Raw genomic sequence first — 54714 nt, 5'->3', positions numbered from 1 at the left:
TCTACGCATTCCAAAACCCCTGTCAACATTTTTTTTCGCGCTAACCTACTGAATTGCAAACCCTTTATTCCCTGTGACGGGTAATCCCGGGGGGGTTGGGATTTTCAACGGATGACTAGCGGGTGTTTATTATTATTGATAGCATCGGTACATTCGTTAAAAATATAAAACACGAGGTTTCGCAGCATGGCTAACACCCCCTACCCCCAGTCCTACTACGCCGCCTCGGCCAACCCGGTGCCGCCACGTCCGGCGCTGCAGGGTGAGGTGGAAACCGATGTATGCATCATCGGTGCCGGCTACACCGGCCTGTCCAGCGCCCTGTTTCTGCTGGAAAACGGCTTCAAGGTGAGCATCGTCGAAGCCGCCAAGGTGGGTTTCGGCGCATCGGGCCGCAACGGCGGCCAGATCGTCAACAGCTACAGCCGCGACATCGACGTTATCGAACGCACCGTGGGCGCCCGCGAAGCCCAGCTGCTGGGCCAGATGGCCTTTGAAGGCGGCCGCATCATTCGCGAGCGCGTGGCCAAGTACAACATCCAGTGCGACCTGAAGGACGGCGGCGTCTTCGCGGCCCTCACCAGCAAGCAGATGGGCCACCTGGAATCGCAAAAGCGCCTGTGGGAACGCTACGGCCACACCCAACTGGAACTGATGGACCAGAAGCGCATTCGCGAAGTGGTTGCCTGCGACAGTTATGTAGGCGGCATGCTGGACATGAGCGGCGGCCACATTCACCCGCTGAACCTGGCGTTGGGCGAAGCGGCAGCCGTTGAATCCCTCGGCGGGGTGATCTACGAGCAAACCCCGGCCGTGCGCATCGAGCGGGGTGCCAACCCGGTGGTGCACACGCCTCAGGGCAAGGTGCGCGCCAAGTTCATCATTGTGGCCGGCAACGCCTACCTGGGCAACCTGGTGCCGGAGCTGGCCAGCAAGTCCATGCCCTGCGGCACCCAGGTGATCACCACCGAGCCCCTGGGCGACGAGCTGGCACGCACGCTGTTGCCGCAGGATTACTGCGTCGAAGACTGCAACTACCTGCTGGACTACTACCGCCTCACCAGCGACAAGCGCCTGATTTTCGGCGGTGGCGTGGTGTACGGTGCCCGTGACCCGGCCAACATCGAAGCGATCATTCGCCCGAAAATGCTCAAGGCGTTCCCGCAACTGAAGAACGTGAAAATCGACTACGCCTGGACCGGCAACTTCCTGCTGACCCTGTCGCGCTTGCCACAGGTCGGCCGCATCGGTGACAACATCTACTATTCGCAAGGTTGCTCGGGGCACGGCGTGACCTACACGCACCTGGCAGGCAAGGTGCTGGCCGAGGCCATGCGCGGCCAGGCTGAGCGTTTTGACGCCTTTGCCGGCCTGCCGCACTACCCGTTCCCGGGTGGCCAGCTACTGCGGGTGCCGTTCAGCGCCATGGGCGCCTGGTACTACAGCCTGCGCGACCGCCTGGGCTTCTAACGGCCTTTTGCGTTCAAGGGCTGCCTGGCAGCCCTTCGACCCTCAAGCGCAACCTACTTCAAGGTATCCATGGCCTGCCTGGCCGCCAGTTCCTGGCCTGCTTTGGCCAGCTCATCCGCTGCCTGCAACCAGCGCTGGCGGTCTACCTGCGCAGGCAGTTGCCTGGGCGGCTGCACCAGCAGGGCCCAGCTCCCCTCCTTCGCCCACGCAGCAGCAAAGTCATCGAACGCCATCAGCTGGCGCCGCTGCATGCCTGAGCGCAGCAGCACCCGCTGCTTGTAGCGGTCGTAGCCGATCAGCACTGCGTAGCGCGGCTCGCTCCACCAAGCCGAACCGTCCTGGTAACGCACCAGCACCGGGTAGCCCGCGGCCACCTGGGCCAGCAGGGCATCCAGCCGTTTGTCCAAGGGGTAGACCACCATGCCGTAATCCCGCGCCACACGCGGTATGCCCGTGCCCAGCGCGTCGGCGCCCTCGGGCAGGTTGAGCGGCGCATCCAGCAGCCCCGGGGTGATCGGGGCACCCTGTTGCGACAGCATGGCGGCCAGGGCCATGGCCCCGCTGTGGTTGGCGTTACCGCGGTAGAACGGCACGCTGCTGATTTCCACGCGTTGTGGCAGGGCTTTGAGGCTTTCAGAGGGGGCGCTGGCACAGCCTGCCAGGGTGGCGGCCACCACGCAGGCCAACAACAGCCCGCGTGAAGCGGCAATGAGCGGCTTGGAAGATAGGTGCGGCATGGACACTCGCTTGTACCAACGTCGGGCAGACAGCGCCCGGCTCTGCTGGCGATCATAGGTCGGACAGCGGCAGCGGTACAGCCCGACAGGCACATGAAAATAATCTCACGCAGCCATCGGGCGTTATTCGATGGAACGTCACACAGGCCGGGCTAGACTAAACAAGTGTCTGGAAGGCAAACGCTGGCGTTCAAAGCGCTCGCCGTAGAGATGGAGGCACAGATATGAGCATGACCATGGCAATCATCATGTTGGTGTGCATGTGGCTGAGCGTGGCAGCTGCCATGCTGTGGGGCGTACTGCGCGTCGCCCGTCGCCACGCCCACCCTCACGTGCAACCCAAGGCCGCCGCCAAGCCCCGGCCTGTGGTAACCGGCCGGCGCCCTGCCGGCGTTCACTGACTGGCTAACACAAAGGCCCCTAACGCTGAAACACCGGCGTTAGGGGCGCCCTGCCTGCGCGGGTTAGCCTTCGGACGCTTCGCGTTTCATCCGCGCCCGCCTTGCGAAGATGTTCAGCATCTCGATCACCGTCGAGAACGCCATGGCGGCATACACATAGCCCTTCGGCACATGGGCGCCAAAGCCTTCGGCGATCAGCGTCATGCCAATCATGATCAGGAAGCCCAGGGCCAACATCACCACCGTGGGGTTGTCATTGATGAAGTTGGCCAGCGGGTCGGCCGCCACCATCATCACGATCACCGCAGTGATCACGGCAATGATCATGATCGGCAGGTGTTCGGTCATGCCCACCGCAGTGATGATGCTGTCCACCGAGAACACGATGTCCAGCAGCAGGATCTGGAAGATCGCCGCCGCAAAGCCCAGGGTCACCGTTGAACCCACCTTGGATTCCTGCTTGGCACCGCGCGGGTCGACGTTTTCGTGAATCTCCCGGGTGGCTTTCCACAGCAGGAACAGACCACCGGCAATCAGAATCACGTCCTTCCACGAGAACGCGTTGCCGAACACCTCGAACACCGGGTCGGTGAGCTGCACGATCCAGGCGACGGTGCTGAGCAGCGCCAGGCGCATTATCAGCGCCATGCTGATACCAATGCGTCGCGCCTTGGAGCGGTAGGCCACGGGCAGCTTGTTGGTAAGGATGGAGATGAAGATCAGGTTGTCGATACCCAGTACCACTTCCATGGCCACCAGCGTGGCGAGGGCCACCCAGGCTGTGGGGCTAGCGGCAAGTTCCAGCAAATATTCCATTGTTCACATCCTGCTGCGGGGTTAGGGGTCAAATGTCCTGGGTTTCGGGTTTTGGCTCCGGGGCCTCGGGCTTGCGGCCTTCGGTGCCCAGTGCCTCGCTCAGCGCCTGCTGTGCGGCCTGGTTGGTGTCTTCAATGGCCTGCTTGGCCAATTGGGCAGCCTGGTCAAGCATCTGCTGGGCAGACTTTTCGGCCTGGTCACAACCGGCCAGGCTCAGCAGGGCCAGGGCCATGACCAGCGGTGTACCGATGGATTTCAGATAGAGCATAGGGGCCTCGCGTGTGTATAACCGCCAAGGCGCACAGGGCGCCTGATAGCTCGGAATTCTAGACAAGCCAATACATCAGTAAAATTCGTATTTTTGCGGGGTATACTTCGGTTTTAACGAATCGGGAGGTTGCTGATGCTCAACTATCGCCAGCTGCACTATTTTTGGGTGGTTGCCAAGACCGGCAGCATCGCGCGCGCCAGCGAGCAGTTGAACCTCACCCCGCAAACCATCAGCGGCCAGATCAGCCTTTTCGAGCAGGCTTACGGCCTGGAGTTGTTTCAGCGCGTGGGCCGGCAGTTGGAGCTGACCGAAACCGGGCGCCAGGCCCTGGCCTACGCAGAGCAGATGTTCCAGCTGGGCAGCGAGCTGGAAGCGATGCTGCGCGCAGGGCCGCAGGAGCAGATTCTGTTCCGGGTAGGTGTGGCCGACGTGGTGCCCAAGCCCATTGTCTACCGCCTGCTGGCACCGACCATGGAGCTGGACGGCGTGCTGCGCATCAACTGCCGTGAAGACAAACTGGAACGGCTGCTGGCGGACCTGGCTATCCAGCGCCTGGACCTGGTCATCAGCGACAGCCCCATGCCCAACCACCTGGACATCAAAGGCTATAGCCAAAAGCTGGGCGAATGCGGCCTGAGCTTCTTCGCCACACCGGCGCTGGCCCAGCGGCATGCCGGCCCCTTCCCTGCCTGCCTGCAGGATGCGCCGCTGCTGATACCTGGGCAGGAAACCGTGGTGCGCAGCCGCCTGCTGCGCTGGTTGGGCGAACAGCAAATCCAGCCACGCATCGTCGGCGAGTTCGACGATAGCGCCTTGATGCAGGCGTTTGGCCAATCGGGCAGCGGTATCTTCGTGGCACCCAGTGTGATCACCGACGAGGTGTGCCGCCAATACGGCGTGCAACTGATCGGCCAGACCGAGGCGGTGAACGAATCCTTCTACGCCATTTCGGTGGAGCGCAAGGTCAAGCACCCAGGCATCGTGGCGATTACCGAAGGGGCGCGGCGGGAACTGTTCAACTGGTAGCCAGCACGGCGCTGCCAGTGGGTGTGGTAAAGTCCCGCCCTTTTGACGTTTCAGGACTTTGCTGCACATGACGCCGTTTGTTCGCCTTATCAACCGCACCAGCCTGGTGACGCAGATCGTCATTGGCCTGCTGGCCGGCATCGCGCTGGCCCTGCTGGCGCCCAACGTCGCGCGCGACCTGGCATTTCTGGGCAAGGTGTTCGTCACCGCGCTCAAGGCGGTGGCACCGGTGCTGGTGTTCGTGCTGGTGATGGCCTCTATCGCCAACCACCGGCACGGCCAGCAAACCCATATTCGCCCGATTTTGTGGCTGTACTTGCTCAGTACCTTCGGCGCAGCCGTGGTGGCCGTGCTGGCCAGCATGGTGTTCCCGTCGCATCTGGTGCTGAACACCAGCGAGGCCACGCTGAGCGCCCCTGGCGGCATCACCGAGGTGCTGCAAAACTTGCTGCTCAGTGCCGTCGACAACCCCGTCAGTGCCTTGGTGAACGCCAACTTCATCGGCGTGCTTACCTGGGCCATCGGCCTGGGCATAGCCTTGCGCCATGCCAGCGACACCACCCGCACCGTGGTGGATGACCTGTCCAACGGCGTAACCTTGATCGTACGCATGGTCATCCGCTTCGCGCCACTGGGCATTTTCGGGCTGGTCACTTCCACCCTGGCCCAGTCGGGCCTCGACGCCCTGCTCGGTTACCTGCACCTGCTGGCGGTGCTGATCGGCTGCATGCTGTTTGTAGCCCTGGTGATGAACCCGCTGATCGTGTTCTGGAAAACCCGCAGCAACCCGTACCCGCTCACCCTGCTGTGCCTGCGTGAAAGCGGTATCACGGCGTTCTTCACCCGCAGTTCGGCCGCCAACATCCCGGTCAACCTGGCCTTGGCCGAGCGGCTAGGCCTGCATGAAGACACTTACTCGGTTTCCATCCCGCTGGGGGCGACGATCAACATGGCCGGCGCCGCGATCACCATCACCGTGCTCACGCTGGCGGCCGTGCATACGCTGGGCATTGCCCTGGACGTGCCCACGGCCATACTGCTGAGCGTGGTGGCCGCCGTCTGCGCCTGTGGCGCTTCAGGCGTGGCCGGTGGCTCGCTGCTGCTGATCCCGCTGGCCTGCAGCCTGTTCGGCATCCCCAGCGAAATCGCCATGCAGGTGGTGGCCGTTGGCTTCATCATCGGCGTACTGCAGGATTCGGCCGAAACCGCGCTCAACTCCTCCACCGACGTGCTGTTCACCGCCGCCGCGTGCCAGGGCGAAGCACGGCGCAGCGCCTGAAACACCGGGCCGCCTTGCGGCCCATGCGTGCTTTACCTACGCTAGTGGCCTTTTCCTACAGATGAGGCAGGGCCATGTCCGACCACGAAAGCGCAGGCGAAGGCCGCTTCAACAGCATCGAGATCCGGGTGCTGGGCGCGCTGATCGAAAAACAGGCCACCAGCCCGGAAAGCTACCCGCTCACGCTCAACGCGCTGCTGCTGGCCTGCAACCAGAAGACCAGCCGTGAACCGGTGATGAACCTGACCCAGGGCCAGGTCGGCCAGGCCCTGCGCAGCCTGGAGGGGCAGGACATGGCGCGCCTGCAGATGGGCAGCCGTGCGGACCGTTGGGAGCAGCGGGTGGACAAGGCGCTGGAGCTGGTGCCCGCGCAACGGGTGCTGTTGGGCCTGATGTTCCTGCGTGGGCCGCAAACCCTGAGCGAACTGCTGAGCCGCAGCAACCGCCTGCATGAATTCGACGACACCGAACAGGTGCAGCACCAGCTCGAGCGCCTGGTGTCCCGTGGCCTGGCCCTGCACCTGCCGCGGCAGGCGGGCCAACGTGAGGACCGCTACACCCACGCGCTGGGTGACCCGGCAGAAACCGAGGCAATTCTGGCAGCACGTCAGCAGGAAGGCGGCACGCGCAGCAGCGGCGCCACTGCCTCGGAGGAGCGAATCGACGCCTTGGAAGCGCGCATTGCGGCACTGGAGGCACGGCTGGCCGAGCTGGAAGGCTAGGCCACTCACTGTTCAGGTTCGGGGAAGTTACGGCAGCTTTTGCGCTCGGCCAATTCACGATCACTGGGGCGCTGGTCGACGAACACGGTGCGGCCGTCGGCGTAGATTTCCAGGTAGCCCCAGTGCAGATCCTGCTCTTGCTGCCCAGGCTTAGGGGGCACGAGCCACCAGGGTTCGCGGCTGATCAGGGTCATGGTGCGGTGTCCTGAGGGTGTTTGCAGCTAAGCATAGACACCCTCAGGCTTTAGGGCCCCAAACCGGCAAACCCGCCCCGCTTACGGGGGCGGGCCTGGGTCAAGCCGGCGCGGAGGTTCGGATCAGGTGGTCAAAGGCAGCCAGTGAGGCCTTGGCGCCCTCGCCCACGGCGATCACGATCTGCTTGTACGGCACGGTGGTCACGTCACCGGCGGCAAACACGCCAGGGATGCTGGTCTGCCCTTTGGCATCGACGATGATCTCGCCGCGGGGCGACAGCTCGACGGTACCCTTGAGCCAGTCGGTGTTGGGCAGCAAGCCGATCTGCACGAAGATGCCTTCCAGTGCCAGTTCGTGCTGCGCATCGGTGACGCGGTCCTTGTAACGCAGGCCGGTCACCTTCTCACCATCGCCCAGCACCTCGGTGGTCAGCGCGCTGGTGATCACCTTCACGTTGGGCAGGCTGTGCAGTTTGCGCTGCAGCACGGCATCGGCACGCAGTTGGCTGTCGAATTCGATCAGCGTTACCTGGGCCACGATACCGGCCAGGTCGATGGCCGCCTCCACCCCCGAGTTGCCGCCGCCAATCACCGCCACCCGCTTGCCCTTGAACAGCGGGCCGTCGCAATGCGGGCAGTAGGCCACGCCACGGGCGCGGTATTGCTGCTCGCCCGGCACGTTCATTTCGCGCCAGCGGGCACCGGTGGCCAGGATCACGGTCTTGGCCTTCAGCGATGCCCCCCCTGCCAGCCGCACTTCGTGCAGGCCGCCATCGGTAGCGGGGATCAGCGCTTCGCCCCGTTGCAGGTTCATGATGTCGACGTCGTACTGCTTGACGTGCTCTTCCAGCGCAGTGGCCAGTTTCGGGCCTTCGGTTTCCTGCACCGAAACAAAGTTCTCGATCGCCAGGGTGTCGAGCACCTGGCCACCGAAACGCTCGGCAGCAACACCGGTGCGGATACCTTTGCGTGCGGCGTAGATAGCGGCCGAGGCGCCGGCCGGGCCACCGCCCACCACCAGTACATCGAACGCTTGCTTGGCGTTGATCTTCTCGGCCTGGCGGGCACCTGAGCCGGTGTCGATCTTGCCGAGGATTTCCTCCAGGCCCATGCGGCCCTGGCCGAACACTTCACCGTTGAGGTAAACGCTGGGCACCGCCATGATCTGGCGTGCGTCCACTTCGGCCTGGAACAGCGCGCCGTCGATAGCCACATGCCGCACGTTGGGGTTGAGCACGGCCATCAGGTTCAGCGCCTGGACCACGTCCGGGCAGTTCTGGCAGGACAGCGAGAAGTAGGTTTCGAAGGTGAACTCGCCTTCCAGCGCCTGGATCTGTTCGATCACCTCAGCACTGGCCTTGGACGGGTGGCCACCCACTTGCAGCAACGCCAGCACCAGCGAGGTGAATTCATGGCCCATGGGGATGCCGGCAAAGCGCAGGCTGATCTCACCGTTGGGGCGGTTCAGCGAGAACGAAGGCCGGCGCACGTCGTCGCCGTCTGCGCGCAAGGTAATCAGGTTGGACAGGCTGGCGATTTCCACCAGCAGGTCATGCAATTCGCGGGACTTCGCGCCGTCGTCGAGGGAGGCAACAATCTCGATCGGCTGGGTGACCCGCTCCAGGTAGGTTTTCAGTTGCGATTTAAGCGTGGCGTCCAACATACGGGCGATTCCTTTTACAAAACTCGGATACAAAAACGCCCAGGCGAGGTCGCCCGGGCGTTTGACGGGGCGGTGCTGCATTCAGCTCTGGCGGCTGCACACCGCCCGCGGTTGCCACATGGCCTTAGATCTTGCCGACCAGGTCCAGCGACGGTGCCAGGGTGGCTTCGCCTTCTTTCCACTTGGCCGGGCACACTTCGCCTGGGTGGGCAGCTACGTATTGTGCAGCCTTGACCTTGCGCAGCAGCTCAGCGGCATCACGGCCAACACCACCGTCGTTCAGTTCGACGATCTTGATCTGGCCTTCTGGGTTGATCACGAAGGTACCGCGGTCGGCCAGGCCAGCTTCTTCGATCAGCACGTCGAAGTTGCGGGAGATGACGTGGGTCGGGTCACCGATCAGCGGGTACTGGATCTTGCCGATGGTGTCCGAGGTGTCGTGCCAGGCTTTGTGGGTGAAGTGGGTGTCGGTGGACACACCGTAGATCTCCACGCCCAGCTTCTGGAACTCGGCGTAGTTGTCAGCAAGGTCACCCAGTTCGGTCGGGCAGACAAAGGTGAAGTCGGCCGGGTAGAAGAACACCACGGACCACTTGCCTTTCAGGTCGGCTTCGCTGACCTGGACGAATTCGCCCTTGTGGTAGGCAGTAGCGTTGAACGGTTTGACCTGGCTGTTGATGATAGGCATGAGTAGCTCCTTCATGGGTTGGAATCAGTTGACGGAGAGAATCCTAACCGCTGGTCCCGATAAAGGCTCATTGGCAAACATGATGTTGATGATTGGTTTTGGCTATGAAGGGGGTGGGGGTTAGATCGATTGGTAAAGTTAAGGGGGGTGGGGGCCGCTGAGCGGCCCCAATCGCGAGCTTTGCTCGCGCCTACGGGTTTTGTGGGGGGCTTTGGTTAGCGGGTGATGGTGCGCAGGGTGACGAACTCTTCGGCGGCGGTTGGGTGCACGCCGATGGTTTCGTCGAACTGCTGCTTGGTGGCGCCGGCTTTCAACGCTACGCCCAGGCCCTGGATGATCTCGCCCGCGTCCGGGCCTACCATGTGGCAGCCCAGCACCTTGTCGGTCTGGGCGTCCACCACCAGCTTCATCAGGGTCTTTTCCTGAATATCGGTGAGGGTCAGCTTCATGGCGCGGAAGCGGCTTTCATAGACGTTGACCTTGTGCCCGGCTTCCAGCGCCTGCTCCTCGGTCAACCCGACCGTCCCGATCGGGGGCTGGCTGAAGACCGCAGTGGGGATGTTCTGGTAATCCACCGGCCGGTACTGCTCAGGTTTGAACAGGCGCCGCGCCACGGCCATGCCCTCTGCCAGGGCCACAGGGGTGAGCTGTACGCGCCCGATCACATCACCAATGGCCAGGATCGACGGTGCGGTGGTCTGGTACTGGTCGTCCACGCGCACATAGCCGCGCTCATCCAGCTCGACGCCGGTGTTTTCCAGGCCCAGGTTGTCCAGCATGGGGCGCCGGCCGGTGGCATAGAACACGCAGTCGGCCACCAGCTCGCGGCCATCCTTGAGCGTGGCTTTCAGGCTGCCGTCTTCAAGTTTGTCGATGCGCTGGATGTCGGCGTTGAACTGCAGGTCCAGGCCGCGCTTTTCCAGTTCTTCCTTGAGGTGGGTGCGTACCGAACCATCGAAGCCACGCAGGAACAGGTCGCCGCGATACAGCAGCGTGGTGGCGGCGCCAAGGCCCTGGAAAATACCGGCGAACTCAACGGCGATGTAGCCACCGCCCACCACCAGCACGCGATGGGGCAGGTCCTTGAGGTAAAAGGCTTCGTTGGAGGTGATCGCCAGGTCTTTGCCTGGGATATCCGGCACTTGCGGCCAGCCACCGGTGGCGATGAGGATATGCTCGGCGGTATAACGCTGGCCCTCTACTTCCAGTTCATGGGCGCCGGTGATGCGCGCATGGCCCTGCAGCAAGGTAACGCCGCTGTTGACCAGCAGGTTGCGGTAGATGCCGTTGAGGCGTTCGATTTCGCGGTTCTTGTTGGCAATCAGCGTGCCCCAGTCGAAGTGCCCTTCTTCCAGCGACCAGCCGTAACCGGCTGCCTGTTCCAGCTCATCAGCCACGTGCGCGCCGTACACCAGCAGCTTCTTGGGCACACACCCCACGTTGACGCAGGTGCCGCCCAGGTAACGGCTCTCGGCCACGGCCACCTTGGCGCCGAAGCCTGCGGCAAAGCGCGCGGCACGCACCCCACCCGACCCCGCACCAATCACGAACAGATCAAAATCGTAAGCCACGTCACACCCCCCAAGAAAAAAGCTGCAAGCTTCAAGCCTCAAGCTGCAAGAAAAAGCAGCTCGGCTTGTAGCTTGCAGCTTGCAGCTTGCCGCTTAGTAGGCCTTGCCGGTTTTGTAGTAGTTTTCGAAGCAGAAGTTGGTGGCGTCGATGTAGCCTTCGGCGCCGCCGCAGTCGAAACGCTGGCCCTTGAACTTGTAGGCGATTACACAACCGTTGCGTGCCTGGTGCAGCAGCGCGTCAGTGATCTGGATTTCGCCACCCTTGCCAGGTTCGGTGTTGGCAATGATGTCGAAGATGTCCGGGGTCAGGATGTAACGGCCAATGATGGCCAGGTTGGACGGGGCGTCCTCCGGGCTGGGCTTCTCGACCATGTTGGTGACGCGGAAGATATCGTCACGGATCATGTCGCCGGCGATCACACCATACTTGTTGGTTTCCTGCGGGTCGACTTCCTGAATGGCAACGATCGAGCAGCGGAACTGGTTGTACAGCTTGACCATCTGGGTCAGTACGCCGTCACCTTCCGGGTTCACGCACAGGTCATCGGCCAGTACCACGGCGAACGGCTCGTCACCGATCAGCGGGCGGCCGGTGAGGATGGCGTGGCCCAGGCCTTTCATCTCGGTCTGACGGGTGTAGGAGAACGAGCACTCGTTCAGCAGGCGACGGATGCCTACCAGGTACTTCTCCTTGTCAGTGCCCTTGATCTGGTTTTCCAGCTCGTAGCTGATGTCGAAGTGGTCTTCCAGGGCGCGCTTGCCACGGCCGGTGACGATGGAGATTTCGCTAAGCCCTGCATCCAACGCTTCTTCGACGCCATACTGGATCAGTGGCTTGTTGACCACCGGCAGCATTTCCTTGGGCATGGCTTTGGTAGCAGGCAGGAAGCGGGTGCCGTAGCCAGCTGCCGGGAACAAGCATTTCTTGATCATAAACGTCCTTAAAAAGGCTAGGGCCTGTGGATTGGCGCAGTCTAATCAGGCGGCGGTCACCTTACAATGCCCCACCCGCGGCCACACATTGGGAAAATAGAGGGAACGCGGGCGGGATAGTTCAAAAGGGGCCCCAACTTTCATGTGCCCGGCAGCGCCCATTGGCGATGAAACAACCGGCCCCGCCCCTTAACGGCGGCAAGGCCGGTTGTTCAATCAGTCACCCCCCAGTGCCCTGCCCGACCAGTACACCGTCCACCTTCTGCCCGTACAGGTTGACGCCGTCGTTGGCGTGGAACTTCACACGGGTCTTCTCGATGGAGCCTTGCACAAGGCGCGGGTCCTGGGGCCGTTCATGGCGGTTGATCCATGCCGCCACGTCCCAGGCCTGCTGGTCGGTGAGGCTGCCGGGCTTGCCCAGCGGCATGTTGTACTTGATGAACGACGCCGCGGTGTTGATGCGGTGCATGCCAGCGCCCCAGTTGTAGGAGTCCTTGCCCCAAAGCGGTGGCATCACATACTCGCCAGCCACTTTTTGCCCCTCGCCCTGGTCACCGTGGCAAATCGCGCATTGCGCCTGGTACACCTGTTGGCCACGGGCGAAGTCGTAGCCACCCGTGGGTTGTGGCACCTCCGGGTAACCGCGCCCGGCCAGTTCCACCCCCGTGGGCGCCTGGGTCGACAGCCAGTACGAGTACACCGCCAAAGCGGTCATCTGCGGGCTGTCGGCCGCGGGCGGCCTGCCGTTCATGCTGAACTGGAAGCAGCCCTGTATGCGTTCGGCATAGGTGTTTACCTTGTTGTTCTTCTTGCGATAGGCCGGGTACATCGGGTACGCACCCCACAGCGGCGCCGAGTGGGGCATGCGCCCCTGGTCCAGGTGGCAGTTGCTGCAGTTCATGCCGTTACCCACCGCATCAGGCATCAGGCGTCGGGTGTCGACGAACAGGGCATGCCCGTCGCGCACCATCTTGCCGAACGCATTGTCGGGCAGCTCGCCCTCGGCGGGCGGTACGAACTGCGGCGCGCGCTGGGCATCGGGCACGTTGAGCTGGGTCTGGTCTTCCATGGTGACGGGGCTGGCCTGGCTGGTGGCGGCGGCAAGCAGGAGCGTGGCGGGTATCAGCAGCTTCATGGGTTGACCTCCTGGCTGGCAGAACGGGCGAAGAACTCGGCCACGGCCTTGATCTCGTCAGCGGTGATGGCCTTGGCCACGCCTACCATCAGTTGGTTGGGGTCATTGCTGCGGCTGCCGTCGCGCCATGCGTCCAGTTGCGCCACCAGGTAACTGGCAGGCTGGCCGGTCAGTGGCGGGAAGTGCTCGCCGAGCCCCGCGCCACCAGGCCCGTGGCATTGCACACACCCCGGGATCTGGCGGCTCCAGTCGCCGTACAGGGCCAGCCGTTCGGTTGGGTCATTGGCAATTTGCTGGCGCCGCAGGTTGCCGGCTGGCGCTTGAGGAAGGCTGGCCAGGTAGGTGCTGACTGCCTTGATTTCATCCTCGGTCAAGGCCTTGGCCACCGGCTCCATCACCGCCTGACGGCGGCTACCGGTGCGCCAGTCGCGCAATTGCTTACCCAGGTAAGCGGCCGGCAACCCCGCCAGGCGCGGGAAGCCGGCTGCCGCCATGCCAGCGCCGTCTGCACCATGGCAGGCGATGCACGCCAGTGCGGCGGGGTCGGCACCGCCCTGGGTAAATACCTTCTGGCCATCGGCCGCCTGGGCGGCCGGCCAACTCAGCACCAGCAGGCTGCCGAGCACCACGCGTTTGAAGGGTGTCATCGCGAATCTCCTTTTCTATTGTTATATGCTTAGACCTAAAACATATAAGCAAAAGGAGCGCGACCCGTTGCGCTAGATCAACTTCCTGAAATGCACTGGGTGGTTGCCTTGCGCACATCACCTGGACGCAACGGGAAGTTGCTCAGGCGCTCGTGCAGCTTCACGCTGCTGCCATTGCCACTGCCCCGCTCACCAATATCCAGCACCGCGGCCGGGCCAGCGCCTGGCGAGAATTTTTGCGGCACGATCAGCCGCAGGCCATCACCCCGTTTTTCTTCCAGCAGCGGCCCGCGGGAATCCGCAAGCCCGGCCTTCACGCAATCGGCGAATTCGCGGGGTGTCTTGCCCGAGATAACGTCCATCGTCTCGTGCGACTGTTCAATGTCCGACACGCTGGCACAACCTGCCAACGCCAGGGTCAGCGCTGCCACCATCCACTTCATCTGTTGCACCTCAACCATTACCAGCCCTGTTCGACCGTGCCCGGGCGCATTTGCTCCCTGCTTTGGCAGATTTATCCGCGCCCGCTGCGCGGGGCGGCGGCGTGCGTGCACATCGTGGTATCTTGCGCATTTGCAGAACCAGACTTTGCGGAGCCCCACATGAAATTCGTACACCAGCGCGAGCACCTCAACGAGGACGACATCGTCGTCGTCGAGTGTTCCCAGCGCTGCAATATCCGCCTGATGAACGACGCCAACTTCCGCAGTTTCAAGAACGGCGGCCGTCACACTTACCACGGCGGGCATTTCGACAAGTTTCCAGCCAAGATCACCGTGCCCAGCACCGGCTTCTGGAACATCACCCTCGACACGGTGACCACGCGCCCGATCTCGGTCACGCGCAAGCCCAGCCTGACCCACAAGATCAAGATCATCCGCCGTTCATCGTCGAAACTCAGCTAAGGCCACCATGACCCAGACCATCAAGTACGTGATCAAATACAAACTCGACGGCCAGCGCCGCTGGGATTTCGCATTGATGCAGGATGATTCGCAGGCTCAGGCCATGGACGCCCTGCGCAAGATCCATGGCGAGGACGCCGACAAGATCAGCGATATCCAGGTCAGCAAGGCCCTCTGACAACCGCTGCCGTCCCCCTGCCCGTAGCGCCACAAGGAGCATTGCATGAGCCGTTGGCCCGATCGCCGTATCCTCGATTTGTTTGGCATCGAAGTGCCCATCTTGCAGGCGCCGATGGCGGGGGCGGCAGGTTCGGCCATGGCGATCGCCGTGGCTGAGGCAGGCGGGCTAGGGGCTTTGCCGTGTGCAATGCTGACCGGCGAACAGGTACGGCAAGAAGTGGCCACCTTTCGCCAAGCCTGCCCGGGCCGCCCGTTAAACCTCAACTTCTTCTGCCATACCCCGCCCGCCCCTGATGCGGCGGCAGGCCAACGCTGGAAGCAGGCGCTCGAGCCGTACTACCGGGAGCTGGGCGCTGACTTCGATGCGCCAACGCCGGTGTCCAACCGTGCACCGTTTGACGAGCAGAGCTGCCAGCTGGTGGAGCAGGTACGCCCAGAGGTGGTCAGCTTCCACTTCGGCCTGCCCTCTGCCGCCTACCTGCAGAGGGTGAAAGCCACGGGTGCCAAGGTGCTGTCCAGCGCAACCACCGTTGAAGAGGCCGTGTGGCTGCAGGGCCACGGTTGCGATGCCATCATTGCCATGGGCGCCGAAGCGGGTGGCCACCGGGGCATGTTCCTCAGCGAGGACATCACCACCCAGATCGGTACCTTCGCGCTGGTGCCGCAGGTGGTTGATGCGGTCGGGCTGCCGGTGATCGCCGCAGGCGGCATTGCCGACCACCGCGGCCTGGTGGCGGCGCTGGCGCTGGGTGCGTGTGCGGTACAAATCGGCACTGCCTACCTGTTCAGCCCCGAAGCCAAGGTGTCGCCAGCCCATCGCCAGGCGCTGGACACCGCCCCGGCCAGCGATACGGCAATGACCAACCTGTTCACGGGCCGCCCGGCACGCGGCATCAATAACCGCATCATGCGCGAGCTGGGGCCCATGAGCGCATTGGCGCCCCGCTTCCCACTGGCCGGCGGTGCATTGATGCCCTTGCGGGCAATCACCGACCCGCAGGGCGACAGCGCTTTCAGCAACCTCTGGGCCGGCCAGGCATTGCGGCTGGGCCGGCACGAAGCGGCCGCTGTGCTGACGCGTGAAATCGCCGCATGCGCCTTGGCGGTGGTGGGCGTTTAAACGGCGGTTTATCTACCCTCTTCCCGCTTCATGGCCTATCGCTATATAGTTGAGGTTATAACGATAACCCCAAGGAGCTGTATCGATGCGTATTCGCCCGTCTCACCTGGTCACTGCACTGGCCGGCCTGTTCGCCCTCAACGCTGCCTGGGCAGACGAAGTTCAGGTTGCAGTTGCAGCCAACTTCACCGCCCCCATTCAGGCCATTGCCCAGGACTTCGAAAAAGACACCGGCCACAAGCTGGTAGCCGCCTACGGCGCCACCGGGCAGTTCTACGCACAAATCAAGAACGGCGCGCCATTCGAAGTGTTCCTGTCGGCTGACGACAGCACCCCGGCCAAGCTCGAAGAAGAAAAAGCCATCGTGCCAGGCTCGCGCTTCACCTATGCCATCGGCACCCTGGCCCTGTGGTCTGCGCAACCTGGGTACGTCGACGCAAAAGGCGAGGTGCTACAAAAAAACCAGTTCAAGCACCTGTCCATTGCCAACCCGAAAACCGCCCCCTACGGCCTCGCCGCTACTCAGGTATTGGCGAAGCTGAACCTGACCGAGGCCACCAAGCCTAAACTGGTGGAAGGTCAGAACATCACCCAGGCGTTCCAGTTTGTCTCCACCGGCAATGCCGAACTGGGCTTCGTGGCCCTGTCGCAAATCTACAAGGACGGCAAGGTACAAAGCGGCTCGGCCTGGATCGTGCCGGCGTCGATGCACGACCCTATCCGCCAGGACGCGGTGATTCTGGAAAAGGGCAAGGACAACCCGGCCGCCAAGGCGCTGGTGGATTACCTCAAAGGCCCCAAGGCCGCGGCGGTGATCAAGTCTTACGGTTATGAAATCTGATGCCACTGGACGCCAGTGACCTGGGTGCAATCTGGCTGACCTTGAAACTGGCCAGCCTGACCACCCTGATTCTGCTGGTGGTTGGCACGCCGATCGCCTGGTGGCTGGCCCGCACGCGGTCATGGCTGCGCGGGCCCGTGGGCGCGGTGGTGGCGCTGCCACTGGTACTGCCCCCTACGGTCATCGGCTTCTACCTGCTCATCGCACTGGGCCCCCACGGCTGGCTTGGCCAGGCCGCGGCTGCACTGGGCCTGGGCAGCGTGGTGTTCAGCTTCAGCGGCCTGGTCATCGGCTCGGTGATCTATTCCATGCCGTTCGTGGTGCAGCCCCTGCAGAATGCCTTCGGCGCCATTGGCCAGCGCCCGCTGGAAGTGGCCGCCACACTGCGGGCCAGCCCGTGGGACACATTCGTGCATGTGGTGCTGCCACTGGCGCGCCCAGGCTTCGTCACGGCCAGCATCCTCGGCTTTGCCCATACCGTGGGGGAGTTTGGCGTGGTGCTGATGATTGGCGGCAACATCCCCGACAAGACGCGCGTGGTCTCGGTGCAGATCTTCGATCACGTCGAAGGCATGGCCTACGCACAAGCCCACTGGCTGGCTGGCGCCATGCTGGTGTTCTCTTTCCTGGTGCTGCTCCTGCTGTATGCCGGACGACGCGGCAAGGCTGGCTGGAGCTGACATGACCCAAGCGATTGTGGCGCGCCTGAAACTGGCACGCGACGACTTTACCCTGGACGTAAACCTGCACCTGCCCGGGCGCGGTATCAGCGCGTTGTTCGGCCACTCCGGCTCGGGCAAGACCAGTTGCCTGCGCTGCCTTGCCGGGCTTGAACGCGCTACCAGCGCATACGTGGAGGTGAATGGCGAAGTCTGGGAAGACAGCGCCCGGGGCCACTTCGTGGCACCGCACCTGCGGCCAGTGGGTTATGTGTTCCAGGAAGCCAGCCTGTTCCCACACCTTAGCGTACGCGGCAACCTGGAGTTTGGCTGGCGCCGCGTCGCACCTGCGCAGCGCAAGGTCAGCCTTGAACAGGCCAGCGCGCTGCTGGGCATAGGCCACCTGCTGGCGCGCCGGCCGGCGACCTTGTCCGGCGGCGAAGCGCAGCGGGTAGGTATCGCCCGCGCCCTGCTCAGCAGCCCAAGGCTGCTGCTGATGGACGAGCCGCTGGCAGCGCTCGACGGGCCACGCAAGCGCGAAATCCTGCCATACCTGGAGCGCCTGCACGACGAACTGGACATCCCGTTGGTATATGTCAGCCATGCCCAGGACGAAGTGGCGCGCCTGGCAGACCACCTGGTGCTGCTGGAACAAGGCCAGGCGGTTGCCAGTGGCCCCATCGGCGAAACCCTCGCCCGCCTTGACCTGTCGCTGGCCCAGAGCGAAGACGCAGGCGTGGTGTTCGAAGGGCTGGTGGTTGGCCATGACCCGCAGTACGACTTGCTCGACCTGCGCCTGCCTGGCAGCAGCGGCCCATTGCTGCGCTTCGCGCACCCGGCCCACGTAATGGGCAGCACCCTGAGGGTGAAAGTGCAGGCCCGGGACGTCAGCCTGGCGCTGGATGCCGACAGTGCGTCCAGCATCCTGAACCGCGTGCGGGTACGGGTGTGCGAAACCCGCCCTGCCGACAACCCGGCGCATGTGCTGGTCAGCCTGGACGCCGGAGGTAATGCCCTGCTGGCTCGCGTTACCCGCTACTCGGCGCACCAGCTCGGCCTGCACCCCGGCCAGTTGCTGTTCGCGCAGATCAAGTCGGTGGCGCTGCTGGGCTGAGCATTTGAATGGAGCAACGGCCAAGCGGCTGATGTCCATTGATCAGTGACCTGATCGAGGCCTGCCGCCCATGCTTGACTGCCCGCTTCCCGCATCCCTGCACTACGTAGACGACAGCCAGCCTGGCCTGACCCGCCGCCGCTGGCGGGACCGCTTCATCTACCAGGACGCTGACGGCGAGCGCGTGCGCGACCCCGAGGTCCTCGCGCGCATCGCGGCCCTCGTCATACCGCCCGCGTATACCGATGTGTGGATATGCGCCGACCCGCAGGGCCACCTGCAAGCCACTGGCCGCGATGCCCGGGGCCGCAAGCAGTACCGCTACCATGCGCAATGGCGCGAAACCCGGGACCAGCACAAGTACGGGCGCATGCTCGCCTTTGCCCAGGTGCTGCCTAAACTGCGGGCACAACTGGAAATCCACCTGGCCCGCCCCGGGCTGGACCGGGAGAAGGTGATGGCGTTGGTCGTGAGCCTGCTGGACCACACCTTGATCCGTATCGGCAACCAGCGCTACATGCGCGACAACCGCTCCTACGGCCTGACCACCCTACGCAACCGCCACGTGGAGGTGAAAGGCAGCACCATTCGTTTTCAGTTCCGTGGCAAGCGCGGTGTGGAACACGACGTCACCCTGCGGGACCGGCGCCTGGCCAACCTGCTCAAACGGTGCATGGAGCTGCCGGGCCAGGCGTTGTTCCAGTACCTGGATGACGAGGGCCAACGGCACAGCATTGGCTCAAGCGACGTGAACCAGTTTCTGCAAACGCTCACCGGCGCCGACTTTACCGCCAAGGACTACCGCACCTGGGCAGGCAGCAGCCTGGCCCTTGACCTGCTCAAGCCGCTTGCCTGGGAGCCGGAAACCGAGGCCAAGCGCCAGGTGGCGTCGATCGTGCGCGAGGTGGCCGCGCGCCTGGGCAATACACCGGCCGTTTGCCGGCGCTGTTATATTCACCCGGCCGTGCTTGAGCATTATGCACTCGGGCGACTGGCTGCGCTGCCTAAAAACCGGGTACGCAAGGGGCTGGACCCGGAAGAGGTTGCGCTGCTGCTGTTTTTGCAGGCGTTGGAGGAACAGCAGGCGGGGTGAGGCTGTTTTGGGCGCCGCTTGCGCGGCGTATCGCGAGCTCTGCTCGCTCCTACAGGTGTCCGGTGATATTAGCCCGTGCCGCTGGGTTGAACATTAACCCCGTCTATCCTCATCATCATGCAAAGAAATTTCCCATTGGCCAGCAACCCCCCTATTCTTGCCACCGAGCACCTTGGCCGACAGACCCGCAGGGGTTTGCCTCGGCGCCTGCCTCCTGAACACGCGACAGTTTTTGTCTCCCCAGGGGAATTACTAGCCGCCGAAAGCGTCTTTAATGAGAAGGAAGAGGGACACGCTCCCACCGCCAGGGCACTGGCTCAGCGGACTTTTTTATCACCAAGGAGAACTACATGCTGATACTCACCCGCAAGGTTGGCGAGAGCATCGTCATCAACGATGACATCAAAGTCACCATTTTGGGCGTGAAGGGGATGCAGGTGAGGATAGGCATCGATGCCCCCAAAGATGTCCAGGTTCACCGCGAAGAGATCTTCAAGCGCATTCAGGCCGGCAGCCCAGCCCCGGAAAAGCACGAAGACTAACGTCCAAGGCACACGCCAGGCAGCATGGATGCGCCTGCTTGCCGATCAGTCGCCCAGCAGGTCGCGAACGGTCGCGATCATGCGGTCCATGTCGAAAGGCTTGTCAAAAACGGCTGCGAATAAATCAGGGTAACCCTGGTTTGCCTGGGCACCGCTCATGAGAATGATCGGGAGCATGCGCCACGCCGGGTCCTTGCGCAGTGCACGGGCCAGTTCCTCTCCATTAAGCAGCGGCATCATGTAATCGGTAATGATCAGCTGCACCGGTGCATCCTTCAACGCTGCAAGCGCCTTGATCCCGTTGCTGGCTTTTCTAACCTGAAACCCTTCATCCTCCAGGGCATAGCCTAGAATCTCGGCGATCAGGTACTCGTCATCGACGATGAGGATGGTATTCATGGGCTGGCCATCATCCGCTGGGGTTCGCCACAGCCGTGCCCGAAAGCATGCCGCTGGCCCCTTCGAAGGCCTTGTGCAGGCTTATGCCCCGCGTGCCTATTATCAGCTCGTGTGGGGCCGTATGGTGCTGTCCATCGCGCACCTTGAGTATGGAGAGCATGCGCCGCAGGCTTGAGTCGAGTTCCACGAAGCGCATCAGCATGAGGTTGTCGACAATGCTGGAAAGGTCGGGCGCCGGGGCGCTGATTTCTGCCCCGAAAATATCGCGCATCTCCCACGTGAGCATCACACTCACATCGCGGGCCCTAAGCTCGCCGGTCAATGCCCGGAAAAACGCGTTGAGGCGGGTGGGCTCCATGGCCAGCCGGCTGAAAGCACCCAGGCTGTCGATCACCACCCGCTTGGCGCCCATGGCATCCACCTGCTCGATCAGGCGTGCGCCCAATTGGTCCAGCAGGCCTTCAGTAGTAGGCTGCCAGCACAACTGCAGGCTACCCTCCTGCTCCATCGAACGAAAATCGAAGCCCAATGAGGCCGCCTTGTTGCGCAGGCGTTCTGGCGGTTCGTAGAAACCGAAATGCAACCCTGGCACCTGCTTCGTGCTGGCACTGAGAAATGCCAGGCCCAGCGAAGTCTTGCCAATGCCTGAGGGGCCCATCAACAGGGTCACAGAGGCTGCTGCCAGGCCGCCATCAAGCATGTCATCCAGGCTGGGCACACCACTGCTGACACGCCCTGGGGCACAACTGCCGTGCTGGCTGGGGTGGCTGAACAACGATTCAAGCCGTGGGAATACCCGCATGCCAGTGCCATCGATCAGGCACTCATGGCGCCCGGACAATGCAGCGCTGCCGCGCGTCTTGCGCAGTTGAATACTGCGCACGGCGCGGCTACCCACCATGTGCTCGCCCAGTTCGATCACACCGTCGACCATGGTGTGCTCCGGGCTGCCCTCTTCCATCCGCGCGCTGGTCAGCAAAAGCACCGTACAGCCTGCGAAAGCGGCATGGCCCTGGAGGGCGGACACGAACTTCTTGGTGTCGAGTGCACTTTCGGCACGTGCGCGGGCGTTGAGCACCCCGTCCACAACCAATAGCGTGGCCTTTTGCCGGGCAATCTCCTGACGCAGCAGCCGCACCACCGCGTCCAGCCCTTCCTGCTCCAGGGTATCGAACGCACTGACGAACTGAATCTGGTCACCTACCAGCGCCGGGTCGAAGAAATCCAGCGTGCCCAGGTACTGGAACAGCCGTTCGTGAGACTCGCTGAGCAAGGTGGCTACCAGCACCCGCCCGCCGCTGCGTACGTGGCCGCAGGCCAACTGATTGGCCAGAATGGTTTTGCCCGCACCCGGTGGCCCCTGAACGATGTAGGCCGCGCCGGCCACCAGCCCGCCCCTGAGCAGTGCATCAAGCCCTTCGATCCCCGTCACCAGCCGCTTGAGTTCGTGTGTCATGCTCGCTACCTGTGCGCAAGGCTGTGTGTATGGCCATGAGAGATTGGCAGATAAAGCTGCATGCACGTGCCCTCCCCGGCCACGCTGTGCACGCTGATGGCCCCGCCGCTCTGCCTGGCGAAGCCATACACCTGGCTAAGGCCCAACCCAGTACCTTTGCCAAACGCCTTGGTGGTGAAAAACGGCTCGAAGATGCGCGGCAGTACGTCCGCCGCGATGCCCTCACCGCTGTCCTGAACCTGGAAGCAGACAAAACGGCCGTGCAGGCCCTCCACTTCCCCCGACAAGCCCACTACCCCAACCGTCAAGCCGATGCGCCCCGGCCCTGCGATGGCGTCCCGCGCATTGAACAGCAGGTTGAGCAGTACCATCTGCAACTGCCCGGCATCCACCTCGATGAGCGGCAGGTCGGGTTGTACCTGCACCTCAAGCCGAATTGCATCAGGCAACGCATGCTCCAGCAGGCCGCGGGTGGCATCCAGCAAGCTGCTGGGGTCGATGCTGGCCACATCGAGTTTGCGATGGCGCGCAAAGCTGAGCAACTGGCGGGTCAGGTCGGTACCACGCTGGCCGGCCTCCAGGATGTTCTGCAACATGCGCCGGGAGCGTTCCGGGTCGTCCGAAGTCAACGCCATGCGCGCAGAACTGATGATGATGGTCAGCAGGTTGTTGAAGTCGTGGGCCAGGCCACCCGTCAACTGGCCGAGCGCTTCGAGCTTCTGCGCCTCGAACAATTGTGCCCGAACGTTATCGAGCTGCAGTGCAGCCTCGCGACGGTCTGTTACATCCCGAGTGACCTTGGCCAGGCCCACAACCTGCCCTTCGTCATCACGGATCACATCCAGGGCCGCCAGCGCCCAGAACTGCGAACCGTCCTTGCGCACCCGCCAGCCCTCATCCTGCGCCCGGCCGCTGTCCAATGCCTGGCGTAGCAGCTGCTCGGGCCGGCCGTCAGCGCAATCCTGCGGGGGGAAGAAGATCGAAAAATGCCGGCCGACCACCTCGTCGGCGGTGTAGCCCTTGATGCGCTCGGCGCCCGCGTTCCACGACACCACATGGCCAGCAGGGTCGAGCATGTAGATGGCGTAATCCACCACTGACTGAACCAGCTGTTCATATCGCGAGGCGGGTATCACCGGGGTAATCGGGCAATCGGCTGAAACCATGAGAACTCCACTGGCACAGCGGGAGGGACAAAAGGGAAAACCGGGCGTCGCCCTGGACGACCTACCAGGCCCGCAAGCCTGATCCCGCAACACCTGGCCCTACTGTTTGGATCCAGTGATCGGGCTACAGTGGGCCATCCACAACAGCCTGTCAATTCTCCATTTGACCGAAGGCTCCTGTGTAGAGCATAGGTGCTAGAGTTGACTCAACTATAACAATGGGTTATAAAGCGCGCTTGATTGCAAAGCCCTTCTGCCAGGAAGCGAGCTGGTCACTGCGACCCTTTCAAGCGTGCGAGTGTGGTGGAATTGGTATACACAGCAGACTTAAAATCTGTCGGCGTGAGCCTTGCGGGTTCGAGTCCCGCCACTCGCACCACTCACTATTAAAAAGGCGCCTCAACGGGCGCCTTTTTGCTGGGCGCAGCAATGTTTCGCGCACCTGCTACAGTGGTTTTTGTCCCCGCCCACTGGAAGCCCGCCATGCGCTATTCGATGCTTGAAGGTCAACGCGACCTTGTCCTGCTGCTCGCCCGCGTTTTGCTCATGACCCTTTTCGTGTTTTCCGGCTGGGCCAAACTGACGGGTTTTGACGGCACAGTCAGCTACATGGCTTCGCTGGGGGCTCCGGCCCCTACCCTGGCAGCAGGCATTGCCGTCTGCATGGAGTTCGCGGTTGGCATCCTGTTGATTCTGGGCTTCTATACCCGGCCGCTGGCGTTGCTGTTCGCGCTGTTCGTATTGGGCACTGCACTGCTGGGCCACCCGTTCTGGACGATGATCGAGCCTGCACGCAGCGCCAACATGACCCAGTTCCTGAAAAACCTCGCCATCATGGGCGGCCTGTTATCACTGGCTGTCAGCGGCCCTGGGCGGTTCTCCGTAGACGGGCGTTGAGTCAGTCGTCGTCACAATCATCAAACCAGGCCGGGTGATCGTGCTCGTCAGCGTCCAGGTCATCCGCAGCTTGCGCATCCAGCTCATCCTCAGCGCCTTGGGCATCGGCCTCCGGCTCATAGCCCTCATAAAGAAATTCGTGGTCGAGCAAGTGATCATGCTCCGGTTCGTGCAGGTCATCGTCGTCGCGCATGGGGGCTCCTGTGTAAATGGGCACGCCTGTATAAGCTGAGGCTGCCGACGGGTCAAATATACAGCGCTTAATGCAGGCTTAACTCGCCACTTGCAACCTGTGCCTGTTCCCTTCAAGCGCATCTTGCCCGCCCACTGTGGCGGGCTCTTTTATGCCTGCGACCCTGCCGGCGCATACGCCCGAATCAATTACTGGCCTGAACGCTCTCATCACCTGCCGTTCACGAAATACTGACATCTGCATTGGCATTCTGACCCTGCTCCGTACGTTCTTGCAGCCCGCCGCCTCCTTGCCGCGGGCTTTTCTTTGCGCGCGATTTACCAGCCGCCCTAATACGCTTCCATGACCTGTAGCAGTTTTACCGCCGCACACAGGGGCTATGCTTAGCCGCTGTTGTGCAAGCCAAACCGGATAAACACGGAGGTTCATATGAAAGCTGCTGTTGTTGCACCAGGCCGTCGCGTGGAAGTCGTGGAGAAAACCCTGCGCCCGCTCGAGCACGGCGAAGCGTTGTTGAAAATGCAGTGCTGTGGCGTGTGCCACACCGACCTGCACGTGAAAAATGGCGACTTCGGTGACAAGACCGGCGTAGTGCTGGGTCACGAAGGCATCGGCGTGGTTCAGGAAGTGGGCCCGGGCGTTACTTCGCTCAAACCGGGCGACCGCGCCAGTGTGGCCTGGTTCTACCAAGGCTGTGGCCACTGCGAGTACTGCACCAGTGGTAACGAAACCCTGTGCCGTGATGTGAAGAACGCTGGCTACACCGTGGACGGCGGCATGGCTGAAGCCTGCATTGTGCAGGCCGACTACTCCGTCAAGGTGCCAGACGGGCTGGATTCTGGCGCTGCCAGCAGCATTACCTGCGCCGGTGTTACCACCTACAAGGCCGTGAAAACCTCCAACATTCGCCCCGGCCAATGGATCGCCATCTACGGCCTCGGTGGGCTGGGCAACCTGGCCCTGCAGTACGCGAAGAACGTGTTCAATGCCAAGGTGATCGCCATCGACGTGAACCCGGAGCAACTGCGCTTTGCCAGCGAGATGGGCGCAGACCTGGTCATCAACCCGCTCGAAGAAGACGCCGCCAAGGTCATCCAGGCCAAAACCGGTGGCGCTCACGCTGCGGTTGTAACCGCCGTAGCCAAGGCTGCATTCAACTCAGCCGTAGACGCCCTGCGCGCAGGCGGGCGGTTGGTGGCGGTGGGCTTACCTACAGAGTCCATGAACCTGAATATTCCACGCTTGGTACTGGACGGCATCCAGGTAATCGGTTCGCTGGTCGGTACGCGTCAGGACTTGGAAGAAGCTTTCCAGTTTGCTGCAGAAGGCAAGGTCGTACCGAAGGTCACCCTGCGACCGGTGGAAGACATCAATCAGATTTTCGAAGAAATGATCGAAGGGAAGATAAAAGGCCGCATGGTCATCCAGTTCAATGAGTAATTCATAGAACGCCGGTGCGGCATAGCGCTCACGGCGTACAACGGCCGTCGCGAGCGACTACCAAGCGGTTCATTCTGGGGCGACTGTCGGCTTTCCACGACAGTTGCTCCAGTTGCTCCGATTCACAGCTATCAGCCTGTTCTTCGGCGGCAACCTTTACTTCGACACTCTCACCGCGACGCTCACGCGCATCCGCTGTTGCCTTCAGCATCTTGTTCAACGATTCCACCATGCTGGAATAATCCATAGCCTGCCTCCATTGCCGCAGTGATTCACCTGAAGAGCCTGACCTGAGCGAGCCAACCTTCAGAAACTGGCAACGCAAAACACGACAACTGGCGAACCCTTTCAATAATGACCCGCTCTGCTGCGCGAGGTTCAGCCAACAACACCGACAGGTAGTATCAGCCTAGCAGTCACCCAAGGTAGGCGCACACGCCAACCTCCCTTCCCTGCCACGTTGCTCAACCCCGCCCGTCGGTATCGCTGCGCGGCCGCTGGCCTTTACTGCGCATACAGAACAAACTGTATATACATACAGATCAAATACCCTGCATGGCTGGCGCGCCGGCAGCAGCGATAGGAGGTAAACCATGTGCGGCCGCTATTCCCTCTACGAGAGCATGGACTTCTACCTGCGCCAGCTGGCCCTGGACCTGGTGGTCATCAACGGCTATGACGAAGCGCCGATCAACCGCTACAACGTAGCGCCGCGCAGCCAGGCGGCGCTTATACGTGAAGCGCCAGGTGGCTTGAGTGTGGGCACGGTGCCGTGGGGTTGGGCGCCACCTTGGGCCACTGGCAAGGGCCCGATACCCATCAATGCACGGGCCGAAACGGTCACGCAATCGCCTTTCTTCAAAGCGCTGTGGCCCGGTGGGCGCGCTTTGGCGCCGGCAAATGGCTGGTTCGAGTGGGTCAGCGACCCTGGCGCGTTGAAAGGCAAGCAGCCCTACCATATACAGGCGGCCAACGGGGAGGCGCTGTTCTTCGCCGCCCTGGCAGATGCAAGGCCTGAGCAGGGTGGTGGTTTCGTGGTGCTCACTACGGCTGCAGATGGAGGACTCGCGGCTATTCACGCCCGCAAGCCGCTGGTGCTTACACCAGCCCTGGCCAGGGAATGGCTGGACCCCCGCACGACGGTACAACGGGCAGAGGCCATCGTGCACAGCGCCGGCCGCCCAGCCTCAGCTTTTACCTGGCACAAGGTGGATGCCAGTGTGGGTAACGTGCGCTGCGAAGGCGCCCAGTTGATCGAGCCTCTTTGCGGATGAGGCGTTGAAACTGTGCCATGGCAGGCACAGCGGGCCGCATTGCAGCCCGCTGCATGGCACTGGTCAGTTCTGAACGCTCTGTACCGACCCGCCATCAACCCGCAGGTTGCTGCCATTGATGAAGGACGCCCGCTCGGATACCAGCAAGGCGATGGCTGCCGCTACCTCTTCTGGCTGGCCACGCCGCTGTTGCACGATGCCCGGGCGTTCTTCTTCCAGGAAGCTCTTCACCGCCTCGTCGAAACTGACGCCCTTTTCCTCGGCACGCTTTTTCATCATGCCGTCGGTCATGCCTGTTTCGATAAAGGCCGGGGATACGGTATTGCACAGCACACCGTGGGCTGCTTCCTTGTACGACAGGTTCTTGATGAAAGCTGCCAGCGCGGCCTTGGCCACGTTGTACACGGCCTCTTCCCAATACGGCTGTACGGCGTTTTCCGAGGTGATGCACACCAGGCGGCCCCAACCCCGTTTGCGCATGGCCGGTATGGCTGCCCGGGCAATGCGCACAGCGCTGAAGAAGTCAGTGTCCCAGGCCTCTTGGTAGTCGGCATCCGCCAGCTCGAGCGGGTCGCCCTTGGCACCGGTTACCCCTGCGGTATGCACGACGATATCCACTTGGCCAAAGTGGGCTTCTGCTTGGCGCACGAGCCCGTCGACTTCCCCTTGGTCAGTCATGTCTGCGGCAATCAGCAGGGGCTCGCCCTGCAGGTCAGCTGCAGCCTTTTTCAGCTTGTCCGGGTCCATGTCCGTCAATACCAGCTTTACACCCTCACCCGCCAACAAGTGTGCGGTTGCCAGGCCTATCCCGCCAGCGGCGCCGCTGATGAGTGCTACACGGTTACTCAAGCCTAAGTCCATCAACGTTCTCCTTCAGGGGTAGATGCAGCGATACGTTCAGCAAATTTGAGCATGGGGTGGGCCAACGCCTGCGGGGTTTGCAGGGGCATCAGGTGACCTGCGCCGGGGAGCGTGAGCAGCAAGTGGTCCGGGAAATGCGACAAGGTGGTGCGCTGCTGCTCGTCTGGGCCGGGGACCTGCACGTCATCGCTGCCGCATATCAGCAGCGCGGGGTAAGGCAGGGTGCCGATCCGGTATTGCCAGTCCTCGCGGCTGCCGTGGTCAACCCAGGCACGCCAGGCCTCCAGGTTCACCGACTGGGCATCGGCAATGGCGACTTCGCGCAGGGCTTCGGGCAAACGGTGAAAACTGGATTCATCAACAAACGCTTCTGCCTCTTCCCTAGAGGCGCCATAGCCACGCTGCCGGTCACGGTCGCTGTCGCTCATCGGTTGTGGGCCGGGTGGCGATGGCGCTACCAGCACCAACCCTTGCAGGTAGGCTGGCCGGCGCGAAGCCAGCACCACGGCTACCTTGCCGGTCATGGAATGGCCCACAAGAATGCAACGCTGCAGCCCGAGCTCACGAATGCTGAGGTCTACATGGTCCGCCATCTGCTCGACCGTATAACCCGTAACGTCGCGCGCATCGCCGTAGCCCGGCGTATTCAGCGCCACACAGGTGTGTTCGCGGTCAAGAAACGGCAGTGTGGGGCCCCACGTGCGGTGGGACCCACCCAAAAAATGCATCAACACAAACGTGATGGGGCCTTGACCTTGCTGGCTGTGTGGGAGCATCGAAATATTGCCTCAAGATATTTCTCAATTGAGGCGGCGGTACTTTGAAGAGTTCAGAAATTCACGTGCGAGGCACGATTCCCCTCACGTCCGTCGGGTAAAAGAACCAACCGGACTGTCTTGGGCTCTAATTAATTGTGAGAGCTCATGCCAGGTGTCCACCTGGGTGTGGGCGGTACTTGGTTTGGCGAGGAGCACACAGCATGACAGAAGAAGAAGCCAAAGATGTTGTAGAGCGCATCGAGTACGAACTCGGCCACCATGCCCGCGTGGCCACGCGTATCGAAATCCATGACCTGGGTTTGTGGGCTCGCCTGGAAAAAGCCAGCGGTGCACATTACGGCGTCGGGCTGACCGGTACTACGCTGTTCGAGAAACCTGTAGTGCTCGGCCCCAAGTGTGACGCGTCCTACACCATCCTGTACCTGCCCTGAGTTCGGGTGTTATCAGGAGCCTTTCATGACCATTCGCAGCCTTGCGAAAAACCTGCCCAAAGACCCTTTCAAAGAAGGCTGGGTGTTTGGGTGGGGCGTATTGCGTGATCGCCATCCGTGGCATTTGGTGGATGTGTACGCCGACCACGCTACCGCAACCGTGGAGGCCCGCCGACGCGGTGCGGATTATGTTGTGGAGTACGGATCACACCGGTTAGGTTCCGATGAGTTCGTTTGTGGCATCAGCCTTCCCGAAGGCTGATGCTGACCTCGTAAGCGGCTTGACCGGCTGTCACCTCATGTTTTTACCTACAATAGAATCAAACTGATTCACCGCTCCAGGTCAATTTTTCCTGCAACTATCTTCCGTACTCTGTGCCACCCCATGCACACGGATTGCAGGAGTACTTCATGGAGCGAACCCTCGATATCCAGCCGCTTGCGGCTGACCCCATCACCCTCCATATCAACGGATCACCCGTCAACGCAGCCCCAGGCGAAACGGTGCTCAGCGTGCTCAACGCCGTGGGCTTGCGCCAGCTGGCGCGCAACGACCACGGCCAGGTCAGTGGCGCGTTCTGCGGCATGGGTGTATGCCATTGCTGCCTGGTGGCCATCGACGGCCGCGCCAAGCGTCGCGCCTGCCAGACCGTGGTACGCCCGGGCATGCGTGTCGAAACCCTGGTCAACCCAATCTGCAGCGAGGTGCCGGCATGAGCACGCGCCCAGTAATTGTCGGCGGTGGCTCGGCCGGCATGGCTGCCGCCATCGAGCTGGCCAATGAGGGGGTGGGCAGTGTGCTCATCGACGAAGCGTCGCGCCCCGGCGGCGTGGTGTTTCGCGGGCCACTGAGAGGCGGTGTAGACGTGGGTTACCTGGGCGCACGCTACAGCAAGGCGCTGGGCAAGCTGCACGCAGACTTCGCCACCTGCGCCAGGCACATCGACCTTCGCCTCAACAGCCGCGTGGTAGGCGCCGACCACCAGAACCTGATGGTGCTCGACGAGCAGGAGCAGCTGCAGCCGGTGGGCTATGAACAACTGGTACTGGCGGCAGGCTGCCACGAACGCAATGTGCCATTCCCGGGCTGGACTTTGCCCGGGGTGATGCTGCTGGGCGGGTTGCAGTTGCAGATCAAGAGCAACGTGGTGAAGCCGCTGGGCCGTACCTTGATTGCCGGTACCGGCCCGTTGCTGCCACTGGTTGCCTGCCAACTGCATGCGGCCGGCGCCAAGGTGGCAGGTGTGTACGAGGCCTGTGCCTTCTCCCGCATTGCCCGGGCGACCCTGGCGCTGATGAACAAGCCGCAGCTGTTTCTCGATGGCCTGAGCATGCTGGGCTATCTCAAATTGCATGGCATCCCCATGCACTACGGGTGGGGCGTGGTGGCGGCGCGTGGTGAGGGGGAGTTGAGCGAGGTCAGCATTGCGCCCTACGACCAGGCCTGGCAGGCCGACCTGAAACGGGTGCAGCGCGAGTCGGTGCAAACCCTGGCAGTGGGTTATGGCTTCATTCCGCGCACCCAGCTAAGCCAGCAGTTGGGGCTGGCCCATGGCTACAGCGCAGACGGCTACCTGCGTGCTGAATGCAACGCGTGGCAGCAGAGCAACGTGCCGCACACTCACCTGGCCGGCGACATGGCTGGCATCCGCGGGGGTGAGGCAGCGATGCTGACCGGGCGTATAGCGGCGGTGTCTATTCTGCACCAGCGCGGCGTGCTCAACGCCGAGCAGGCCATCGAGCGGCGCGAGCGTTACCTGGGGCAACTGGCGGGCGTTGGCCGCTTTCGCTCCGGAGTGGAGCGCTACACCGCACGGGGCCCCGCGCAAGTCGAGCTGCCACAGGCCGACACGGTGATCTGCCGCTGCGAACAGGTCACCCGGGATGCCATCGACCTCGCCCTGCAGCAGGGCGTGCAGGACATGGCCGGGCTGAAAATGCGCACCCGGGTCAGCATGGGCGACTGCCAGGGGCGCATGTGCGTGGGCTATTGCAGCGACCGCCTACGCGCCGCCACCGGCCGTGCCGACGTGGGTTGGCTAAGGCCGAGGTTCCCGGTGGACCCCGTCCCGTTTTCCGCATTCAAGCACTTGGGCACGGAGGCCTGACATGAACAAGACCTACGACATCGTAATCGCCGGCGCCGGGGTAATTGGCGCTTCGTGTGCGTACCAGCTGTCAAAGCGCGGCAACCTGCGCATTGCGCTGATCGACGACAAGCGCCCTGGCAACGCCACCCGCGCCTCGGCCGGGGGGCTGTGGGCCATCGGCGAATCGGTGGGACTGGGCTGCGGGGTTATCTTCTTTCGCATGCTCTCGTCCCAGGCCAAGCGCCAGGCCCATGGCGCGGCAGTGGCGGTGGATTCGAGTACGCCGCACATCCTGCCCCAGTGTTTTTTCGAGCTGGCCTTACAGTCCAATGCGCTGTACCCCCAGCTGCACCAGGAACTGATCGAACGCCATGGCATGGACTTCAAGTTCGAGCGCACTGGGCTCAAGTACGTGATCCAGGACGACGAGGACCAGCTGTACGCCGAGCACATCGTGCGGCACATCCCGCACCTGCAGGCGCAGGTGCGCTGGCTGGACCGCAAGGCCTTGCGCGACACGGAGCCCGCCGTCACCGACCAGGCCAATGGCGCCCTGGAGTTTCTCTGCGACCACCAGGTGAGCCCTTATCGCCTGGGCGATGCGTATATGGAAGCGGCGCGGCAGAACGGCGTCGACCTGTACCTCAACACCCCGGTGACAGGCGTGTTGCACCAAGGTGGGCGGGTCAAGGGCGTGCGCACGGCGCAGGCGGGGGATTTCCATTGCAACACCCTGATCAACGCAGCCGGTGCCTGGGCCGCTGAGCTGAGTGAATGGGCCACAGGGCTGTCCCTCCCGGTGAAGCCGGTGAAAGGCCAGATCGTGTTGACCGAGCGCCTGCCCAAGCTGCTGAACGGCTGCATCACCACCAGCGATTGCTACATGGCGCAGAAGGATAACGGCGAAATCCTGATAGGCAGCACCACCGAGGAAAAGGGCTATGACGTCACCACTACATTCCCAGAGATCAGCAGCCTGGTGCAGGGTGCGACCCGTTGCGTGCCGGCATTGGCCGACGTCAACCTGAAGCGCACCTGGGCTGGCCTGCGGCCAGGCTCGCCAGATGAACTGCCGATCCTGGGCCCCGTAGACGACATGCCGGGGTACTTCAATGCCTGCGGGCATTTCCGCACCGGCATCCTGACCTCGGCCATCACAGGGGTCATGCTGGACAAAGTGATCCACGACGAAGCCCTGCCGCTGGATATCACGCCGTTTCTGGCGCGGCGGTTCCACAAGGTGGCCACCCCGGCCTGAAACAGTGCGCCGGTCACGTCATGAACAGGATTGAAGGCGGGCTGAATTCGTTTCAGTTCCGCCTGGCCAATGCGCCACTTTAAGATGCCCCTCAATTTGAAGGCCTTGGCATTTGAGTGGACCTCGTGATCATGACAACTTCCCCGTTTACATTCAGCCTTAAAAGCGTCAGTTTTGACGAACATTATCGCCCCTGCGAAAACACCCGCATCACCACCAACTTTGCCAACTTGGCGAGGGGGGAGCAGCGCCAGGAAAACTTGCGCAATACCTTGGGCATGATCAATAACCGCTTCAATGCCCTGGCCCATTGGGACAACCCAAACGCCGACCGCTACCGCGTAGAACTGGATATCGTTTCTGTCGAAATGGCGATCGGCAGCGGGCGCAGCGGCACCGCCCTGCCCCTGATCGAAATTCTTAAAACCACCGTTGTCGACCAGCAAACAGGGGCTCGCCTGCCAGGCGTCGTCGGCAATAACTTTTCGTCCTACGTGCGCGATTATGATTTCAGTGTCGTGCTGCTGGAGCACAACCGCGACCGGAAGGCATTCAGCACCCCGGCGCACTTCGGCGAGTTGCATGGCAAGCTGTTCAAACACTTCCTGCAATCGGACGCCTACCGGGCGCACTTTGAAAAACAGCCGGTTATTTGCCTGAGTGTCTCCAGCAGCCGCACCTACCGTCGCACCGAGAACCAGCACCCGGTATTGGGTTACGAGTACCAGCAGGACGCGTACTCCCTGACCGATGACTATTTTGCAAAGATGGGGTTGCGCGTTCGCTACTTCATGCCGCCCAACAGTGTGGCGCCGCTGGCCTTCTATTTCGCCGGGGACCTGCTTAACGATTACACCGCCCTGGAACTGATCAGCACCGTCAGCACGATGGACACCTTCCAGAAGATCTACCGGCCTGAAATCTACAATGCCAATGCCGTGGCAGGCGCCACTTACCAGCCCAGCCTCGAGCACGGTGATTACTCGCTGACGCGCATCGTGTACGACCGCGAAGAGCGCAGCCGGCTGGCCATTGAACAAGGGCGATTTGCCGAAGCGCACTTCATCACGCCCTACCACACGATTCTCGAGCAATGGTCCGCGAACTACGCGGCCTGACCGCCCCTGCATGCAAGGCTACTGTCCATGAAAACGTTATTGCCCACGTCCACCGCCGGCAGCTTGCCGAAACCCTCCTGGCTCGCAGAGCCTGAAACCCTGTGGTCACCGTGGAAGCTGCAAGACGCAGGCCTGCGCGAAGGCAAGCAGGATGCATTGCGCCTGGCACTGCAAGAACAACAGCACGCCGGCATCGATATTGTCAGCGACGGCGAACAGACCCGTCAGCACTTCGTCACCACGTTCATCGAACACCTCAGCGGCGTTGATTTCGAAAAGCGCGAAACCGTTCGAATCCGTGACCGCTACGATGCCAGCGTGCCCACGGTGGTCGGCGAGGTAGCCCGCCTCAAGCCGGTGTTCGTAGAAGATGCGCAGTTCCTGCGCCAGCAAACCCGCCAGCCTATCAAGTGGGCGTTGCCTGGCCCGATGACCATGATCGACACGCTCTACGACAGCCACTACAAGAGCCGCGAAAAGCTGGCATGGGAGTTTGCCAAGATTCTCAACCAGGAAGCCCGCGAGCTGGAAGCGGCTGGCGTGGATATCATCCAGTTCGACGAACCCGCGTTCAATGTGTTCTTCGACGAGGTGAACGACTGGGGTGTGGCAACGCTAGAGCGGGCAATCGAAGGCCTGAAATGCGAAACCGCCGTGCATATCTGTTACGGCTACGGCATCAAGGCCAACACCGACTGGAAAAAGACACTGGGTTCGGAGTGGCGCCAGTACGAGGAAGCGTTCCCGAAACTGCAGCAGTCGAGCATCGACATTGTTTCGCTGGAGTGCCACAACTCACGCGTGCCGATGGACCTCATCGAACTGATCCGTGGCAAGAAGGTGATGGTAGGCGCCATCGACGTGGCAACCCACACCGTCGAAACGCCAGAGGAAGTGGCCAATACGCTGCGCAAGGCACTGGCGTTTGTCGATGCCGACAAGCTGTACCCCTGCACCAACTGCGGCATGGCACCCCTGCCCCGCCAGGTGGCCAGTGGCAAGCTGCGGGCGCTGAGTGCAGGTGCCGACATCGTGCGCCGTGAGCTCGCTGCGCAGCAACTGCCTTAGCGCTGGCTGTGATCGACCTCAGACACCTGCGCACCCTGCATGCCCTGCGCGAGGCCGATAGCCTGCCCGACGCTGCCGAACGCCTGCACCTGACCCAGTCGGCGCTGTCGCATCAGTTTCGCGAGCTGGAAAGCCGGGTGGGCATGCCGGTGTTCGTGCGCAAGTCCAAACCGGTGCGTTTCACCACTGCAGGCTTGAAGCTGTTGCAGTTGGCCGACCAGGTGCTGCCGCTTATCCGCAGCACCGAGCGTAACCTGGCCAAACTGGCAGGCGGTGCGGCGGACCGGTTGCACATCGCCATCGAGTGCCACAGTTGCTACCAGTGGCTGATGCCCTCGCTGGACGCGTTTCGCAGCGCCTGGCCAGAGGTGGAACTGGACCTCGCGTCGGGGCTGTCGTTTGCGCCACTGCCGGCCCTGGCACGCGGCGACCTGGACCTGGTGGTCACCTCCGACCCCATTCCTCTGCCCGGCATCACCTACGTGCCGCTGTTCGGGTACGAGGCCGTGCTGGCCATCGACAAACACCATGCGCTGCGTGCAAAAGCCTACGTGGAACCTGCCGACCTCACCGGGCAGACCTTGATCACCTACCCCATCGAGCGCGACCGGCTGGACATCTTCACCCGCTTCCTGGACCCGGCCGACCTTGAACCCGCACAGGTACGCACGGCAGAAATGACCATCATGATGATGCAACTGGTGGCCAGCGGCCGGGGTGTCTGCTGCCTGCCGAACTGGGCGGTGCATGAATACACCACCCGTGGCTACGTGCTCGCCAGGCGCCTGGGTGCTGAAGGCGTGCAGGCAACGCTGTACGCCGGGGTACGAAGCGACATGCTGGAGATGGCTTACATGAGCGACTTTCTGCTCACCGCCAAAGATATTTCGTTTACCACCCTGGAGGGTGTGAATGCGGTGGGAGGCGCGACGGGTACCCTGTAGGCAGGCAATATACTAATGAGATACATTATCAGTAAAACTGCCTACGGGTTTGCTGTTGATGTCCCACACCTCCGAACCTCAATCGTTTCACGCCCTGTATGTTGAACACGGCGAATGGCTGCGCCACTGGCTAAGACGCAAGCTGGGGTGCCGTGAACAGGCTGCCGATATCGCACAGGACACATTCGTGCGCTTGCTCGCGCAGCGCCAGCAGGTTCGCCTGAGCTTCCCTCGCGGCTACCTGAGCCGCATCGCCCGCAGCCTGATGATCGACCAGTACCGGCGTCGGCTACTGGAGCAGGCCTATCTGGACAGCCTGGCAGCCGCGCCCACGCCTGTTGCGATCTGCGCCGAGCAGCGCGAGATGATCATGCAGGCCCTTGTGCAGATCGACAAACTGTTGGACGGCCTGGGTACACGCACCCGCGAGGTATTCTTGCTGGCACAGCTCGACGGGTTGAAGCACGTGGAAATCGCACGCCAGCTGGGGTTGTCGACCAATACCGTGAGCAAACATTTCGTACGGGCCATGACCCATTGCCTGCTGCTGATGGATGACTGAGCCTTGAGCGATACGCTGGACATCAAAACGCTGGAGGCAGCTGCTACCTGGTACGTTGCCCTCAACCAGGGCGATGAACAGGCCTGCAAGGCCCACGCCGAATGGTTACGCAGCCACCCACACCACGCTCAGGCCTGGGCGCGGGTAGAACGCTTGCAGGCCAGCTTCGGGCGCCTGGACGGGGTCACGGCACGGCCCCTGCTGCAGGCCACCGTCGTCGACAGGCGCAGTGTGTTGAAAGTCTTGGGGGTGCTCATGGCAGCCAGCGCGGCGGGCCTGGCGGCAAGCGTCACACCCTGGCAAGGCGCGCTGGCCACCTTTCGTACAGCCACTGCCCAGCGTCAGCAGGTGCGGCTGCCGGATGGCACGCAGGTCACGCTCAACACCCGCACGGCCATGGGCATCGACTTCAGCGCCACCCAGCGGCTGATCACCCTGCACCATGGCGAACTGCTGGTGGGCACAGCGGCTGACCCGGGGCAGCGGCCTCTGATCGTGCAGCTTGCACAAGGCCGAATTCATACCCACGCCGCGCGGTTTCTGGTGCGCAGCGAGAACGCCTGGGCCCAGGCCAGCGTGCTTGAGCAGGCCATCGAGGTGGCTAATGCAGGCGCCACGGTACACCTTGAAGCCGGCCAGCAGCTGCGCTTCACCGCCTCGTCCCACGGCGCGGTGCTGCCGCTACAGGCAGGCACCGGCGCATGGAGTGGCGGCCAGCTGGTGGTCAGTGGCTGGCCCCTGGGGGCGTTCATCGACGAGCTGTCACGCTACCGCCCGGGGCACCTGGCCTGTGACCCTGCGGTTGCGGGGTTGCGTGTGTCGGGGGCATTCCAGTTGGGGGACACCGACCGGGTGTTGGACAACCTCAGCGGCACACTGCCTGTGCGTATCAACCGTTTCACCCGCTATTGGGCCACGGTGGAACCTGCGTGAAGTCAGCGCCCAGGGGTTGGTGTTTTTGATTCTCGTCCGACTAGGTCAGTAGAGGCGCAAAGACGCCCTTCACTGCCACCTCAAGGACCCGACATGCTACAGAGTGCCCACCCCTCACCGCCCTTCAACAAACGCGCATGCTCAGTGGTGATCACTGCAGCCCTGCTCACCGCACCGATGGCGGCCAGCGTCTATCCATTGGCGGCCTGGGCGCAGGGCAGTGCAGCACAGTACGACTTCAATATCGCTGGCGGTAACCTGGAGAACCCATCGCTGACTATGCCCGCGTCACCGGGGCAAACCTGTCGTTCGAACCCGCCACCACGCTGGCCAAGCGCTCGATGGGGGTAAAGGGCCACCTCACTGGCGCAGCAGCGCTTCACGCGCTGTTGCAGGGTACCGGCCTGCAGGTGTTGGAGCGCTCGGCCAACAGCTACACCCTGGTTGCCAGCGACGAGCACGCCCTGCAGCTGCAGCCAACCGACGTCAATGCGTCGGCAGGCTGGTCAGGTACGGTCAGCGAAGGCACTGGTTCCTACACCACGGGGCAGGTCACCCTCGGCAAGACGCCCCAGTCGATCAAGGACACGCCGCAAACTGTCAGCGTGATGACCCGGCAAAGGATCGAAGACCAGGGCCTCAACTCCATCAACGACGTGATGCTGCAAACCACCGGCATCACGCCCTATCAGGGCAGCCTCACCAACTCCCGTTACCTGTCGCGGGGGTTTGAAATCACCAGTTACCGGGTGGATGGCGGCGCACCTATCGACAACGCCACCTACTCGCCCAAAGACCACGACATGGCCATCTATGACCGGGTGGAAGTACTGCGCGGCTCCGACGGCCTGTTCTCCGGCGCCGGCGAGCCAGGTGGCACCATCAACCTGGTCAGGAAGAAGCCCACCTTCGAAAACCAGTATGGCCTGGAAACATCCGTGGGCAGCTGGCACAACTACCGCACACAGCTGGACGTGAGCGGCCCGCTGGCTCTGGACGGCAAGGTCCGCGGGCGGACGGTGGTGGTCTACAACAACCGCGACATGTTCTACGACACCGCCAATGCCGAGCGCAGCCTGTTCTATGGCGTGATCGAAGCTGACATCACCGACACCACCAGCGTGCTGGCAGGCCTGACCAACGACGACGCCAAGTCCGCAGACCAGGCGTACGGCTGGCCACGAGCATTGGACGGTGCAGACTTGAAGTTGCCACGCAGCACCTTCCTGGGCGGGGCTCATGACTACAAGAACAGCAAGACCCAATCCTACTTCGCCACCCTGAACCAGCAGCTGGGCGAGCGCTGGGCTGCCACCCTGGACACCACGGTGGCGGTGATGGACCAGGACCGCAGTTACTACAACTTTTATGGTGCCATCGACCCGGCAACCGGTGCCGGGTCTGCCGCCAATTGGCAGGGTCAACAGCAGGGTTACTATTCCAGGGCCTATGACCTGAACGTCAAGGGCTCGGAAACCCTCGGCAGTTTTGAGAACGACTTCCTGCTTGGGGCCAGCTGGACAAATAACTACTTTGGGTCCGATCACCGCCAGGGTGCGTACCGGGAAATCGATAATATCCATGCGTTCGACCCCCACGACTACCCTTCCTCAGCGAGCGACTCGGCGTTCAGTTATCGGGACGTCCAGCGCATCGAACAAAAAGGCCTGTATGGCAGCTGGCGGATACACATCGCCGAGCCTCTGCACCTCATTGTCGGCACCCGCTACAGCAATTATGAACAACGCTACACACGCCGCAATGCCAACGGTTCTTCATCGGGCACGTTTTTCCGCGACCGGGACGTGCTAACGCCCTTCTACGGGGCCACCTATGCGCTTTCGCCGGCCTGGAGCCTGTACTTCAGCCGCGCCGATATCTACAAATCCCAGGCCTCATTGCGTGACCGTTCAGGCGCACCGCTGCAGCCCATCACCGGCGTGAGCAACGAATTTGGTATCAAGGGCGAGCTGTTCGATGGCCGCGTGAATACCTACGCGGCCATCTATTACGTGAACCGCGACGGCGAAGGCATTTACGACCGCCCAGGCGACACATCCGACTGCTGCTACCGTGACGGCGGCAAAAATGTGAGCAAGGGCGTAGACCTGGAGGTCAGTGGCCAGCTGGCGGAGGGCCTCCAGGCGACCTTGGGGTACACGTTCAACACCACCCGCAACAACATTGCCGGCAATGCCTACAACACGGTAACGCCCAAGCACCTGTTCAAATTGTTTGCCACGTACCAACTCCCGGGCGTCTTGAACAAGTTCAAGGTAGGCGGCGGCGTTGTCGCGCAGACGCCCGCCTACGTCAGCGGTACGGTATACGCCAGGGGCGCAGACGGGGAACTGGAAGAAACGTCCAACACCTACGCCTTTTCTCAGGCGGGCTATGCTTTGTGGAATGGGCACGCCGAATACGCGCTGGACACACACTGGACGGTGTCACTCAACGCCAACAACCTGACGGACAAGAAATACTACTCGACGGTGGGTATGGCGGAGTATGGCAACTTCTACGGGGAGCCCCGCAACTACCTGCTGACAATCCGGGCGAAATACTGAGAGTAAGTGAGCCCAGCGCATCCTGGGCTCGTTCTGAACGACTTGATCAGCCGCTCTTCTGATGCGACAGCGCCTTGTTGGCCTGGTCAGCGCACTTCTTGTAGTCCCCGGACGCATGCGCTTCCTTGGCCTGCTGATGCTCATGATGACCGTTTTGCGTGAAGTCTGTTTCTGTCGCCGCCTTCAGTTTATCCAAGGCCGCCTCGCATTCATGCTGGTGGTCCTTGGCCAGTGCAAAACCTGGGGCCAGCAGAATGCCGAACGCCACTGCGATGATAGTTTTCATTCAACGCGCCTCAACGTTTTGGTTGTCCAGAGTGGCTACAGGTCCTTCTTGACCTCTTTATCAACGTGCTTGTCTGCCTTGTGGCGTTCCTTGTCCAGGTGGTCGGCGCCTTTCTCCATCTCCTCGCCATCGTGGTGGATACCTTTATCGACTTCATCGGCGCTGTGGTCCACACCTTTGTCGACTTCCCGCACATCGTGCCGCACGCCCTTGCCGAGTTCGCCTTCAGCCTGGGCGGCCGACATCCCCAACATGGCGGCAAGCGCCAGGCTTGCCGCCGCAACTGTCCTTATCTTCATGGGTAACTCTCCGTGGTTAGGAAATCAGTGTTTCGACTGAAAACTCTAGACAGAGAATCCCATACGCGCACACCTGCATTTGTCATTAACACCCTCGCCGCCTGGGCAGGCAATCGCCCACCGCTTGTGGCATCGCGCTGAGCGTATCGGAATTGGGGCTCGAAAGAAGCTGGCCTTGAGCCTGGGCATAGATGATCCACCGCTCGAATACCTCCCGGTGGAGCCGGCAGGTTTCCTGCCAGTCAATATGATCAAACTGGTCGTAGGCAATCTGTTTCATGGTTTCGCCGGCAGCATCAGTGAGCTGCTTCAGCGCTTGGTACGCCTGATACTGACGTTCCCGTTTGATGGCACTCATGAGGTCTCCTGCACAAAAGCGGTGGTCCAGTCGTTATTGCTACCGACTGGACCCGCAGAAGAAATATCCTCAGACAAATCTGAAAGTGGGCGACCGCCCACCACGTTGATCCGAGCGGTTAGAGAAAACGCTCCACGTCAGCGCCGTAACCATAGCGGTAGCCTCTGCAGAAGGCCTCCCATTCCGCAGCCTCCCAGCCAGACCTACGTTTGACCTGCCGCAGGTCATGGCGGCTGGCTTTGGTCGCCGTCATGCGTTGGCGGGCTTTCTCGAAATCGAGCAAGGCAACCTTGATGCTCGACTCGCTGAAATCGACGAACACATGTTTCAGGTACAGGCAACCATGCTGCCAACGCCCAAGGTTCAGCCTGGCCAGCGCACGCCCGTATGCCTCAAGGATCTCGTGGTGGCGCCGAAGCCCGACGGTTTTATCCACGCCTTGCAGGTAGAAGTCCTCCAGCGACAAGTACCCGTCCAGCGCAGCGGTAACCATCACGGCCTGCCATTCGCCCGCTTGTTTGTGCACATGGCTATGCAGCAGCGCCGGTGTAGCCACCCCAAGCGAAGCGGCAGCGCGCAAGGCCTTGGCTTCGCGGGCAACCGTTGGGTAGCCGAACGGGTGCAACAGGCTGCGGTAGATATGCCCGACCTGCTGCTTTTTGTAGAAGGTGAAACCTTCCACCTCAACCTTTAGCACCCCGCTTTCGCCGCCTCTGCGGATATTGGGTTCTTCCACCCAGACACCGGGGGCATTGAGGATATCCTTCACCGGCGGGTGGTTTGGCCCCAGATCAGAGGAGAGTTGGTAAGTCATGAGGAGCCTACTACTTGTTATGAGCCACGACGTGGCGAGGGAGAAAATATATCAGCCAATTCGTACGAATGGCGAAGATATTGCCCACACCTGCTTTGAAATTCGGACAAGCGTGACTCATGGCTCACACCTCAACCCCGACGCTTTTCAAAACGTGAGCGGAGCGATCTCCTGGTAAACCAGGTTGCGGGGCATGCCGCAAGCAGCCAGATCACCCCTGTTGCCAGCACCCACGGCCACCTGCTGCCGGGGTTCAGGCACCACCCCACAACGCCGAGGATAATCAGCAAAACGCCCGCCCACCGCTGGCGGGCGGGGGTCATCCAGCGTCGCGACAACCAGTGCCTGGCGCGCCGCAGCACTCCTCCAAGGCGGTCCATCAGGCTGACGCGTGTTTCTCTGTCAGCTCGACGACCAGCTTGGCTGCGTCTGCGTCACTTTTCAGGTAGTGAACTTCACCCTCCCCGTCGTCGACCTCGTACAGCTCGGCGAGGTCAGGTTCGCGGTAAGCCTGCGGTATTTCGTCATCGGTCAGTGTTCTGAGTGTGACTGGCATTGGGCGTCCTCCCTCTTTAACTCACCGACCAGAACTCACTAGGCGCAGTTCAATGAAACACCTCGCCACGGCGCGAGCGGGCTTCAAGCCAAACCCGCACGTGGCGACCCATGGCTCACTCCAGCGGGATGGTCAGTTGGTCGATCACTGCCCGGGTATCCGGGCGCACGCCCCGCCACCAAGCAAACGCTTCGGCCGCTTGCTCCACCAGCATGCCTACACCGTCGGCCAGGCGTCCAACGCCCTGCTCCCGTGCCAGCCGTAAAAACGGCGTGAGGCCTTTGCCGTAGGCCAGTTCATAGGCCAACTGTGCAGTGCCCAATACTTGACCGGGCAGCGGCGGCCGTTCACCCACCAGGCTCGCCGAAGTGGCGTTGATCACGATGTCGAAGGCCTGACCCTCTAGCGCCTCGTAGCGGCTGATGCGCAGCCGCGGATGGTCCAGTTCGTTGCGCAATGCCATGGCTTTTGCCATGTCGCGGTTGGCAACCACCAGTTCGGCAGGTTCAGCATCCAGAAATGGCAGCAAAGCCCCCCGCACCGCACCACCAGCACCCAGCATCAGCACCCGACGGTTGCGCAGTGGCTCACCCAGGTTGACTTCAATATCGCGCAACAGGCCTATACCATCAAAGTTCTCAGCCGTGATGCAGCCATTTTCGAACCTCAGCGCATTGGCCGCGCGGGCCAGCCGGGCACGCTCACTGCGCTGGTCGGCCAGCTCGAAGGCGCGCAGTTTGAAGGGTGCGGTGATATTCATGCCAAGGCCGCCACCGTCGCGAAACTGGTGCACCTGGGCCTCGAACGCCTCCAGCGAACCTTCGATGGCGCCGTATTCCAGGTGCTGGCCAGTGGCATTGGCAAACAGGCCATGAATCAACGGGGATTTGGTGTGGTTGATCGGTCGGCCGATCACTGCATAGCGGTCGCTCATCGTGCATCTCCGTGTCTGAATAACACACCGTCCGCCTGCATTGCCGTGATTTCTGCGGGGCTGAAGCCAAGCCCAGCCGCAACTTGCGCGTTGTGCTCGCCCAGGTCCGGGGCAACCTGATGCACCGTGGTATCGCAACCCGAAAAGCGGAATGGCAGATTGGGCAGGCGCAAGGTGCCGTAGCGCGGGTGCTCTTGCTCAAGCACCATGTTGCGCGCCTGGATTTGCGGGTCGGCCAATACCTCATCAATGCGCTGTACCTTGGCACTGGGGATGTCGACGGCATCGAGCAAGGTGAGTACATCGGCCACCGAGCGGGCGCCTACCCAGCTGCGGACCACGGCCAGAATGGTTTCGCGGTGGGTGTTGCGGCCGTTGAGGTTGTGATAGCGGGCGTCACCGCCAAAGCCTGCCGGCCCGCCATTGGCTTCGAGCATGGCGGCAAAGCGCTGCCAGGCATCGTCGACCTGGGCTGCAATCACTAGGTCGCCATCGGCCGCGCGGAACACTCCGTACAAGGTCGAGGTGGGCATGTCGTGGCCGGTTTGCTCCGGCAACACCGTACCGTCAGACAGCGTGTAGCATTGCACGGCATACTCGTGCATCGACACCAGCGTGTCGTACAGGGCCATGTCGATGTGCTGGCCAACGCCGCTGTTCACCCGCCCCAGCAGCGCGGCATTGATCGCCGCCACCGCATGAATGCCGGTGTACATGTCACCCAGCGAGATACGGAGCAACGGTGGCGCCTCCCCTGGCACACCGACCATCTGCATGATGCCGCTCTTGGCCTCGGCGATCAGCCCGAAACCGGCACGGTGTGCATCCGGGCCGGTATGGCCGTAAGCAGATATGGAGCAGTACACCAGGCGCGGGTTGCGCGCCGACAATTCGGCGTAACCCAGGCCCAGCTTGTCCAGGGCGCCTGGACGATAGTTTTCGATGAATACGTCCGCTGAGTCGGTCAGCCTTTGCATGAAGGCTTTGCCGCGCGGGTCCTTCATGTTCACGCTGACGCCCTGCTTGCCCATGTTCAGTTGCAGAAAATAGCCGCTCTGCTGGTCATCCAGTGCATACGCATGCTGGCGCCCGGCATCGCCGCTGCCTGGCCGCTCGACCTTGATCACTTCAGCGCCCAAGGCGGCCAGGCAACGGCCTACGTATGGCCCGGCCAGGAAGTGGCTGTAGTCGATCACACGGATACCTGCCAATGGTAGGGCCTGGCTCATGCTGCGGCCCTCCTGGGCACCATCAAGCGGTGCTCGCCGCGCTGCACCACCTGGCCGTGCTGGTTGATCAACTCGGAGGGCAGCACCACAATGCCCCAGCCTGGCCTGCTGTTGCTCGGGCGCATCGAGCCGACGCGCATGCGCACCTGCAGCACATCGTTGACCTTGATCGGCAGCACGAAGTCCCAGGTCCACCCCAACGACATGCCCGGTACGAAGCGGTACTCGCACTGAGTTTTCAAGCCGTCGGCAATCGACAACCCAAACAGGCCATGGGCGACCAGGCAACCGAAGTGGCTGGCGTTGGCATAGGCCTCATCCACATGCACCGGGGTGTGGTCACCGGTGAGGTCGGCGTAGGCCAGGATCCGTTCACGGGTGACCGTGTAGGTGGGGCTCAGGCATTCGTCACCTTCACGGGCATCGTCCCAGTATTTTTCCACCACACTCATGCCTGCATCTCCGCGCGCGGGTCAATGGCCAAGGCCTTGGCGACGCAGTTCGCCGGTTGCGCCTGGATGAACTCAACAGCCAGACCGTCCGGCAGGCGCAGCCAGTTGCGCCCTTGAGGCATCTCGCTCACGTCAAAACGCTGCGCGGCTGCCAGGGCTGCTGCGAGGTCTTCGCACATGATGCCCAGGTGGGCCATGCGGCCTTCCGGGCCGGCGAAGCCGGGTTGGTGAATGAACTGCAAACCACCCAGCGTCCAGTACTGGGAGGGCTGCTCAACACTCCCCTGCACTTCGCGCATGGTCATGCCACACACCTCGCTGAAAAAGCGGATATGCCACTGGATGTCGCTCACCCAGAACGCTACGTGTTCGAGGTAGGCCTTTGGCTGGCTCATAGGGTTTCCTTCTGCTTGTCGGCCATGGCGCGTTCGATGCCCTTGATGCAGGCCACCAGTGTGGCGTTGACCGGTGTGGCCACGCCGTGGCGTTCGCCCCAGCGCACGACGGAGCCGTTGATGAAGTCGATTTCAGTCACCGAGCCTTTTTCCAGGCTCTGCAACATCGAGGTGCGAAAACTTGGCGGCAGCCCTTCAGCGGCGAGGGCCCAGACGGCGTCGGCGCTGGTGAGGCCCAGGCAAATCCCGGCACGCTCGGCAACGGCCATGGCTTCAGCCACAGCGGCCTTGGCGGTCCGCTCCAGCAGGGGTTCGCTGTACAACTGCCCATAGCTGAGGGCGGTAATGCCGGTGAGTGCGCCGGTAGCCACGTTGACCAGCAACTTGTCCCACATGGTGCCGAGAATGTTGTCGCTGACGGCGGTCGCCAGCCTCGCACCAGTGAAGGCGTCGGCGATGGCCTGCACGCGGTGCGTCACGGTCCCGTCCAGCTCGCCGATGTAGGTCTGCTTGCCGGCCACGCCGGCACGGATGCAGCCCGGCGCCAGCATCACGCCACCGACGTAGGTCTTGCCAGCCAGCACCCGCTCGCGGCCCACGGCGGCTGCCAGGATGTCCTCATGCCCCAGCCCGTTCTGCAGCGACAGCACCACGGTCTGCGGACCGATGAGGGCGGCAGCCCCGGCGATGGCCTCGGCAGTGTGGAACGACTTCACAAGCACCAGGACCAGGTCGGCTATGCCTGCATCCGCCGCATCGGATGTGGCATTTACCTTCACCCACCGCTCGCCGCGTTCGTCCTGTACCCGCAACCCCTTCCGATTGATGGCGTCCACATGCGCACGCCCGCGATTCAACAGCCAGGTTTCATGCCCGGCTTCGCTCAAGGCCGCGCCGATGGCGCAACCCAGGGCACCAGCGCCCAGAATGCATATTTTCAAGTCGCAAACCTCCTTCGGCTTGCGACCACACTAGGCGGCAGCGCTTATTCGCGCTATACAATGGCCTCAATACAATCATTAAGAATCGCAATAATGAGTGAGTTGCAGCACCTTCCTGAGCCTAAGTTGCTGCAGCTGTTTGACGTGCTGTATCACTGCCGCAGCGTCACACGGGCCGCCGAGCAGCTTGGGCAAAGCCAGCCCACCGTCAGTATCTGGCTGGCACGCCTGCGCGAGCAGCTCAAAGACCCTCTGTTCGTGCGCACACCTGGCGGTATGGCGCCAACGCCGCGGGCCGACCAGCTGATCGGCCCGTGCCGTGAGGTGCTGGAATCCCTGCGGCGCCTGACCACCTGGGAGCCCCAGTTTGCACCGGCTGCTGCCCAGCGACGCTTTCGCCTGTGCGTCAGTGACGCCAGCCATATCACCTTGCTGCCCCGGATCCTCAACCACCTGCGCAACCATGCACCGGGCATACGCCTGGATGCCGTGCGCATCGATGGCAATACGGAAAGCGCACTGGAGTCCGGCGAAGCGGACCTGGCGATAGGCTTTGTGCCATGGCTGGGCGGTGGCATGTACCAACAGGTGCTGTTCAATCAGGACTGGGTATGCCTGAGCAACCCGCAACACCTCCGCTTGCAGGGGCCCCTGACCACTGCCTGCTACCAGGCCGAAGGGCATGTACAGATCAGTGCCGGCACGGGCCAGAAGCTGCTGGAAGGCAGCCTGACCCGCGCCGGGATCGAACGCAGGATTATGCTGGAGCTACCGGGTTTCCTTGGCCTGGGCATGATTGTAGGGTCCACGGATTTGATCGCGACCCTGCCCCGGCATATCGGGCAAACGCTGGCCGACATGCACGGGCTCCGGGTGCATGATTGCCCCTTTGCGGTAGAGGGGTTCACGGTCAAACAGCACTGGCATGCGCGTTATCACCAGGATGCGGGTAACCGTTGGTTGAGGGAGGTGATCCGGGCGCTGTTTCAGTCGGAGTGACCCCAGGGCAACGGTGCTTCTGCCCTGCCAGAAGGGGTTAGTGCCCCAGTACGCTGACAACCGCTTTCATCGAGGCAGCGATGGCGTCATTGTTCCACTCAGAGGCTTTAGCCTCGGCTCGCGAGAACACTACAACGATCCAGGGGGCTTTGCCGGGCGGCCAGATCACTGCCACGTCGTTTGCCACACCGTAGTCTCCAGAGCCGGTCTTGTCGCCGACCAACCAGCCCTGCGGTACGCCGGCGCGAATGCGCTTGTCACCGGTGGTATTGCCTTTCAGCCAGCCCTGCAATTGTTGACGGGCACCCTCTGCAAGGCCACTTCCAAGCAGCAACTTTTGCAATGTAACGCCCATGGCGAGTGGCGTCGTCGTATCACGAGGATCACCGGGTAGCGCGGTGTTCAGTGAAGGCTCGTTACGGTCTGATCTGAACGCTGGGTCACCCAACGTTCGGGCGTAGGCCGTCAACCCTGGTGGCCCACCGACTAGTTCAAGCAGCAGGTTACCCGCCGTGTTGTCGCTGTACTGCAGCGCTGCAGCGCAGAGTTCGCGAACCGTCATGCCGGCTTGGACGTGCTGTTCGGTAATCGGCGAATAGGTCACCAGTTGGTCTGGGGCGTAAGTGATCCGCCGGTCCAGCAGCGCCTGGTCTTCGGCGCTTTTTGCGAGGATGGCGGCCGCCAGGATGACTTTGAAGGTGCTGCAGAATGCAAAGCGGTCCTCTGCGCGGTACGCGACAGTCTTGCCTGATGCCGTGTCAATGGCCCAGACGCCAAGGGTTACCTTGAATGAGTGCTCGACAGTGGATAGGTCGCTGTCGATGTCGGTAGCGGCCCAAGTAGGCCAGGCCGCCGCGGCAAACGTTGAAATCATGCCCGATTTGATCAACTGCCTACGGGTTACCGGCTGGATCATTAAGCGCTCCCTGTGTTGAATGCGTGAGGTGGGATTCTACAGTGCAGGGATGAGTTCGGGGCAGTGCTGGGGCCACACAACGGGCAATGGGGGGGGTGACTTTTGTCATGTACAGACGTCGAATGCCTATTCACTTCGCTAAGGTTGGGCTATGAAAAAAGGATGTTTTCTTGTTGGCGTTACGGTATGCCTGCTAATTGGCTGTTCCCACTATTCCGGCAGCGGTCCAGGGCAGTCGACCGGCCCCACGGTGCTTGCCTGCGATGCTTTTCCCCCCAACCAGCCGGGCTGTTATCAGCGGGAGCCGCGCAGTGAAGGTGCGCTCAATCGTTTGATAGCTTGGATTCGCGAGAGCCGCTCAAAATAGGTGGTGGATGTCAGCCCGCACTCCAGTGCGGGCCACTTGCTTGTCAGCGGAAAGTTGGCTATTCAGCGGGCCCGCATATCGCTGGCTGAATCGTCGCCCACTCGGGTTTTTACGGGCAACTCGCTGACCCCTGCCAAGGGCTGCCCCATGTCAGCCGAAGCGAACTCGGGAAGCTTGTACATAGCGCCAGTCAGTGGATCGACAACCAGCATGCCGACGAGCCCTCCAAATAGGATGTTCCCCCAGTACCAGCCACTAAGCCCTGAATCCAGCTCGATGGTCTTGTCCGAGTAGCCCGCTTTCTGAAAGTGGATACGATAGGTCTTGCCCGAGAAGTAGCCACTCCCTGACTTGAGGGTCACCGTACTGCTCCCTACCGCCGTCATTGGCATGACCAGAATCGGCCGGAGGCAATAATACTCACAGAGATGGCTATTTGATATCACTTCAAGGTAGATGGGTAGCTCAACTACCGTTCAACCGCGAATACGCATTTTTAGCCGCAGAATAGAAGCAGTAAAACAAGCAACTACTTAAACCAGTCAATGGCAATTATTTTTATAAAGCGCTAGAGTTTCTCTAAAAAATTATAAGTTTTAGGGCCAATGTAAACAGTACCAGCCACCTGCTATAGTTATTGTTATGGGCATTCAAATCCACCGCCCATTCAGGCCATGAGCAATGCATGAAGTCGCCCCGTGCCGTTTTGATTGAAACGTACTGATGGGCCATTGGGCTTCGGCCTCCACTCGAGAGAAATTCATGATTCAGTCTTTGCAATACGTTGTTCACGCTTCTGAGTTGCCGCCGCGTGGCCACCCTTTGGCAGGAGGCTCCTTCGTCACCCGCTACTGGCTAAATGGCCAAGAACGCGCCTTGGTTCTTTTGGATGATGAATTTCAAGGCGTTTGGGGCGAACCCAGCACTATGATCGAAAACGCTAACAGTTACAGCGATGGTGAAGCGAATACCCGCGCCATGGCCGAAGGCGGCAGCTTGATCGCGATCAAGGCCTTGGAACTGGGTGCATTTATACCCTCCTGCCTGGAGGGGCAGATGGTGATGGCAGCCAAAGCCGAGGGCTTGGTCAGCCTGCGCGAAGATCGGTGGCATTGGCTGAGTTCACAGTTCTCCGCCAGTTACGCTTATCATTTGGGCTATGAAGGCGGATGCCTTGACTACTACTATTTAGGCAAGGACATCGAACGCTTAGTCCGCCCTGTTCGTAGCCTCCTTATCTGCTGAGTCAAGGCGGTGACCGTCCATGCGTGAGTGTCGCGCTGAGCATAGGGGCAGCATCTATAAGCAGGCATCACCCAAGCAAAGGGCGAAGGAAGCTTCTTTCGTAGCTCACGATGAACTTCAATTCGGACGCGTCCTCAACCAAGCGCATACATTCAGGATCGACTGCGGTTTCTTGCCGATACCTTTCGTAATCGGCAAAACTGGAGAAGCTGAAGAGACAGTAGGCAACGTTATTGGCGCCCTCTGCCGGAAGGAAGTAGCCGTGGTGCTGTCCACCCATTTTGGTGACCACGGGTATCCAAGCGCGCGCATAGCGTTCGAAAGCATCGAGTTGGTAGGGGTCGATTATGTAACGGACATGGCAGGTGATCATCAAATCGCTCCTGGATTAGTGATCTTTATTTTAAGGGTGTGACCACCCACAAAAGAAATCGCCAGCGGGCCTGTGAATGCCCGTACGTAGGTGCAATCGTTACCCAAAGCGCGACCTGTGACCATCCCCTTGGAAAAATTCTTTTCCTACCCGGCGCCTCTGCAACATGGAATTCTGGAGATCTGTCGCCGAAGCCCTCGCTACGCCAATTGCGGTGCAATACTGGGCTGGCCTCTAGCCCAGGTCGCGCAATCGATGGTCGTGGCGGTGCCGAACCAATCAGCCCTGTCTCGGTTGGTCAGCGGCTGGCGGAGCTGATACCCAACGCCAGGCTGCAGGTATTCCACGAGGCGGGTCATGATCTCGGCCATACTCACGCCGAGGCAGTCACGCAGTTGATCGACCAGCATCTTGGTAGTTGACAGCGCATGCCTGAGCAGCGGATTACTTTACGGGCATTTTTTAACACAGGATTGATCATGAAAGAACACAATTACGCTGTCACGCTGAATTGGACAGGTAACACAGGTAAGGGTACTGCCAGCTATACAGCCTACCAGCGAGACTACACTGTCGAATCACCAGGGAAAGCACCCATCCTTGGTTCAGCCGACCCTGCTTTTCGCGGCAACTCCGAACGCTGGAACCCGGAAGATATGTTGCTGGCCTCGATCTCGGCCTGCCACAAGCTCTGGTACCTACATTTATGCGCCGTCAACAACGTGTGCGTACTGGAATACGTCGACTATCCCGTAGGCCGGATGATTGAAGGCGATGGCCAGCGCAAGGGCCACTTCAAGGACGCCGTGCTAAGGCCTCACGTCATTATCAATAGCCAATCCGACAGGGATCTTGCAATGCGCTTGCATGACGATGCTCACCACGAATGCTTCATTGCGAACTCTGTCAACTTCCCCATCACCTGTGAGGCGGTTATTGACCATCGAAGCTAAACCTTCCGACGCGCGGGCATGGTTATCGGGAGGGGTATCAAACAACGCGTTAGGTCGAAAGTGTATTGTGCCCTGTGAAGCCTATGCGATCACACTGAGTCGGTGAGGGAAATGGATATCCGTCTACAGATTTTAGCGCTTGAAGCGTTGTTGCTGGAACCAGAAACGCGAAAAAATGACCGGTTGCTCAAACGGCTGCTGGCCGAAGACTTCGTTGAATTTGGAGCGTCTGGCAAAGGCTGGACGAAAGCGGAGGTGATTGCTGAACTCAAATCCGAGACGTTCATCAAACGAACGATTGAGGATTTCAAGCTGCGTAGACTTGCGGATAGCGTCGCGCTGGCTACCTACCTGTGCCGCCATCACCCGCCTAACGGCGAAGAGTCATTATCACTGCGTAGCTCCGTTTGGGAAACGTACGGAGAGGGTTGGCACATGGTGTTTCATCAAGGCACCAGGGTCTTCGATTAGTTGCCAGCGCCAATGCCGATGTGTAAGAGGTATCTGTTCATCGAAAGCCAAGGGTGTACTCTCATGATCGCTGATAGCCTCTTAGAAAATGAAAGGCAATGATCATTTGATGCATTCAAGCCACCGATCGACGCACCGTTTTTTTCAGTTACCGTATATGACATCTCGTACCGTCTACCGCCCGTAGAGATAGAATGCTTAGACCTCAACAATGGTTCAGCAAGGGACGACGTCAGCTGAAACCTTTTAGCGACGGATTTATCGGCAACCTCTTAGACGCATTACCCACCACTCGACCTGTTAGCATGAAGCTTACTGAGATGTTACTAAATAAAGATACGCTATTCCGAATTTACGACTCCTTGCCAGTCGCCTCATGCTTAATCAGTCGATCTCTAGCATTCGTGACCGCCAATAGGCAATATGCCAACCTCATGAGAACGCCACTTGAAAGTATAGTTGGACGCAGCATGATTGGTCTAAATCCACCAGAACATATTGCCAACGTTCGTCGAGACTTTGAGGCACTGGAGCAAGGAAAAACGATTAAAGACCATGAAATACAACTATGGGACGGGACGTATTTAGTTGCTGTCTGTCCAATTTATGACGACCACACTGCATCAGTCGCGGCCATTTCAGTAACATTAACCAATATCACTCGACACAAAAACATCGAGACGCGTCTTACAGGTTTAGTAGGCAAACTGATTACAGAGAACAAAGGTATCCGCCTCCTGTCGGAAACCGACGCACTCACGATGCTTGGTAACCGCCGAGCTTTTGACTCATACCTCGAAAAGTCAATCAGAAACAGCCAGAGACGTGGCTCGCCAGTCTCGCTATTAATGATGGACGTTGATAATTTCAAGCCCTATAACGATCTCTATGGGCACCTAGCAGGGGATCAGTGTCTAAAACGGATCGCAGCATCATTTGGCAGTTCCCTACGACGTCCTTATGACGTGGCGGCGAGATACGGAGGTGAGGAATTTGCAGCGATACTGCCGAACACACCAGACACCAGCGCCGCTACCATTGCACACTCAATACAAAACACGATCGCGACTCTGAATATGCCACACCCAGGAAGCCTATATGGATTTGTAACCCTGAGCATTGGAATATCAACGTACCATCCAAGCCCCAAGTTCAAACGCGAGATTAGCGATATCGCTGGAAAATTACTTGAAGCCGCGGACACCGCCCTGTATCAAGCTAAAGAGAGCGGCAGAAATAGAGTTGTCACTCAAGCGCTCGAGCTGCATTAACAGCGACACGCTTACTTTCCCCATTCAACCCAATGGCGCGAGAGGTGATAGGCCCAACCCCATAGAAGACTGATGCGGAAAGCTTGGACTTCCCTGCCAACAAAGAAAAACCCCGCAGACGTTAATCTGCGGGGCTTTCGAATGGTGGAGGCCGAGGTCGGAATCGAACCGGCGTAGACGGATTTGCAATCCGCCATCCATTACCTTGAGTTTCAATAGCTTACGAGCTTTTGATTTCCGCAATGACGTGGTTATACACGCTACGCAGCCCTTTGAAATCAAGGGGTGTACACCGAGTTGCGGAATTGAATTTCGGGCGGTGACCGTTCCAGAAAATGGTACCGGTGTGGCATCATCGAGCCACTACAGACCGGTGGATTTATCTGATGAGACTCGTTCTTCTTTCCGTACTGGCCACTGCATTAATCGGATGCGCAACCCCCCTTGCAATTCAGCCGAAGGCATCCCAAACAACGACCCTTTACCGCTACTCAATGCAGCCTAATGCGATTCTCCTGGCGCAGACGATGGCCGCGCGAGACTTAAAGGATCCAGAGGCAGCCAAGTTCAGAGATGTTTTTTATATCTCTGCGGACGGTCGCGGTGAGGCCCGCGATAAATCGAAAGACTCATGGTGCATTGAGGTCAACGGCAAAAACTCCTACGGCGCGTACACCGGCTACTCGTGGTCACTGTTACCTGCGGGTGGCAAACGCGTAATATCTGAATCGTCAGCGGTAGGTTCAATGGTCGCTGACATCTGCTCCAGGGCAGTGTACGGCCCAGCGTCGGCGATCAAGCACCCTTAGCCATAGCACACACCAGTACTGCAGCAGTATGGGAAGTATGAGGCCGCAGCCCCTGCCCCACTTGGCTCTCGCCCGGGTTCTGTCTAAAACGGAGTAAGGGTTTTTCGCTGATTTCGGCCAGTAAATGCTTGGTTCCACTACCGAGTTTTAGACAGCCGGGCAGGCCAGAATCACCGGCCTGGGATCACGCCACATCCTCATGCTCGGCTAATGCCCACAACCGTGCTGCCTCGGCGAAATCGAGCATGTCACACAGCTGGTCGGCATCGACATCCCCTCTCCGATAGGCTGCCATGGCCTGGTCAGAGAGGACCATAGCTCGGCCATCAGGGTCAGCAACCAATGCCGACTGGTCTTCCAGCTCAGCCAGCCAAGCCATCGGCAGATTCAACTTTTCACCGTCCATAGCTGATCGATCCTCGTCGTGAAGGACTGGCTCATCATTTCCCGCTTCATGCCCCAGTCCGGTGCCGCCGGCACACTGGCGGCCCGCATCGTCCCCCTCCCCCAGCGCTCGTTGATATCGTCCATCACCTGCATCAGCCGGTCACAAGACACCGACTGCTTGAGCGCAAACAAATCCTCAGAAAACTCGCCAGGCTGCCGCAGATCCATCAGCAGCACCTCGGCTTTGCTATAGCGGTACCCGGGGCGGAAGATCCGCTCAACGGCATCCGTCGCCAGTCTGGTCATCAACAACGTGTCGCAAGTGGGGTAAGGCAGCTCCACAAGCGCACCCTGGGCGTGATGCGCTTCATCCGGGTTGAACATGCCAGTGCGGATGCTCACACGCATGCGCTTGCACACGGAGCCCTGGGCCCGGAGCTTTTCAGCAGCCCGGCAAACGTAGGTGGCCACCGCCTGTTTGATAGGCGCCAGCTCACTCAGCCGCTTACCGAACATCCGGCTGCTGCAGATCTCCTGCTTGGGCGGCTCGACCTCATCCAGATCTAGGCAGGCGGTACCGCCCAGCTCGCGGGCGGTCTTCTCCACCACAACACTGAACTTCTGGCGCAACGTCCAGGCGTCCGCCTTGGCCAGGTCCATGGCCGTGCGAATCCCCATCGCATCGAGGTGCGCAGTCATCCTGCGACCGATGCCCCAGACCTCCTTGACCTCAGTGTTGCGCAGCACCCAGTCGCGCTTGACCGGATCGGTGATGTCGACCACACCGCCAGTGTGGCTCAACAGCCGCTTGGCGGTATGGTTGGCCAGCTTTGAGAGGGTTTTGGTGTGAGCGATGCCAACCCCAACCGGGATGCCTGTGCACTGAAAGATCCGTGAGCGCACTCGCCGCCCGAATAGGGTCAGGTTTTCCTGGATGCCTGAAAGATCAGCAAAGCACTCATCGATGCTGTAGACCTCCGTGGCCGGCACCATCGACTCAATGAGGGTCATTACGCGCTCACTCATGTCGCCGTAAAGCGCGTAGTTGCTGCTGAACGCGACGATGCCGTGGCGGCGCAGTTTCTCCTTGGCCTGGAAGTAGGGCTCGCCCATCTTCACAAAAGGCTTAGCGTCGTATGACCTCGCAATCACGCACCCGTCGTTGTTGCTCAACACCACGATTGGAGTCTTTGCCAGGTCCGGCCGGAAGACGCGC

At 61.1% G+C, this 54714-nt stretch carries 65 protein-coding genes and 1 tRNA gene; 33 read left to right on the top strand and 33 right to left on the bottom strand.

Going from position 1 to position 54714, the window contains the following annotated elements; genetic code table 11:
- Positions 1-186: 186 nt before the first annotated feature.
- A complete protein-coding gene (locus APH25_RS20660) occupies positions 187-1470 on the top strand; it encodes an FAD-binding oxidoreductase (protein WP_060483202.1) in 1284 nt (427 codons plus the stop codon).
- 53 nt (positions 1471-1523) lie between these two features.
- Here APH25_RS20660 and APH25_RS20655 read toward each other — a convergent pair whose 3' ends face one another.
- Positions 1524-2207, bottom strand: coding sequence for a hypothetical protein (locus APH25_RS20655; protein WP_060483201.1), 684 nt, complete (start codon positions 2205-2207; stop codon positions 1524-1526).
- 224 nt (positions 2208-2431) lie between these two features.
- Here APH25_RS20655 and APH25_RS25750 point away from each other — a divergent pair, with 224 nt between their 5' ends.
- Positions 2432-2608 (top strand): hypothetical protein, encoded by a 177-nt coding sequence (locus APH25_RS25750; RefSeq protein ID WP_177331212.1) that lies wholly within the window; start codon positions 2432-2434, stop codon positions 2606-2608.
- Positions 2609-2671: 63 nt separating this feature from the next.
- Here the strand turns inward: APH25_RS25750 and APH25_RS20650 are convergent, their stop codons facing one another.
- Both APH25_RS20650 and APH25_RS20645 read right to left on the bottom strand, forming a co-directional pair.
- The gene (locus tag APH25_RS20650) at positions 2672-3424 is read right to left on the bottom strand and encodes a TerC family protein (protein WP_028633380.1); all 753 of its coding nucleotides are present in this window, start codon (positions 3422-3424) and stop codon (positions 2672-2674) included.
- A gap of 28 nt (positions 3425-3452) precedes the next feature.
- Positions 3453-3692, bottom strand: coding sequence for a hypothetical protein (locus tag APH25_RS20645; protein ID WP_060483200.1), 240 nt, complete (start codon positions 3690-3692; stop codon positions 3453-3455).
- 135 nt (positions 3693-3827) lie between these two features.
- Between APH25_RS20645 and nhaR the strand changes: the two genes are divergently transcribed.
- The 3 genes from nhaR (at position 3828) to APH25_RS20630 (ending at position 6722) form a co-directional block, all read left to right on the top strand.
- On the top strand, positions 3828-4721 hold the full coding sequence (gene nhaR / locus APH25_RS20640; protein WP_060483199.1) for a transcriptional activator NhaR: 894 nt from the start codon (positions 3828-3830) through the stop codon (positions 4719-4721).
- Between the two features lie 67 nt (positions 4722-4788).
- Positions 4789-6000 carry a serine/threonine transporter SstT gene (sstT, locus tag APH25_RS20635; protein WP_060483198.1) on the top strand — a complete coding sequence of 404 codons (1212 nt, stop codon included), beginning with the start codon at positions 4789-4791 and terminating at the stop codon, positions 5998-6000.
- A 74-nt stretch (positions 6001-6074) separates the two neighbouring features.
- On the top strand, positions 6075-6722 hold the full coding sequence (locus APH25_RS20630) for a YceH family protein (protein ID WP_060483197.1): 648 nt from the start codon (positions 6075-6077) through the stop codon (positions 6720-6722).
- 5 nt (positions 6723-6727) lie between these two features.
- Here APH25_RS20630 and APH25_RS20625 read toward each other — a convergent pair whose 3' ends face one another.
- From APH25_RS20625 to APH25_RS20590, 8 genes are all read right to left on the bottom strand, one after another.
- The gene (locus APH25_RS20625; protein ID WP_028633385.1) at positions 6728-6916 is read right to left on the bottom strand and encodes a hypothetical protein; all 189 of its coding nucleotides are present in this window, start codon (positions 6914-6916) and stop codon (positions 6728-6730) included.
- A gap of 100 nt (positions 6917-7016) precedes the next feature.
- A complete protein-coding gene (ahpF, locus tag APH25_RS20620) occupies positions 7017-8579 on the bottom strand; it encodes an alkyl hydroperoxide reductase subunit F (RefSeq protein ID WP_060483196.1) in 1563 nt (520 codons plus the stop codon).
- A gap of 124 nt (positions 8580-8703) precedes the next feature.
- Positions 8704-9267: an alkyl hydroperoxide reductase subunit C gene (gene ahpC, locus APH25_RS20615; protein WP_004375926.1), complete on the bottom strand. Its 564-nt coding sequence runs from the start codon at positions 9265-9267 to the stop codon at positions 8704-8706.
- A 215-nt stretch (positions 9268-9482) separates the two neighbouring features.
- Entirely contained in the window at positions 9483-10838 is a 1356-nt protein-coding gene (gene gorA / locus APH25_RS20610) for a glutathione-disulfide reductase (protein WP_060483195.1), read from the bottom strand.
- Positions 10839-10931: 93 nt separating this feature from the next.
- Complete coding sequence (gene galU, locus APH25_RS20605) at positions 10932-11771, bottom strand: UTP--glucose-1-phosphate uridylyltransferase GalU (RefSeq protein ID WP_028633388.1); 840 nt, start codon at positions 11769-11771, stop codon at positions 10932-10934.
- A gap of 220 nt (positions 11772-11991) precedes the next feature.
- Positions 11992-12906 (bottom strand): c-type cytochrome, encoded by a 915-nt coding sequence (locus APH25_RS20600; RefSeq protein WP_060483194.1) that lies wholly within the window; start codon positions 12904-12906, stop codon positions 11992-11994.
- A complete protein-coding gene (locus APH25_RS20595) occupies positions 12903-13553 on the bottom strand; it encodes a cytochrome c (protein WP_060483193.1) in 651 nt (216 codons plus the stop codon). Before APH25_RS20595 ends, APH25_RS20600 begins: the two co-directional genes overlap by 4 nt.
- A gap of 77 nt (positions 13554-13630) precedes the next feature.
- Positions 13631-13996 (bottom strand): hypothetical protein, encoded by a 366-nt coding sequence (locus tag APH25_RS20590; RefSeq protein WP_028633391.1) that lies wholly within the window; start codon positions 13994-13996, stop codon positions 13631-13633.
- A gap of 159 nt (positions 13997-14155) precedes the next feature.
- Between APH25_RS20590 and APH25_RS20585 the strand changes: the two genes are divergently transcribed.
- The 8 genes from APH25_RS20585 (at position 14156) to csrA (ending at position 20007) form a co-directional block, all read left to right on the top strand.
- Complete coding sequence (locus APH25_RS20585) at positions 14156-14458, top strand: DUF1883 domain-containing protein (RefSeq protein ID WP_028633392.1); 303 nt, start codon at positions 14156-14158, stop codon at positions 14456-14458.
- 7 nt (positions 14459-14465) lie between these two features.
- Positions 14466-14636, top strand: coding sequence for a hypothetical protein (locus tag APH25_RS25745; protein ID WP_177331211.1), 171 nt, complete (start codon positions 14466-14468; stop codon positions 14634-14636).
- A 45-nt stretch (positions 14637-14681) separates the two neighbouring features.
- Positions 14682-15758, top strand: a complete 1077-nt coding sequence (locus tag APH25_RS20580) for a nitronate monooxygenase family protein (RefSeq protein ID WP_060483192.1) — start codon at positions 14682-14684, stop codon at positions 15756-15758.
- An 85-nt stretch (positions 15759-15843) separates the two neighbouring features.
- Entirely contained in the window at positions 15844-16599 is a 756-nt protein-coding gene (gene modA / locus APH25_RS20575) for a molybdate ABC transporter substrate-binding protein (RefSeq protein WP_060483191.1), read from the top strand.
- Positions 16599-17279, top strand: a complete 681-nt coding sequence (gene modB / locus APH25_RS20570) for a molybdate ABC transporter permease subunit (RefSeq protein WP_060483190.1) — start codon at positions 16599-16601, stop codon at positions 17277-17279. Before modA ends, modB begins: the two co-directional genes overlap by 1 nt.
- Position 17280: 1 nt before the next feature.
- Positions 17281-18372 (top strand): molybdenum ABC transporter ATP-binding protein, encoded by a 1092-nt coding sequence (gene modC, locus APH25_RS20565; protein WP_060483189.1) that lies wholly within the window; start codon positions 17281-17283, stop codon positions 18370-18372.
- A 70-nt stretch (positions 18373-18442) separates the two neighbouring features.
- Positions 18443-19465, top strand: a complete 1023-nt coding sequence (locus APH25_RS20560; protein WP_060483188.1) for a DNA topoisomerase IB — start codon at positions 18443-18445, stop codon at positions 19463-19465.
- A gap of 350 nt (positions 19466-19815) precedes the next feature.
- Complete coding sequence (gene csrA, locus APH25_RS20555; protein WP_028633398.1) at positions 19816-20007, top strand: carbon storage regulator CsrA; 192 nt, start codon at positions 19816-19818, stop codon at positions 20005-20007.
- A gap of 45 nt (positions 20008-20052) precedes the next feature.
- On the opposite strand, the gene APH25_RS20550 is transcribed toward csrA, so the two are convergent.
- The 3 genes from APH25_RS20550 to APH25_RS20540 are packed head-to-tail and all read right to left on the bottom strand — an operon-like array spanning position 20053 to position 23028.
- Positions 20053-20406 carry a response regulator gene (locus APH25_RS20550; RefSeq protein WP_060483187.1) on the bottom strand — a complete coding sequence of 118 codons (354 nt, stop codon included), beginning with the start codon at positions 20404-20406 and terminating at the stop codon, positions 20053-20055.
- A gap of 10 nt (positions 20407-20416) precedes the next feature.
- Positions 20417-21862, bottom strand: coding sequence for an ATPase domain-containing protein (locus APH25_RS20545; RefSeq protein ID WP_060483186.1), 1446 nt, complete (start codon positions 21860-21862; stop codon positions 20417-20419).
- Positions 21863-21867: 5 nt separating this feature from the next.
- On the bottom strand, positions 21868-23028 hold the full coding sequence (locus APH25_RS20540; protein ID WP_060483185.1) for a nitrogen regulation protein NR(II): 1161 nt from the start codon (positions 23026-23028) through the stop codon (positions 21868-21870).
- Positions 23029-23322: 294 nt separating this feature from the next.
- On the opposite strand from APH25_RS20540, the gene APH25_RS20535 reads away from it, so the two are divergent.
- Positions 23323-23407 (top strand) — tRNA-Leu (locus APH25_RS20535).
- 104 nt (positions 23408-23511) lie between these two features.
- Entirely contained in the window at positions 23512-23925 is a 414-nt protein-coding gene (locus APH25_RS20530) for a DoxX family protein (RefSeq protein ID WP_028633401.1), read from the top strand.
- Between the two features lies 1 nt (position 23926).
- On the opposite strand, the gene APH25_RS20525 is transcribed toward APH25_RS20530, so the two are convergent.
- Entirely contained in the window at positions 23927-24118 is a 192-nt protein-coding gene (locus APH25_RS20525; RefSeq protein ID WP_060483184.1) for a hypothetical protein, read from the bottom strand.
- A gap of 429 nt (positions 24119-24547) precedes the next feature.
- On the opposite strand from APH25_RS20525, the gene adhP reads away from it, so the two are divergent.
- Positions 24548-25558, top strand: a complete 1011-nt coding sequence (gene adhP, locus APH25_RS20520) for an alcohol dehydrogenase AdhP (RefSeq protein ID WP_028633403.1) — start codon at positions 24548-24550, stop codon at positions 25556-25558.
- 28 nt (positions 25559-25586) lie between these two features.
- On the opposite strand, the gene APH25_RS20515 is transcribed toward adhP, so the two are convergent.
- Positions 25587-25805: a hypothetical protein gene (locus tag APH25_RS20515; protein WP_060483183.1), complete on the bottom strand. Its 219-nt coding sequence runs from the start codon at positions 25803-25805 to the stop codon at positions 25587-25589.
- Positions 25806-26151: 346 nt separating this feature from the next.
- Between APH25_RS20515 and APH25_RS20510 the strand changes: the two genes are divergently transcribed.
- Positions 26152-26832 carry an SOS response-associated peptidase family protein gene (locus APH25_RS20510; protein WP_060483182.1) on the top strand — a complete coding sequence of 227 codons (681 nt, stop codon included), beginning with the start codon at positions 26152-26154 and terminating at the stop codon, positions 26830-26832.
- Between the two features lie 63 nt (positions 26833-26895).
- Here APH25_RS20510 and APH25_RS20505 read toward each other — a convergent pair whose 3' ends face one another.
- Positions 26896-27693: an SDR family NAD(P)-dependent oxidoreductase gene (locus tag APH25_RS20505; protein WP_060483181.1), complete on the bottom strand. Its 798-nt coding sequence runs from the start codon at positions 27691-27693 to the stop codon at positions 26896-26898.
- On the bottom strand, positions 27693-28421 hold the full coding sequence (locus tag APH25_RS20500; RefSeq protein WP_256217598.1) for an alpha/beta fold hydrolase: 729 nt from the start codon (positions 28419-28421) through the stop codon (positions 27693-27695). The genes APH25_RS20505 and APH25_RS20500 overlap by 1 nt, the downstream gene beginning before the upstream one ends.
- A gap of 251 nt (positions 28422-28672) precedes the next feature.
- Between APH25_RS20500 and APH25_RS20495 the strand changes: the two genes are divergently transcribed.
- From APH25_RS20495 to APH25_RS20445, 11 genes are all read left to right on the top strand, one after another.
- Positions 28673-28903: a hypothetical protein gene (locus tag APH25_RS20495; RefSeq protein WP_033728001.1), complete on the top strand. Its 231-nt coding sequence runs from the start codon at positions 28673-28675 to the stop codon at positions 28901-28903.
- A 25-nt stretch (positions 28904-28928) separates the two neighbouring features.
- Positions 28929-29165 (top strand): hypothetical protein, encoded by a 237-nt coding sequence (locus APH25_RS20490; RefSeq protein WP_028633408.1) that lies wholly within the window; start codon positions 28929-28931, stop codon positions 29163-29165.
- 149 nt (positions 29166-29314) lie between these two features.
- Positions 29315-29620 (top strand): (2Fe-2S)-binding protein, encoded by a 306-nt coding sequence (locus tag APH25_RS20485; RefSeq protein ID WP_033728003.1) that lies wholly within the window; start codon positions 29315-29317, stop codon positions 29618-29620.
- The gene (gene hcnB / locus APH25_RS20480; RefSeq protein ID WP_060483179.1) at positions 29617-31011 is read left to right on the top strand and encodes a cyanide-forming glycine dehydrogenase subunit HcnB; all 1395 of its coding nucleotides are present in this window, start codon (positions 29617-29619) and stop codon (positions 31009-31011) included. The genes APH25_RS20485 and hcnB overlap by 4 nt, the downstream gene beginning before the upstream one ends.
- Before the next feature lies 1 nt (position 31012).
- Positions 31013-32251, top strand: coding sequence for a cyanide-forming glycine dehydrogenase subunit HcnC (gene hcnC, locus APH25_RS20475; RefSeq protein WP_060483178.1), 1239 nt, complete (start codon positions 31013-31015; stop codon positions 32249-32251).
- Positions 32252-32382: 131 nt separating this feature from the next.
- Positions 32383-33369, top strand: a complete 987-nt coding sequence (locus APH25_RS20470) for a DUF1852 domain-containing protein (RefSeq protein WP_060483205.1) — start codon at positions 32383-32385, stop codon at positions 33367-33369.
- 27 nt (positions 33370-33396) lie between these two features.
- Positions 33397-34437, top strand: coding sequence for a methionine synthase (locus APH25_RS20465; RefSeq protein WP_060483177.1), 1041 nt, complete (start codon positions 33397-33399; stop codon positions 34435-34437).
- Between the two features lie 8 nt (positions 34438-34445).
- Positions 34446-35381: a LysR family transcriptional regulator gene (locus tag APH25_RS20460; protein ID WP_060483176.1), complete on the top strand. Its 936-nt coding sequence runs from the start codon at positions 34446-34448 to the stop codon at positions 35379-35381.
- Between the two features lie 58 nt (positions 35382-35439).
- The gene (locus tag APH25_RS20455) at positions 35440-35943 is read left to right on the top strand and encodes a sigma-70 family RNA polymerase sigma factor (protein WP_060483204.1); all 504 of its coding nucleotides are present in this window, start codon (positions 35440-35442) and stop codon (positions 35941-35943) included.
- A 3-nt stretch (positions 35944-35946) separates the two neighbouring features.
- A complete protein-coding gene (locus APH25_RS20450) occupies positions 35947-36876 on the top strand; it encodes a FecR domain-containing protein (RefSeq protein WP_082428408.1) in 930 nt (309 codons plus the stop codon).
- Positions 36877-37217: 341 nt separating this feature from the next.
- Positions 37218-39443, top strand: coding sequence for a TonB-dependent siderophore receptor (locus APH25_RS20445; RefSeq protein WP_060483175.1), 2226 nt, complete (start codon positions 37218-37220; stop codon positions 39441-39443).
- A 46-nt stretch (positions 39444-39489) separates the two neighbouring features.
- Here APH25_RS20445 and APH25_RS20440 read toward each other — a convergent pair whose 3' ends face one another.
- From APH25_RS20440 to APH25_RS20400, 10 genes are all read right to left on the bottom strand, one after another.
- Entirely contained in the window at positions 39490-39729 is a 240-nt protein-coding gene (locus tag APH25_RS20440) for a hypothetical protein (RefSeq protein ID WP_028633417.1), read from the bottom strand.
- Between the two features lie 35 nt (positions 39730-39764).
- Entirely contained in the window at positions 39765-40028 is a 264-nt protein-coding gene (locus tag APH25_RS20435) for a hypothetical protein (RefSeq protein WP_060483174.1), read from the bottom strand.
- Between the two features lie 85 nt (positions 40029-40113).
- Entirely contained in the window at positions 40114-40386 is a 273-nt protein-coding gene (locus APH25_RS20430; protein WP_060483173.1) for a hypothetical protein, read from the bottom strand.
- A gap of 118 nt (positions 40387-40504) precedes the next feature.
- Positions 40505-41200: a lipopolysaccharide kinase InaA family protein gene (locus APH25_RS20425; RefSeq protein ID WP_082428407.1), complete on the bottom strand. Its 696-nt coding sequence runs from the start codon at positions 41198-41200 to the stop codon at positions 40505-40507.
- Between the two features lie 379 nt (positions 41201-41579).
- Positions 41580-41756: a hypothetical protein gene (locus APH25_RS25550; RefSeq protein WP_154660064.1), complete on the bottom strand. Its 177-nt coding sequence runs from the start codon at positions 41754-41756 to the stop codon at positions 41580-41582.
- Between the two features lie 115 nt (positions 41757-41871).
- A complete protein-coding gene (gene aroE, locus APH25_RS20420; RefSeq protein WP_060483171.1) occupies positions 41872-42690 on the bottom strand; it encodes a shikimate dehydrogenase in 819 nt (272 codons plus the stop codon).
- Positions 42687-43919 (bottom strand): CaiB/BaiF CoA-transferase family protein, encoded by a 1233-nt coding sequence (locus APH25_RS20415; protein ID WP_060483170.1) that lies wholly within the window; start codon positions 43917-43919, stop codon positions 42687-42689. The genes aroE and APH25_RS20415 overlap by 4 nt, the downstream gene beginning before the upstream one ends.
- Positions 43916-44371, bottom strand: a complete 456-nt coding sequence (locus tag APH25_RS20410) for a MaoC family dehydratase (RefSeq protein ID WP_028633423.1) — start codon at positions 44369-44371, stop codon at positions 43916-43918. The genes APH25_RS20415 and APH25_RS20410 overlap by 4 nt, the downstream gene beginning before the upstream one ends.
- Positions 44368-44766 carry a VOC family protein gene (locus APH25_RS20405; RefSeq protein ID WP_060483169.1) on the bottom strand — a complete coding sequence of 133 codons (399 nt, stop codon included), beginning with the start codon at positions 44764-44766 and terminating at the stop codon, positions 44368-44370. Before APH25_RS20405 ends, APH25_RS20410 begins: the two co-directional genes overlap by 4 nt.
- The gene (locus APH25_RS20400; RefSeq protein ID WP_060483168.1) at positions 44763-45707 is read right to left on the bottom strand and encodes a ketopantoate reductase family protein; all 945 of its coding nucleotides are present in this window, start codon (positions 45705-45707) and stop codon (positions 44763-44765) included. The genes APH25_RS20405 and APH25_RS20400 overlap by 4 nt, the downstream gene beginning before the upstream one ends.
- A 93-nt stretch (positions 45708-45800) precedes the next feature.
- On the opposite strand from APH25_RS20400, the gene APH25_RS20395 reads away from it, so the two are divergent.
- Entirely contained in the window at positions 45801-46706 is a 906-nt protein-coding gene (locus APH25_RS20395) for a LysR family transcriptional regulator (protein ID WP_060483167.1), read from the top strand.
- Between the two features lie 37 nt (positions 46707-46743).
- Here APH25_RS20395 and bla read toward each other — a convergent pair whose 3' ends face one another.
- Together bla and APH25_RS20385 are read right to left on the bottom strand one after the other, a co-directional pair.
- Complete coding sequence (gene bla, locus APH25_RS20390; protein WP_060483166.1) at positions 46744-47622, bottom strand: class A beta-lactamase; 879 nt, start codon at positions 47620-47622, stop codon at positions 46744-46746.
- Positions 47623-48051: 429 nt separating this feature from the next.
- Positions 48052-48351 carry a hypothetical protein gene (locus tag APH25_RS20385; protein WP_256217596.1) on the bottom strand — a complete coding sequence of 100 codons (300 nt, stop codon included), beginning with the start codon at positions 48349-48351 and terminating at the stop codon, positions 48052-48054.
- 400 nt (positions 48352-48751) lie between these two features.
- Here APH25_RS20385 and APH25_RS20380 point away from each other — a divergent pair, with 400 nt between their 5' ends.
- On the top strand, positions 48752-49234 hold the full coding sequence (locus APH25_RS20380; RefSeq protein ID WP_060483165.1) for a hypothetical protein: 483 nt from the start codon (positions 48752-48754) through the stop codon (positions 49232-49234).
- Positions 49235-49301: 67 nt separating this feature from the next.
- Here the strand turns inward: APH25_RS20380 and APH25_RS20375 are convergent, their stop codons facing one another.
- Positions 49302-49607: an NIPSNAP family protein gene (locus APH25_RS20375; RefSeq protein ID WP_060483164.1), complete on the bottom strand. Its 306-nt coding sequence runs from the start codon at positions 49605-49607 to the stop codon at positions 49302-49304.
- 479 nt (positions 49608-50086) lie between these two features.
- Here APH25_RS20375 and APH25_RS20365 point away from each other — a divergent pair, with 479 nt between their 5' ends.
- From APH25_RS20365 to APH25_RS25170, 3 genes are all read left to right on the top strand, one after another.
- A complete protein-coding gene (locus tag APH25_RS20365; protein WP_060483162.1) occupies positions 50087-50560 on the top strand; it encodes an OsmC family protein in 474 nt (157 codons plus the stop codon).
- Positions 50561-50671: 111 nt separating this feature from the next.
- Entirely contained in the window at positions 50672-51031 is a 360-nt protein-coding gene (locus tag APH25_RS20360; protein ID WP_060483161.1) for a DUF4440 domain-containing protein, read from the top strand.
- Between the two features lie 305 nt (positions 51032-51336).
- A complete protein-coding gene (locus tag APH25_RS25170) occupies positions 51337-52302 on the top strand; it encodes a sensor domain-containing diguanylate cyclase (protein WP_177331210.1) in 966 nt (321 codons plus the stop codon).
- Between the two features lie 993 nt (positions 52303-53295).
- On the opposite strand, the gene APH25_RS20350 is transcribed toward APH25_RS25170, so the two are convergent.
- Both APH25_RS20350 and APH25_RS20345 read right to left on the bottom strand, forming a co-directional pair.
- Positions 53296-53490: a hypothetical protein gene (locus APH25_RS20350; RefSeq protein WP_256217595.1), complete on the bottom strand. Its 195-nt coding sequence runs from the start codon at positions 53488-53490 to the stop codon at positions 53296-53298.
- A gap of 8 nt (positions 53491-53498) precedes the next feature.
- Positions 53499-54714, bottom strand: a 1216-nt coding sequence (locus tag APH25_RS20345; protein WP_060483158.1) for a Y-family DNA polymerase, incomplete at its 5' end; no start/stop codon positions are given.

The organism is Pseudomonas sp. NBRC 111119 (assembly GCF_001320125.1).
Lineage (GTDB): Bacteria > Pseudomonadota > Gammaproteobacteria > Pseudomonadales > Pseudomonadaceae > Aquipseudomonas > Aquipseudomonas parafulva.
The sequence above is the reverse complement of the archived record's forward strand: the minus strand, read 5'-3'. Positions and strand labels throughout refer to the sequence as shown.

Coding starts and splice junctions, on each gene's coding strand:
- hcnB (WP_060483179.1), top strand. CDS start 29,617: ATGAGCACGCGCCCAGTAATTGTCGGCGGTGGCTCGGCCGGCATGGCT.
- APH25_RS20440 (WP_028633417.1), bottom strand. CDS start 39,729: ATGAAAACTATCATCGCAGTGGCGTTCGGCATTCTGCTGGCCCCAGGT.
- APH25_RS20435 (WP_060483174.1), bottom strand. CDS start 40,028: ATGAAGATAAGGACAGTTGCGGCGGCAAGCCTGGCGCTTGCCGCCATG.
- APH25_RS20375 (WP_060483164.1), bottom strand. CDS start 49,607: ATGATCACCTGCCATGTCCGTTACATAATCGACCCCTACCAACTCGAT.
- galU (WP_028633388.1), bottom strand. CDS start 11,771: ATGATCAAGAAATGCTTGTTCCCGGCAGCTGGCTACGGCACCCGCTTC.
- APH25_RS20600 (WP_060483194.1), bottom strand. CDS start 12,906: ATGAAGCTGCTGATACCCGCCACGCTCCTGCTTGCCGCCGCCACCAGC.
- APH25_RS20360 (WP_060483161.1), top strand. CDS start 50,672: ATGGATATCCGTCTACAGATTTTAGCGCTTGAAGCGTTGTTGCTGGAA.
- APH25_RS20645 (WP_060483200.1), bottom strand. CDS start 3,692: ATGCTCTATCTGAAATCCATCGGTACACCGCTGGTCATGGCCCTGGCC.
- APH25_RS20485 (WP_033728003.1), top strand. CDS start 29,315: ATGGAGCGAACCCTCGATATCCAGCCGCTTGCGGCTGACCCCATCACC.
- APH25_RS20405 (WP_060483169.1), bottom strand. CDS start 44,766: ATGAGCCAGCCAAAGGCCTACCTCGAACACGTAGCGTTCTGGGTGAGC.
- APH25_RS20510 (WP_060483182.1), top strand. CDS start 26,152: ATGTGCGGCCGCTATTCCCTCTACGAGAGCATGGACTTCTACCTGCGC.
- APH25_RS20500 (WP_256217598.1), bottom strand. CDS start 28,421: ATGCATTTTTTGGGTGGGTCCCACCGCACGTGGGGCCCCACACTGCCG.
- APH25_RS20395 (WP_060483167.1), top strand. CDS start 45,801: ATGAGTGAGTTGCAGCACCTTCCTGAGCCTAAGTTGCTGCAGCTGTTT.
- APH25_RS20415 (WP_060483170.1), bottom strand. CDS start 43,919: ATGAGCCAGGCCCTACCATTGGCAGGTATCCGTGTGATCGACTACAGC.
- APH25_RS20660 (WP_060483202.1), top strand. CDS start 187: ATGGCTAACACCCCCTACCCCCAGTCCTACTACGCCGCCTCGGCCAAC.
- APH25_RS20470 (WP_060483205.1), top strand. CDS start 32,383: ATGACAACTTCCCCGTTTACATTCAGCCTTAAAAGCGTCAGTTTTGAC.
- APH25_RS25750 (WP_177331212.1), top strand. CDS start 2,432: ATGAGCATGACCATGGCAATCATCATGTTGGTGTGCATGTGGCTGAGC.
- APH25_RS20410 (WP_028633423.1), bottom strand. CDS start 44,371: ATGAGTGTGGTGGAAAAATACTGGGACGATGCCCGTGAAGGTGACGAA.
- APH25_RS20505 (WP_060483181.1), bottom strand. CDS start 27,693: ATGGACTTAGGCTTGAGTAACCGTGTAGCACTCATCAGCGGCGCCGCT.
- APH25_RS25170 (WP_177331210.1), top strand. CDS start 51,337: ATGAAGCTTACTGAGATGTTACTAAATAAAGATACGCTATTCCGAATT.
- adhP (WP_028633403.1), top strand. CDS start 24,548: ATGAAAGCTGCTGTTGTTGCACCAGGCCGTCGCGTGGAAGTCGTGGAG.
- APH25_RS20455 (WP_060483204.1), top strand. CDS start 35,440: ATGTCCCACACCTCCGAACCTCAATCGTTTCACGCCCTGTATGTTGAA.
- APH25_RS20365 (WP_060483162.1), top strand. CDS start 50,087: ATGAAAGAACACAATTACGCTGTCACGCTGAATTGGACAGGTAACACA.
- APH25_RS20560 (WP_060483188.1), top strand. CDS start 18,443: ATGCTTGACTGCCCGCTTCCCGCATCCCTGCACTACGTAGACGACAGC.
- APH25_RS20595 (WP_060483193.1), bottom strand. CDS start 13,553: ATGACACCCTTCAAACGCGTGGTGCTCGGCAGCCTGCTGGTGCTGAGT.
- APH25_RS20525 (WP_060483184.1), bottom strand. CDS start 24,118: ATGCGCGACGACGATGACCTGCACGAACCGGAGCATGATCACTTGCTC.
- APH25_RS20350 (WP_256217595.1), bottom strand. CDS start 53,490: ATGGCTTGGCTGGCTGAGCTGGAAGACCAGTCGGCATTGGTTGCTGAC.
- APH25_RS20550 (WP_060483187.1), bottom strand. CDS start 20,406: ATGAATACCATCCTCATCGTCGATGACGAGTACCTGATCGCCGAGATT.
- APH25_RS20515 (WP_060483183.1), bottom strand. CDS start 25,805: ATGGATTATTCCAGCATGGTGGAATCGTTGAACAAGATGCTGAAGGCA.
- APH25_RS20630 (WP_060483197.1), top strand. CDS start 6,075: ATGTCCGACCACGAAAGCGCAGGCGAAGGCCGCTTCAACAGCATCGAG.
- APH25_RS20530 (WP_028633401.1), top strand. CDS start 23,512: ATGCGCTATTCGATGCTTGAAGGTCAACGCGACCTTGTCCTGCTGCTC.
- APH25_RS20490 (WP_028633408.1), top strand. CDS start 28,929: ATGACCATTCGCAGCCTTGCGAAAAACCTGCCCAAAGACCCTTTCAAA.
- APH25_RS20540 (WP_060483185.1), bottom strand. CDS start 23,028: ATGGTTTCAGCCGATTGCCCGATTACCCCGGTGATACCCGCCTCGCGA.
- aroE (WP_060483171.1), bottom strand. CDS start 42,690: ATGAGCGACCGCTATGCAGTGATCGGCCGACCGATCAACCACACCAAA.
- nhaR (WP_060483199.1), top strand. CDS start 3,828: ATGCTCAACTATCGCCAGCTGCACTATTTTTGGGTGGTTGCCAAGACC.
- APH25_RS20625 (WP_028633385.1), bottom strand. CDS start 6,916: ATGACCCTGATCAGCCGCGAACCCTGGTGGCTCGTGCCCCCTAAGCCT.
- APH25_RS20655 (WP_060483201.1), bottom strand. CDS start 2,207: ATGCCGCACCTATCTTCCAAGCCGCTCATTGCCGCTTCACGCGGGCTG.
- APH25_RS20465 (WP_060483177.1), top strand. CDS start 33,397: ATGAAAACGTTATTGCCCACGTCCACCGCCGGCAGCTTGCCGAAACCC.
- modC (WP_060483189.1), top strand. CDS start 17,281: ATGACCCAAGCGATTGTGGCGCGCCTGAAACTGGCACGCGACGACTTT.
- APH25_RS20425 (WP_082428407.1), bottom strand. CDS start 41,200: ATGACTTACCAACTCTCCTCTGATCTGGGGCCAAACCACCCGCCGGTG.
- ahpC (WP_004375926.1), bottom strand. CDS start 9,267: ATGCCTATCATCAACAGCCAGGTCAAACCGTTCAACGCTACTGCCTAC.
- APH25_RS25550 (WP_154660064.1), bottom strand. CDS start 41,756: ATGCCAGTCACACTCAGAACACTGACCGATGACGAAATACCGCAGGCT.
- APH25_RS20650 (WP_028633380.1), bottom strand. CDS start 3,424: ATGGAATATTTGCTGGAACTTGCCGCTAGCCCCACAGCCTGGGTGGCC.
- APH25_RS20545 (WP_060483186.1), bottom strand. CDS start 21,862: ATGACACACGAACTCAAGCGGCTGGTGACGGGGATCGAAGGGCTTGAT.
- APH25_RS20580 (WP_060483192.1), top strand. CDS start 14,682: ATGAGCCGTTGGCCCGATCGCCGTATCCTCGATTTGTTTGGCATCGAA.
- APH25_RS20430 (WP_060483173.1), bottom strand. CDS start 40,386: ATGAGTGCCATCAAACGGGAACGTCAGTATCAGGCGTACCAAGCGCTG.
- APH25_RS20445 (WP_060483175.1), top strand. CDS start 37,218: ATGGGGGTAAAGGGCCACCTCACTGGCGCAGCAGCGCTTCACGCGCTG.
- csrA (WP_028633398.1), top strand. CDS start 19,816: ATGCTGATACTCACCCGCAAGGTTGGCGAGAGCATCGTCATCAACGAT.
- bla (WP_060483166.1), bottom strand. CDS start 47,622: ATGATCCAGCCGGTAACCCGTAGGCAGTTGATCAAATCGGGCATGATT.
- APH25_RS20380 (WP_060483165.1), top strand. CDS start 48,752: ATGATTCAGTCTTTGCAATACGTTGTTCACGCTTCTGAGTTGCCGCCG.
- modA (WP_060483191.1), top strand. CDS start 15,844: ATGCGTATTCGCCCGTCTCACCTGGTCACTGCACTGGCCGGCCTGTTC.
- APH25_RS20590 (WP_028633391.1), bottom strand. CDS start 13,996: ATGAAGTGGATGGTGGCAGCGCTGACCCTGGCGTTGGCAGGTTGTGCC.
- hcnC (WP_060483178.1), top strand. CDS start 31,013: ATGAACAAGACCTACGACATCGTAATCGCCGGCGCCGGGGTAATTGGC.
- APH25_RS20585 (WP_028633392.1), top strand. CDS start 14,156: ATGAAATTCGTACACCAGCGCGAGCACCTCAACGAGGACGACATCGTC.
- sstT (WP_060483198.1), top strand. CDS start 4,789: ATGACGCCGTTTGTTCGCCTTATCAACCGCACCAGCCTGGTGACGCAG.
- ahpF (WP_060483196.1), bottom strand. CDS start 8,579: ATGTTGGACGCCACGCTTAAATCGCAACTGAAAACCTACCTGGAGCGG.
- APH25_RS20495 (WP_033728001.1), top strand. CDS start 28,673: ATGACAGAAGAAGAAGCCAAAGATGTTGTAGAGCGCATCGAGTACGAA.
- APH25_RS25745 (WP_177331211.1), top strand. CDS start 14,466: ATGACCCAGACCATCAAGTACGTGATCAAATACAAACTCGACGGCCAG.
- modB (WP_060483190.1), top strand. CDS start 16,599: ATGCCACTGGACGCCAGTGACCTGGGTGCAATCTGGCTGACCTTGAAA.